At 62.5% G+C, this 57,671-nt stretch carries 49 protein-coding genes and 1 pseudogene (1 of these 50 running past the window's edge); 17 read left to right on the top strand and 33 right to left on the bottom strand.

The annotated features are described in order from the left end of the window. The 5 genes from QTI45_RS34975 to xdhA form a co-directional block, all read right to left on the bottom strand. Positions 1–700 carry the 5' portion of an ABC transporter permease gene (locus QTI45_RS34975; RefSeq protein ID WP_286657628.1) on the bottom strand. It extends 401 nt beyond the left edge of the window, so only the first 700 of its 1,101 coding nucleotides appear in the window; the start codon lies at positions 698–700; the stop codon falls past the left edge of the window. Next, positions 684–2,279, bottom strand: coding sequence for an ABC transporter ATP-binding protein (locus QTI45_RS34970; RefSeq protein WP_286657627.1), 1,596 nt, complete (start codon positions 2,277–2,279; stop codon positions 684–686). The genes QTI45_RS34975 and QTI45_RS34970 overlap by 17 nt, the downstream gene beginning before the upstream one ends. 39 nt (positions 2,280–2,318) lie before the next feature. Further along, positions 2,319–3,308 (bottom strand): BMP family ABC transporter substrate-binding protein, encoded by a 990-nt coding sequence (locus QTI45_RS34965; protein WP_286657626.1) that lies wholly within the window; start codon positions 3,306–3,308, stop codon positions 2,319–2,321. Between the two features lie 164 nt (positions 3,309–3,472). Next, positions 3,473–5,836 carry a xanthine dehydrogenase molybdopterin binding subunit gene (gene xdhB / locus QTI45_RS34960; RefSeq protein WP_286657625.1) on the bottom strand — a complete coding sequence of 788 codons (2,364 nt, stop codon included), beginning with the start codon at positions 5,834–5,836 and terminating at the stop codon, positions 3,473–3,475. Positions 5,837–5,839: 3 nt separating this feature from the next. Continuing rightward, entirely contained in the window at positions 5,840–7,312 is a 1,473-nt protein-coding gene (xdhA, locus tag QTI45_RS34955; RefSeq protein ID WP_286657624.1) for a xanthine dehydrogenase small subunit, read from the bottom strand. A 235-nt stretch (positions 7,313–7,547) separates the two neighbouring features. Here xdhA and QTI45_RS34950 point away from each other — a divergent pair, with 235 nt between their 5' ends. From QTI45_RS34950 to QTI45_RS34935, 4 genes are all read left to right on the top strand, one after another. Further along, positions 7,548–8,240 carry a GntR family transcriptional regulator gene (locus tag QTI45_RS34950; RefSeq protein ID WP_286657623.1) on the top strand — a complete coding sequence of 231 codons (693 nt, stop codon included), beginning with the start codon at positions 7,548–7,550 and terminating at the stop codon, positions 8,238–8,240. Positions 8,241–8,364: 124 nt separating this feature from the next. Continuing rightward, the gene (gene yghU / locus QTI45_RS34945; RefSeq protein WP_286657622.1) at positions 8,365–9,246 is read left to right on the top strand and encodes a glutathione-dependent disulfide-bond oxidoreductase; all 882 of its coding nucleotides are present in this window, start codon (positions 8,365–8,367) and stop codon (positions 9,244–9,246) included. A 30-nt stretch (positions 9,247–9,276) separates the two neighbouring features. Then, a complete protein-coding gene (locus tag QTI45_RS34940; protein WP_286374282.1) occupies positions 9,277–9,909 on the top strand; it encodes a glutathione S-transferase family protein in 633 nt (210 codons plus the stop codon). Between the two features lie 378 nt (positions 9,910–10,287). After that, positions 10,288–10,752 (top strand): hypothetical protein, encoded by a 465-nt coding sequence (locus QTI45_RS34935; RefSeq protein ID WP_286374281.1) that lies wholly within the window; start codon positions 10,288–10,290, stop codon positions 10,750–10,752. A gap of 22 nt (positions 10,753–10,774) precedes the next feature. Here QTI45_RS34935 and QTI45_RS34930 read toward each other — a convergent pair whose 3' ends face one another. The 8 genes from QTI45_RS34930 to QTI45_RS34895 all read right to left on the bottom strand — a co-directional run bounded on the left by QTI45_RS34930 (position 10,775) and on the right by QTI45_RS34895 (position 22,769). Continuing rightward, positions 10,775–13,756: an FAD-binding and (Fe-S)-binding domain-containing protein gene (locus QTI45_RS34930; protein ID WP_286657621.1), complete on the bottom strand. Its 2,982-nt coding sequence runs from the start codon at positions 13,754–13,756 to the stop codon at positions 10,775–10,777. A gap of 205 nt (positions 13,757–13,961) precedes the next feature. After that, positions 13,962–14,708, bottom strand: coding sequence for a hypothetical protein (locus QTI45_RS34925; protein WP_286657620.1), 747 nt, complete (start codon positions 14,706–14,708; stop codon positions 13,962–13,964). Positions 14,709–14,884: 176 nt separating this feature from the next. Next, complete coding sequence (locus QTI45_RS34920) at positions 14,885–15,100, bottom strand: hypothetical protein (RefSeq protein WP_286374278.1); 216 nt, start codon at positions 15,098–15,100, stop codon at positions 14,885–14,887. A 185-nt stretch (positions 15,101–15,285) separates the two neighbouring features. Further along, positions 15,286–15,696, bottom strand: coding sequence for a lecithin retinol acyltransferase family protein (locus tag QTI45_RS34915; protein ID WP_286657619.1), 411 nt, complete (start codon positions 15,694–15,696; stop codon positions 15,286–15,288). 480 nt (positions 15,697–16,176) lie between these two features. Further along, positions 16,177–16,569, bottom strand: coding sequence for a helicase SNF2 (locus QTI45_RS34910; RefSeq protein WP_286657618.1), 393 nt, complete (start codon positions 16,567–16,569; stop codon positions 16,177–16,179). 342 nt (positions 16,570–16,911) lie between these two features. Continuing rightward, positions 16,912–18,372, bottom strand: a complete 1,461-nt coding sequence (locus QTI45_RS34905; RefSeq protein ID WP_286657617.1) for an efflux transporter outer membrane subunit — start codon at positions 18,370–18,372, stop codon at positions 16,912–16,914. A gap of 1 nt (position 18,373) precedes the next feature. Beyond that, positions 18,374–21,535 (bottom strand): efflux RND transporter permease subunit, encoded by a 3,162-nt coding sequence (locus QTI45_RS34900; protein WP_286657616.1) that lies wholly within the window; start codon positions 21,533–21,535, stop codon positions 18,374–18,376. Between the two features lie 13 nt (positions 21,536–21,548). Beyond that, on the bottom strand, positions 21,549–22,769 hold the full coding sequence (locus tag QTI45_RS34895; protein ID WP_286657615.1) for an efflux RND transporter periplasmic adaptor subunit: 1,221 nt from the start codon (positions 22,767–22,769) through the stop codon (positions 21,549–21,551). A 538-nt stretch (positions 22,770–23,307) separates the two neighbouring features. Here QTI45_RS34895 and QTI45_RS34890 point away from each other — a divergent pair. Next, positions 23,308–24,042: a response regulator gene (locus QTI45_RS34890; RefSeq protein WP_286374272.1), complete on the top strand. Its 735-nt coding sequence runs from the start codon at positions 23,308–23,310 to the stop codon at positions 24,040–24,042. A 100-nt stretch (positions 24,043–24,142) separates the two neighbouring features. Here QTI45_RS34890 and QTI45_RS34885 read toward each other — a convergent pair whose 3' ends face one another. From QTI45_RS34885 to QTI45_RS34870, 4 genes are read right to left on the bottom strand one after another with little or no spacing between them, the layout of a single operon-like run. Further along, entirely contained in the window at positions 24,143–25,573 is a 1,431-nt protein-coding gene (locus QTI45_RS34885) for an efflux transporter outer membrane subunit (protein WP_286657614.1), read from the bottom strand. Then, positions 25,573–26,499: an efflux RND transporter periplasmic adaptor subunit gene (locus QTI45_RS34880; protein ID WP_444813345.1), complete on the bottom strand. Its 927-nt coding sequence runs from the start codon at positions 26,497–26,499 to the stop codon at positions 25,573–25,575. The genes QTI45_RS34885 and QTI45_RS34880 overlap by 1 nt, the downstream gene beginning before the upstream one ends. Beyond that, positions 26,500–26,730, bottom strand: a complete 231-nt coding sequence (locus QTI45_RS34875) for a DUF1656 domain-containing protein (protein ID WP_286657612.1) — start codon at positions 26,728–26,730, stop codon at positions 26,500–26,502. Continuing rightward, positions 26,727–28,772 (bottom strand): FUSC family protein, encoded by a 2,046-nt coding sequence (locus QTI45_RS34870; protein ID WP_286657611.1) that lies wholly within the window; start codon positions 28,770–28,772, stop codon positions 26,727–26,729. Before QTI45_RS34870 ends, QTI45_RS34875 begins: the two co-directional genes overlap by 4 nt. A gap of 636 nt (positions 28,773–29,408) precedes the next feature. Here QTI45_RS34870 and QTI45_RS34865 point away from each other — a divergent pair. Then, complete coding sequence (locus tag QTI45_RS34865; RefSeq protein WP_286657610.1) at positions 29,409–29,768, top strand: nuclear transport factor 2 family protein; 360 nt, start codon at positions 29,409–29,411, stop codon at positions 29,766–29,768. A gap of 99 nt (positions 29,769–29,867) precedes the next feature. On the opposite strand, the gene QTI45_RS34860 is transcribed toward QTI45_RS34865, so the two are convergent. From QTI45_RS34860 to QTI45_RS34820, 9 genes are read right to left on the bottom strand one after another with little or no spacing between them, the layout of a single operon-like run. Then, positions 29,868–30,797, bottom strand: a complete 930-nt coding sequence (locus QTI45_RS34860; protein WP_286657609.1) for an acyltransferase domain-containing protein — start codon at positions 30,795–30,797, stop codon at positions 29,868–29,870. Between the two features lie 10 nt (positions 30,798–30,807). Next, positions 30,808–31,755: an AEC family transporter gene (locus tag QTI45_RS34855; protein ID WP_286657608.1), complete on the bottom strand. Its 948-nt coding sequence runs from the start codon at positions 31,753–31,755 to the stop codon at positions 30,808–30,810. 5 nt (positions 31,756–31,760) lie between these two features. Beyond that, positions 31,761–32,639 carry a triphosphoribosyl-dephospho-CoA synthase MdcB gene (gene mdcB / locus QTI45_RS34850; protein WP_444813344.1) on the bottom strand — a complete coding sequence of 293 codons (879 nt, stop codon included), beginning with the start codon at positions 32,637–32,639 and terminating at the stop codon, positions 31,761–31,763. After that, positions 32,639–33,319 (bottom strand): malonate decarboxylase holo-[acyl-carrier-protein] synthase, encoded by a 681-nt coding sequence (gene mdcG / locus QTI45_RS34845; protein WP_286657607.1) that lies wholly within the window; start codon positions 33,317–33,319, stop codon positions 32,639–32,641. Before mdcG ends, mdcB begins: the two co-directional genes overlap by 1 nt. Continuing rightward, the gene (locus QTI45_RS34840; RefSeq protein WP_286374263.1) at positions 33,294–34,016 is read right to left on the bottom strand and encodes a biotin-independent malonate decarboxylase subunit gamma; all 723 of its coding nucleotides are present in this window, start codon (positions 34,014–34,016) and stop codon (positions 33,294–33,296) included. The genes mdcG and QTI45_RS34840 overlap by 26 nt, the downstream gene beginning before the upstream one ends. Beyond that, positions 34,003–34,941: a biotin-independent malonate decarboxylase subunit beta gene (locus QTI45_RS34835; protein WP_286657606.1), complete on the bottom strand. Its 939-nt coding sequence runs from the start codon at positions 34,939–34,941 to the stop codon at positions 34,003–34,005. The genes QTI45_RS34840 and QTI45_RS34835 overlap by 14 nt, the downstream gene beginning before the upstream one ends. Next, the gene (gene mdcC, locus QTI45_RS34830) at positions 34,938–35,255 is read right to left on the bottom strand and encodes a malonate decarboxylase acyl carrier protein (RefSeq protein ID WP_286657605.1); all 318 of its coding nucleotides are present in this window, start codon (positions 35,253–35,255) and stop codon (positions 34,938–34,940) included. Before mdcC ends, QTI45_RS34835 begins: the two co-directional genes overlap by 4 nt. A gap of 14 nt (positions 35,256–35,269) precedes the next feature. Beyond that, complete coding sequence (mdcA, locus tag QTI45_RS34825; RefSeq protein WP_286657604.1) at positions 35,270–36,916, bottom strand: malonate decarboxylase subunit alpha; 1,647 nt, start codon at positions 36,914–36,916, stop codon at positions 35,270–35,272. Positions 36,917–36,960: 44 nt separating this feature from the next. Next, entirely contained in the window at positions 36,961–37,737 is a 777-nt protein-coding gene (locus QTI45_RS34820; protein WP_286657603.1) for an alpha/beta hydrolase, read from the bottom strand. A gap of 614 nt (positions 37,738–38,351) precedes the next feature. Between QTI45_RS34820 and QTI45_RS34815 the strand changes: the two genes are divergently transcribed. From QTI45_RS34815 to QTI45_RS34805, 3 genes are all read left to right on the top strand, one after another. Further along, positions 38,352–39,764 (top strand): cytochrome ubiquinol oxidase subunit I, encoded by a 1,413-nt coding sequence (locus QTI45_RS34815; RefSeq protein ID WP_286657602.1) that lies wholly within the window; start codon positions 38,352–38,354, stop codon positions 39,762–39,764. Further along, a complete protein-coding gene (gene cydB / locus QTI45_RS34810; RefSeq protein WP_286657601.1) occupies positions 39,761–40,792 on the top strand; it encodes a cytochrome d ubiquinol oxidase subunit II in 1,032 nt (343 codons plus the stop codon). Before QTI45_RS34815 ends, cydB begins: the two co-directional genes overlap by 4 nt. A gap of 150 nt (positions 40,793–40,942) precedes the next feature. Next, positions 40,943–41,266 carry a hypothetical protein gene (locus tag QTI45_RS34805; RefSeq protein WP_286657600.1) on the top strand — a complete coding sequence of 108 codons (324 nt, stop codon included), beginning with the start codon at positions 40,943–40,945 and terminating at the stop codon, positions 41,264–41,266. Between the two features lie 277 nt (positions 41,267–41,543). On the opposite strand, the gene QTI45_RS34800 is transcribed toward QTI45_RS34805, so the two are convergent. Then, entirely contained in the window at positions 41,544–42,644 is a 1,101-nt protein-coding gene (locus QTI45_RS34800) for a phospholipase D-like domain-containing protein (protein WP_286657599.1), read from the bottom strand. Positions 42,645–43,152: 508 nt separating this feature from the next. Between QTI45_RS34800 and QTI45_RS34795 the strand changes: the two genes are divergently transcribed. From QTI45_RS34795 to QTI45_RS34785, 3 genes are read left to right on the top strand one after another with little or no spacing between them, the layout of a single operon-like run. After that, a complete protein-coding gene (locus QTI45_RS34795; protein WP_286657598.1) occupies positions 43,153–43,965 on the top strand; it encodes an acetoacetate decarboxylase family protein in 813 nt (270 codons plus the stop codon). Between the two features lie 30 nt (positions 43,966–43,995). Continuing rightward, positions 43,996–45,717 (top strand): ubiquinone-dependent pyruvate dehydrogenase, encoded by a 1,722-nt coding sequence (poxB, locus tag QTI45_RS34790; protein WP_286369316.1) that lies wholly within the window; start codon positions 43,996–43,998, stop codon positions 45,715–45,717. 20 nt (positions 45,718–45,737) lie between these two features. Continuing rightward, positions 45,738–46,115: a tautomerase family protein gene (locus QTI45_RS34785; protein WP_286369317.1), complete on the top strand. Its 378-nt coding sequence runs from the start codon at positions 45,738–45,740 to the stop codon at positions 46,113–46,115. A 101-nt stretch (positions 46,116–46,216) separates the two neighbouring features. On the opposite strand, the pseudogene fdhD reads toward QTI45_RS34785, so the two are convergent. The 3 genes and pseudogenes from fdhD to QTI45_RS34770 form a co-directional block, all read right to left on the bottom strand. Further along, positions 46,217–47,035: pseudogene (fdhD, locus tag QTI45_RS34780) on the bottom strand (formate dehydrogenase accessory sulfurtransferase FdhD); the annotation flags it as partial. Next, positions 47,032–49,347, bottom strand: coding sequence for an FdhF/YdeP family oxidoreductase (locus QTI45_RS34775; protein ID WP_286657597.1), 2,316 nt, complete (start codon positions 49,345–49,347; stop codon positions 47,032–47,034). The gene QTI45_RS34775 and the pseudogene fdhD, both read right to left, overlap by 4 nt. A 5-nt stretch (positions 49,348–49,352) precedes the next feature. Continuing rightward, positions 49,353–49,889 (bottom strand): hypothetical protein, encoded by a 537-nt coding sequence (locus QTI45_RS34770; RefSeq protein WP_286369319.1) that lies wholly within the window; start codon positions 49,887–49,889, stop codon positions 49,353–49,355. Between the two features lie 835 nt (positions 49,890–50,724). Here QTI45_RS34770 and QTI45_RS34765 point away from each other — a divergent pair. The 3 genes from QTI45_RS34765 to QTI45_RS34755 all read left to right on the top strand — a co-directional run bounded on the left by QTI45_RS34765 (position 50,725) and on the right by QTI45_RS34755 (position 52,716). Continuing rightward, positions 50,725–51,069 (top strand): hypothetical protein, encoded by a 345-nt coding sequence (locus QTI45_RS34765; RefSeq protein WP_286657596.1) that lies wholly within the window; start codon positions 50,725–50,727, stop codon positions 51,067–51,069. Positions 51,070–51,375: 306 nt separating this feature from the next. Beyond that, positions 51,376–51,897 (top strand): Dps family protein, encoded by a 522-nt coding sequence (locus tag QTI45_RS34760; RefSeq protein ID WP_286657595.1) that lies wholly within the window; start codon positions 51,376–51,378, stop codon positions 51,895–51,897. Between the two features lie 21 nt (positions 51,898–51,918). Continuing rightward, on the top strand, positions 51,919–52,716 hold the full coding sequence (locus QTI45_RS34755) for an alpha/beta fold hydrolase (RefSeq protein WP_286657594.1): 798 nt from the start codon (positions 51,919–51,921) through the stop codon (positions 52,714–52,716). Between the two features lie 25 nt (positions 52,717–52,741). Here the strand turns inward: QTI45_RS34755 and QTI45_RS34750 are convergent, their stop codons facing one another. Further along, on the bottom strand, positions 52,742–53,476 hold the full coding sequence (locus QTI45_RS34750) for a response regulator (RefSeq protein WP_286657593.1): 735 nt from the start codon (positions 53,474–53,476) through the stop codon (positions 52,742–52,744). 155 nt (positions 53,477–53,631) lie between these two features. Between QTI45_RS34750 and QTI45_RS34745 the strand changes: the two genes are divergently transcribed. Together QTI45_RS34745 and QTI45_RS34740 are read left to right on the top strand one after the other, a co-directional pair. Then, complete coding sequence (locus QTI45_RS34745; RefSeq protein ID WP_286369324.1) at positions 53,632–53,994, top strand: DNA-binding transcriptional response regulator; 363 nt, start codon at positions 53,632–53,634, stop codon at positions 53,992–53,994. Then, positions 53,991–56,090, top strand: coding sequence for an ATP-binding protein (locus QTI45_RS34740; RefSeq protein ID WP_286657592.1), 2,100 nt, complete (start codon positions 53,991–53,993; stop codon positions 56,088–56,090). The genes QTI45_RS34745 and QTI45_RS34740 overlap by 4 nt, the downstream gene beginning before the upstream one ends. A gap of 291 nt (positions 56,091–56,381) precedes the next feature. On the opposite strand, the gene QTI45_RS34735 is transcribed toward QTI45_RS34740, so the two are convergent. Together QTI45_RS34735 and QTI45_RS34730 are read right to left on the bottom strand one after the other, a co-directional pair. Continuing rightward, a complete protein-coding gene (locus QTI45_RS34735) occupies positions 56,382–57,449 on the bottom strand; it encodes a glycoside hydrolase family protein (RefSeq protein ID WP_286657591.1) in 1,068 nt (355 codons plus the stop codon). Next, a partial coding sequence (locus tag QTI45_RS34730) for a di-heme oxidoredictase family protein (protein ID WP_286657590.1) occupies positions 57,446–57,671 on the bottom strand: 226 nt, incomplete at its 5' end. The genes QTI45_RS34735 and QTI45_RS34730, both read right to left, overlap by 4 nt.

Raw genomic sequence — 57,671 nt, 5'->3', positions numbered from 1 at the left:
CCGCACCTGACAGTCCGGCCACGCGCATCTGGTAGCCAAGAAGGCTTCTGCCCAGGAAGAACCATCCCAGCGCCACCGCCGCCAGCGCGACGAAAAGGCTGCTGTTCATGCGCGTGCCATCGATCAGGATGGAGAACAGCGCGCTGCCGTCGAACATCCGGGTCTGCGGGAAATTGAAGCCATCGGGATCGCGCCACGGCCCGTAGACCAGGTAGCTCAAGGCAAGCTGCGCCACATAGGTCAGCATCAGGCTCGTCAGGATCTCGTTCGCGTTGAAGCGCGTGCGCAGCCACGCCGGAACCGCGGCCCACAGGGCGCCGCCCAAGGCGCCCGCGAGCATCATCGACGGCAGCAGCCAGCCACCCTGGACGCCGTGAAAATGCACCGCCAGTCCCCCGCCCGCGATGGCGCCTGCCACCAACTGGCCTTCGGCACCGATGTTCCAGACGCTCGCCCTGAAGCCCACTGTCAGCCCCATGGCAATGAGCATCAGCGGCGATGCCTTGAGCGCCAGTTCGCCCAGACCCGCCACGGTGCTGACCGGCAGGACGAACAAGGCTTCGAATGCCTGCAGGGGATTGCGCCCGAGGAAGATGAACAGCGCGGTCCCGACCGCGGCCGTGAGCACCAGCGCGATCAACGGCGAGGCATAGCGCATGGCGGCCGAGGGTTCCGGCCGGGTTTCAAGTCTGAGCCACATGCTGACGCTCCTGCGAGATTCGGGGTTGGTGGGCCAAAGCCTGCGAACCGGGCCACAGTCCGCTCATCCACAGGCCCACTTCTTCGACGTTCGTGTCCTCCCGTCGCTTGACGGGCGACAGGCGGCCTTCGGCGATGACCAACAGGCCATCGCAGATCTCGAACAGTTCGTCCAGGTCATCCGAGACCACGAGCACAGCGACACCCGCGTCGCGCAGTTCGATCAGGTGGCGGCGAATGAAGGCGCACGCCTGCACGTCGACGCCCCAGGTCGGCTGGGCAACGACCAGCAGCTTCGGACTCTGCAGGATCTCACGGCCGACGATGAACTTCTGCAGATTGCCCCCGGAAAGGCTGTCCGCCGGCGCCTGCGCCCCGCGGCACTTGACGTTGAAGTCCGCGATGCACCGCTGCGCGAAGGCGTCAAGCGCCGGCGCGTCGATGAGCCCGCGCTGCGTCAGTCCCGTTCCATGGGCCGTGAGCAACGCGTTCTCGAGCAAGGACATGCCGGGCACCGCACCGCGGCCGAGCCGTTCCTCGGGGACGTAGCCCAGGCCGAGGCGCCGCCTCGCCGCGGGACCGAGGCGGCCGGCCGGTGTCCCGAGAATCTGGATCGCCGCCGAGGAACTGCTCGACGACTCTCCGGACAGCAGGCTCAGCAGCTCCTGCTGTCCGTTGCCGGAGACGCCGGCGATGCCGACGATCTCTCCACCGCGCACGGTGAAGCACAGGTCCTCGAGATCGGTTCCGAACGGATCGTCCGTCCGGTGCGTGAGCTGCCGCACCACCAACACGTCCGGGCCGCTCGCAGCCTTCGCTCCCGGCCGGCAGCCGACGACCTCCTGGCCGACCATGAGCCTGGCCATCGTCGTCTCGGTCTCGCGGCGCGGATCGCAATGACCCGCGACGCGGCCGCCGCGCAGGATGGTCGCCGTGTGGCACAGCGCTTTGATCTCGTGCAGCTTGTGGCTGATGTAGAGGATGCTGCATCCGCCGTCCGCCAATTGGCGCAGGGTGTCGAAGAGCTTGTCGACCGCCTGGGGCGTGAGGACCGAGGTCGGCTCGTCCATGATCAGCAGGCGCGGGTTCTGCAGCATGCAGCGGATGATCTCCACCCGCTGGCGTTCGCCGACCGACAGCGAATGCACCAGGCGCTGCGGCTCGACCGCGAGGCCGTAGCGCTGCGACACCGCTTCGATGCGGCGAGCGAGGTCGCCCAGATCCGGCTTGCCTGGCAGTCCCAGCGCCGCGTTCTCGGTCACGGTCAGGGTCTCGAACAGCGAGAAGTGCTGGAACACCATGCCGATGCCCAGCGCGCGCGCGTGCGCCGGGCTGGCGACGTTGACGCGCTGGCCGTCCCACAGGATGTGTCCCGCATCCGGCTTGACGACGCCGCAGATGCTCTTCATCAGCGTGCTCTTTCCGGCGCCGTTCTCGCCGAGCACCGCATGGATCTCGCCGGGCTGCACCACCATGTCGACCTGGTCGTTGGCGATGATGGAGGGGTAGGCCTTGGTCAGGCCGCGCAGTTCCAGGCGCGGCGGCGGGGTCGGCCGATCGATCTTGTCGGGCAGGGACATGGTGGTGGCTGGTTGCGCGCGCTGGGATGATGGCCCGCGTCAGTTGGCCGGAATGCGACCTTGGATGCCGGCTGCGAGCCAGTCGATCTTGCGCAATTCGTCGTCGCTCATCGAAACGCCTGCCGCTACGCGCTGCTTGCCGTCCTGGTCGACGATGGGGCCGGTGAACGGCTTGAAGCTGCCATTCTTCATGTCGGACTCGATACGGGTCACCAGTTGCTTGACCTCGTCCGGCAGGGCTGCATTCAGGCCGCCCATCCGGATGACGCCTTCGCGCACGCCGAGCCAATCGCTGGACGCCTTCCAGCTTCCATCGGCCACGGCCCGGGTGATCCGGGTATAGGGGTTCGACCAGTCCAGAAGCGCGTAGCTCAGTTGCGCGCGCGGGCCGTACTTCGTCATGTCGCTTTGCCAGGCGACCGCGTAGGCGCCGCGTTCTTCGGCCACCTGGACGGCGACCGGCGAAGACAGCACGGAAGTCAGGACATCCGCGCCATCGGACAGCAGCGCATTGGCGGCCTCGCGCTCGCGGCCCGGGTCGTACCAGGTGTTGAGCCAGACGATCTTGACCGTGGCCTTGGGGTTCACGCTTCGCATGCCCAGAATGAATGCGTTCACGCCCTGCACCACTTCCGGCACGGGCATCGACGCGATGTAGCCGACCGTTCCGGTCTTGCTCATCTTGCCGGCGATCACGCCGTTCATGTAGAAGCCCTCGTAGACCCGCGCCGAGTAGACGCCCATGTTCTTGCTGGTCATGAAGCCCTGGGCGTTCATGAACGTGGTGCCGGGGAACTGCGCGGCGACCTTGGCCATCGGGTTCATGTAGCCGAACGACACGCCATAGATGAGCTTGGTGCCGCTCTGTGCCAGCGAACGCATCACGCGCTCGGAATCGGCCCCGGTCGGCACCTGGACATACTTGGTCTTGACCTTGGCGCCCAGGGCCTGCTCGATGGCCAGCCGTCCCATTTCATGCTGGCGAACCCAGCCGACGTCGCCGATGGGGTTGTCGTAAAGGAATGCCACCTCCAGTGGGGCGGTCTGCTGTGCATGGGCGTGCGGCCAGCAGGCAAGCGACGCAAGTGCAAGGAGAGTGAGTCTGCGCAGGGATTTCATGGTCGTTCTTCCTCAGGTTGCCGTTGCAAGGCCAATCGGCGAATTCCGGTTGGCGAATTCATTGATGAACTTCTTCAGTTGCACGCCCGTCGAAGGACGGGTTCCTCTTGCGGCGTGCCCGCTGCCGCGGCACGCCGCTGCAGATCGATCACACTGAACAAAATGCGCTCGGCGGTCGCGGGGGCGTCGAGATGCGGGCTCAGCCGGTAGTCCCCGACACTCGCGATGGCGTCCCTCAGTGCATGGAAGACCGAGATCCCGTGCAGCACTGGCGGTTCGCCGACGGCCTTCGAGCGGTAGATCGAATCCTCCGCATTGCCGGGCGATTCATAGAGGTCGACGCGAAATTCCCTCGGCATGTCGCTCGCGACCGGAATCTTGTAGGTCGATGGGGCGTGAGTCGTCAGCCGTCCCTGGGCATCCCAGCAGAGTTCCTCCATCGTGAGCCAGCCCATGCCCTGCGTGAACGCGCCTTCGATCTGCCCGCGATCGATCGCCGGGTTCAGCGAACGACCGACGTCGTGCAGGATGTCCGTGCGCAGCAGCCGGCTCTCGCCTGTCAGGGTGTCGACGATCACTTCCGAAACAGCCGCGCCGTACACGAAGTAGTAGAAGGGTCGCGTGCCGGTCAGGGTCTTCTTGTCCCAATCGAGCGCCGGCGTGCGGTAGTAGCCGGTGGAGGACAGGGAGATCTGGTTGAAGTGGGCGAGCTTTGCCAGTTCCCCGAAGGCGATCGAGTGCTCCCCGGCCCGGACTTCGTTCCGGACGAAGCGCACCAGGTCCTTCGAGACTTCGAAGTGCCTGGTCGCCAGGTCGGCAAGCCGGTCGCGAATCTGGCGTGCCGCAGCCTGCGCGGCCTTGCCGTTCAGGTCGCTGCCCGACGATGCGGCCGTGGCCGACGTATTGGGAACCTTGCTGGTGTCCGAGGCCGTGATGCGGATGCGGTCGAAATCGATCCCGAGTTCCTCGGAGACCACCTGCGCCACCTTGGTGAACAGCCCCTGGCCCATCTCCGTTCCACCGTGATTGAGCATCACGCTGCCGTCGGTGTAGACGTGCAGCAGGGCGCCCGCCTGGTTCAGGTGCGGCGCGGTGAAGGAGACGCCGTACTTCAGGGGGGTCAGCGCAATGCCCTTCTTGAGATGACGGCTCGCCGCGTTGAACGCCCGGACCCGGCGCCGCCGCGCGGCGTAGTCCGAACTGTCTTCCAGCGTCGCGATGAGGTCGGCGATGACGTTGTCCTTCAGGACCTGTCCGTAGTGCGTGACGTTGCGCTCGTCGGTGCCGTACAGGTTGGCCTTGCGCACTTCCAGCGGGTCCTTGCCCAGATGGAACGCGATCTCGTCGATGACCTGTTCGATGCCCAACGCCCCTTGCGGACCGCCAAAGCCGCGAAATGCAGTGGCGGACACGGTGTTGGTCTTGCACCGATAGGAGTGGATCGCCACGTTCTCCAGGAAATAGGTGTTGTCGCTCGTCAGCGCGGCGCGGTCGTTCACCCCTGCCGACAGGTCGGCGGAGTAGCCGCAGCGTCCCGCCACGTCCATCTCGATGCCATGAATGCGGCCTTCGTGATCGAACCCGACCTCGAACGAGGTCTCGAAGTCGTGCCGCTTGCCGGTCATCACCATGTCGTCGTCCCGGTCCACGCGCAGCTTGACTGGACGGCCCGTCTTCTGCGCCAGCAAGGCGGCATTGCAGGCAAACAGGACCGACCCGCTCTCCTTGCCGCCAAAGCCGCCGCCCATGCGGCGGCATTCGGCCACCACGTCCTTCTCGGCGATGTGCAAGGCGTGCGCGACGTGCATCTGCGTCTCGGTGGGATGCTGCGTCGAGGTGTAGATGTGCATGCCGCCGTCGTCGCGGGGAACTGCGTAGGCGATGTGCCCTTCGAGGTAAAACTGCTCCTGGCCACCCATGCGAATGGAGCCACGCAGCCGATGCGGGGCCTTGGCGATGGCGGGCTTGGCGTCCCCGCGGCGCAGGTGCTGGGTGGGCAGCACAAAGGATTGCGCGGCCATGGCCTCCTTCACGGTGAACACCGGCTCCAGGTCCTCGTACTCGACCACTGCGAGACGCAGCGCGCGCCGGGCCTGATCGATCGACTCCGCCGCCACGCAGAAGAGCGCCTGCCCCACGCACTGCACGAGGCCGTCAGCCAGGATCGGTTCATCGTCGACCATCGGCCCGCAGTCGTTCTTGCCCGGGATGTCCTTCGCCGTCATCACCGCGACCACGCCGGGTGCCGACAGCACGGCCGACAGATCGATGGACTTGACGCGCGCGTGGGCCCGAGCGCTCTGGCCCACCGCCGCATAGAGCGTTCCGCGCAATTCTGGAATGTCGTCGACGTAGGCGGCCTTGCCCGTGACATGAAGATGGGCGCTGTCGTGGCGGATCGACCGGCCCACCCCGCCCTTTTCGTTTTGCTGACTCATGGATCAGGCCTCGCTGGCGACCACGCTGATGCGACCGCCAGCGGTCGTCTCGAGCAGGCACTTGTAGAGCAGGTTCTGTGCTACCAACCGGCGGTAGCCGCTGGTGGCGCGCATGTCGTCGATGGGCTCGAAGTCCAGGGCCAGCGCCTCCATCCCCGCCTGGACGGCGTCATTGCCCCAGGCCTTTCCGGTCAGCGCAGCCTCGCAGCGAAGCGCGCGCCGGGGCACCGCAGCCATGCCGCCAAAGGCGATGCGGGCGTGCGCCACCCGTCCACCTTCCACGCGGATCGCGAAGGCCGCGCACAAGGCAGAGATGTCCTGATCGAAGCGCTTGGAAATCTTGTAGGCCCGCAAGTGGCTGCCGGCCACGCGCAGCGGAATGCGGATGCGCTCGATGAATTCACCCGGAGCGAGCACATTGCGCTGGTACCCGGTATAGAACATGTCCAGCGAGACTTCGCGCTTGCCCGAGCCGCAGCGCAGCACCAGGCTCGCGCCCAAAGCCATGAGCACCGGCATGGAGTCGCCGATCGGAGAACCGTTGCCGATATTGCCGCCCAGCGTGCCCACGTTGCGGATCGGCGGCGACGCAAAGCGCCGCGCCCATTCCGCCAGCTCGGGAAAGTGCTCCACCATAGGCTCGAACGCATCGGCCAAGGTCGCGGCCGCCCCGATCTCCAGGTGGCTCGCCGAGTGGGCGATCTGCCGCAGTTCGTCGATTCTTCCGATGTAGAGAAGCGCTGGCAGATCCTGGCGCTTCTTGGTGATCGTGAGGCCCAGGTCGGTGCCTCCGGCGAGGATTGCGGCCTCAGGGTGGCGGACACGCAACTGCGCGAACTCGGCCAGCGTTTCCGGCGCCCAGTAGAGGCGCATCGGGCGATCCACGACAACGGCGCCTTGGGCGGCTTCGTCCGGCTTGCGTGCACGAGCGTCCGTCGGGGCCGATGTGAATCCCCCGGCATCGGCCTGAAGGGCCGCGTCGACGATCGGCCGATACCCTGTACATCGGCACAGGTTGCCGGCGAGCGCGCATTCGACCTGCGTGCGCGTCGGATTCGGCGTCGACGTCGACAGGGCATGCAGCGACATCACGATGCCTGGCGTGCAGAAGCCGCACTGCGAGGCATGGCAGTCGACCATGGCTTGCTGCACGGGATGCAGGCCGCCATCGGCGCCCTGCAGGCCCTCCACCGTCGTGACTTCCTTGCCATGCAAGGTGGGCAGCAACTGGATGCATGCATTCACCGCGCGGCTGCGCATGCCGTCTCCGAACCTTTCGGTGACGACAACGGTACAGGCGCCGCAGTCACCCTCGGCGCAGCCTTCCTTCGTGCCTGTGAGGCAGAGCGTCTCGCGCAGGTGCGTGAGGAGTGTCGCGTTGGAATCGGGGCAATCGATGCGATGCGGCTTGCCGTTCACCAGCATCGTGATCGTCGCGGGCGCCCGCCGGGGGGCATCCGCATGGGGACTGGACATCTGAACGTACTCCTCAAAGAAGGCCAACTGCGTCGCTTCCCGACCGCACTGGCAGGTACGGGGTGATGGCAGTGTCGCTATGTGCACATTTAATGTCACCATTTTCGTGAGCCAAGTGCGCACATTTTTTGTAAGCATAGAATTGGATGGCGGCCTTTCCCGCGGCGGGCGAGGCTCAGAATCTCCTGGGGTCACAGGGGACGCGCAGGATGAATGGAGCGACATGGGGGTCAACATGAGCAACGCGGTCGAGTCGAGCACGGACAGCCCCGAGGAGCGCGTCTATCGAACGCTCTACGAAGGCATCCTTGACCATCGCCTCCTCCCTGGCACGAAGCTCAAGGAGGTGCCGCTCGCCGAGGCGTTCGGCGTCACGCGAGGCGTGATCCGCAAGGCGCTGGTACGCCTGGCCACCGCGAAAGTGGTGACTATCCGCTCACAGTACGGGGCGTCGGTCGCCAGTCCTTCCTTGGAGGAGGTGGGACAGATTTTTGCCGCTCGCCGACTCGTGGAATCGGCCGTGGTCGAGAACCTGGTCGGCTTCATCAGCGCCAAGGACGCGAAAGAGCTGCGTCAGCTCATGAAGCAGGAGAGTCACGCCTACGGCGCTGGCGACATGAGGGTAGGCATCAAGCTCTCTGCGGACTTTCATGTGCGACTTGCCAAGTACGCAGGCAACGCGGTGCTGGCCGAATTCCTGGAACAACTGGTGGCGCGCACTCCGCTGATCTTCCTGGCTCACGGCGACCCGGGGCAAAGTGTGTCCTGCTCCGAGCACGAACACGCCGACATCGTTGCCGCCATTCTTGCGGGCGACCGGGAGCAGGCGGTCCGGCGCATGCTGTCCCATCTGCAGCACCTCGAAAGCCATGTCGCGCCCCGCACGAAAGAGAAGGGCTCCGACCTCGCACGCTTGCTGGGGCTGTAGACATGGAAGGGCGGCGGTCCGAAAGACGCCCGTACCAGCAGCATCATTCCGGCATGCCTTCGCCAGCACCGGTACACCCTGGACGCGGTATCGTGCGCCTTTTCCCGCCCCTGGAGATCGCTGCATGGATGAGCCGTCCTCGTCATATACCCCGCCGACTGTCTGGTCCTGGAAGAAGGACAACGGTGGCCGCTTCGCGAACATCAACCGTCCTGTCGCGGGTCCGACCCACGACAAGGAACTGCCGGTAGGCCGCCACCCACTGCAGCTCTATTCCCTGGCGACTCCGAATGGGGTCAAGGTCACGGTGATGCTGGAGGAGTTGCTCGAGCTGGGCCACCACGGCGCCGAATACGACGCCTGGCTCATCCGCATCAACGAAGGCGAGCAGTTCGGCAGCGGATTCGTCGCGGTCAACCCCAACGCCAAGATTCCGGCATTGCTGGACCGCAGCGGACCGGCGCCGGTGCGGGTGTTCGAATCCGGCGCGATCCTTCTGCACCTCGCCGAAAAGTTTGGCGGCGCGTTTCTCCCGGCCGGAGGCGAGGCGCGCGCCGAATGCCTCTCATGGCTGTTCTGGCAAATGGGCAGTGCGCCGTTTCTCGGGGGCGGTTTCGGACACTTCTACGCCTATGCGCCGAGCAAGATCGAATACGCCATCGACCGCTACGCGATGGAGGCCAAACGACAGCTGGACGTCCTGGACCAGCGTCTCGCCCAGAGCGAATACCTGGCAGGCGATGAGTACACGGTCGCCGACATGGCGGTCTGGCCGTGGTACGGCACGCTCGTCAAAGGCCAGCTCTATGAGGCCGGGGAGTTCCTGCAGGTCCATGAGTACCGCAACGTCCTGCGCTGGACAGACCAGATCGCCCAACGGCCTGCGGTGCGGCGAGGCCGCATGGTCAATCGCACCTGGGGCCAGCCGGCCAGCCAGTTGCACGAGCGCCACGACGCAGGCGACTTCGAAACGCAGACCCAGGACAAGCTGGCAGCACCTCTTTGAAGCTTCATCCTCCATCGAAAGTACGCGACGATGATCACGCTCTACGACTGCGCGACGGCTCCGAGCCCACGCCGTGCCCGCATACTCCTGGCCGAGAAGGGCGTATCCCACGAGACGGTTCAGGTCGACCTCCGGAACGGTGAACAAATGAGCGAGGCGTACCGAAGCATGAACCCGCAGTGCACGGTGCCCATGCTGCACACCGAAGAGGGCCTGAAGCTGGCCGACAACGCCGCGATCGCCGCCTACCTTGAGGCCCGGTACCCGGAGCCGGACTTGCTGGGAAGTTCGCCCAAGGAAAAGGCAGAGATAGCGAGCTGGAACTGGCGCATCGAGTTCGAAGGCCTCATGGCCATCGCGGAGGCGCTTCGCAACAGCGCGCCGGCGATGGCGAATCGGGCACTGCCCGGGCCTGTGGACTATGCGCAGATCCCGGAGCTGGCACAGCGTGGGCTCGTGCGAGTTCAGCACTTCTTCGACGCGCTGAACGAGCGCCTGGAAGCGCATGCCTTCGTCGCCGCAGACCGGTTCAGCATCGCCGACATCACCGCGGTGGTCGCGGTCGACTTTGCACGTGTCGTGAAGGTCAAGCCGGGCGATCGACACCCCCATCTGCAACGCTGGCGGCTGGCCATGGGAGAACGCGCGTCGATGGCGCTCTGATCCGGACTGCCCTGCCGAGATCCGGCAATATCGATTCCCGGGCGGACGCGGAGTCCGCTTGGGCCCCCCCGTGCCATCCTTCAACTCGGGGTCCGCAGAGGCCCAGGTGCAGGTGCGGGTCGGTCGCGGAACGAGGCGCAAGAAAGCAAACAGCCATTTGCCGGTGAAGTCCCATTTCATCTGGATTGATGTCTGTTTCACCCGTATCACCATCGCGCGTCAGGCAATCAACACGCAACGTGTGGGCGCGACAGTAGAGCTACCGAGACAGGCCGACAGCGAAACAAGCAGTTGTCGATGTCAAGGGAATTGCTACGAGGTCGTCGGACGCATCTGTCGGCTTGGCCTCCTTCACATTCAGATGCACAAAGGAAGATCATGATCAAGCTCAACGCACGTATGGCCCTCGTGGCCGCATCCATGGTTCTCGCCGCCGGGGCCGCATCGGCGCAGGGAATGTCCCGCGCCGAGGTGAAAGCGCAACTCAAGGCTGCGCAAGCAAGCGGACAGATCGCCGCGTTCGACGGGGAAGACAGCGGCTCGGCCTACCTTGCCGCGCACTTTCACTCCGCCGAGCCACGCAGTGAAGTCAAAGCTCAAGTTGCAGAGGCGCGCGCCGACGGCACCCTCAACGTTCTGGACGGCACCGACAGTGGCTCGTTCTACCTCTCGCGCCACCAATCCTTGACCGAGCCTCGCTCGGAGGTGAAGGCCGAGCTCGCGGCTGCCGAGAAGAGCGGTCAGCTGGACGCGTTCTACAACGAGGACAGTGGTTCGTTCGAGCTCACCGCGATGCGCGGGCAGCAGCGCGCGACCCGCCCCGCTGTCGCAAGCACTCGTTGAATCGGCAGGAACCCGGGTCGGGTCAAGGACTGGGAGAACCGGTTCTTGAGCCTGACCTCAGTCGGTCAGCTGAGATAGGACGGCTCAGCTCGTCCAACAGAAAGGCGAACGATTCGTAAGGGCGTCCCGTAGCATGCAGCATTCCCATTTCGCAGGTGCGGTTTGCTGACAGGTAGGCATCGGCGGGGTGAGCGTCGAGTGCAGCCTTCACCTCCCGGGTTGCCGACACCACGAGTTCGGGATGCAGCAAGCCGCGGTCGCCGCCCGTGCCACAACAGGTGGTTCCGATTGGCACCTCAACGTCATCGGCCAGGGTCGATGCAATCTCGTTCAATTGCTTCACGAGCCCCAAATGCGCGATAGAACAAGTCGGATGAACAGCCACGCGCGGAAGCTTGCGAGATATGGGCAGCAGCGGAAGAAGGTCATGGCACCAGGTGATCGAGTCACGAATATCCAACTGGTCGTGCCTTGCCTTTCGTTCGGGATCCAAATGCCTGCCAACATCGTCGAGAAGCCCCAGGGTGCAGGACGCGGCATCGACGACGACAGGCAGTGCAGCGCCATCGCTCCAACGCCAAAGCGCATCTGCGATCGCGTTGGCCATGAACTCATGTCCTCTTCGATAGCCCTTGGAGTGCCAAGGCGTCGAGCAACACAAACCCGCGACATCCGAGGGAATCCATAGCGGGCGGCCGGCCCGTTCCGAGACGGCGAGCAACGCGTCTGCCAGTGAAGGCATTGATGCGTGCCCTGGCTCGCGGCCGAACATTCGGTTGATGCAGGCAGGAAAATACACAGCAGCGGCACCGTCTCGACACGTCGCCGGAAGCGCGCCGGCGGCAAGTGGCATCGGACCCGGAATTGCAGGTATCAAGTCATTGCTCACCATGGTCCGGACACCGGCCATGATCCCCGTCAGCGCCCCGACCCCGAGAACTTTCGCCGCGATGTCGGTCGCGCGCAAGCCCGTGCGCGTCAAACTCTCCACCTTTGACCAGTTCCTGGCAAGGATCAACGCCACAGCCTCGGCTGTTTCCCCATTCTCCGCCATGCGAAACGACTTGATCAACTCACCCGTGTTGATTCCGACCGGGCACTGAATCGCACAGGTCCCGTCGCCGGCACAAGTCTCGATTCCGTCGTATTGATACTCGGCCTGCAGTTTCGCCAGCATGGGAGACTCCGGAGCCTGCCGAGCCATCTCGCGACGGACCACAATGCGTTGTCTCGGTGTCATGGTCACGTTTCTGCTCGGGCAAACGGGCTCGCAGAAGCCGCACTCGATGCAGTGCATCGAACCCGTCACGTTCTCGATGGTCGGGACTGACTTCAGCGACTGGAGATGAAGCAGCGGATTGCGCGTGAGGATGACATCAGGTGCAAGAATGCCGAAAGGATCGGCGAGCGCCTTGAGTCGCCACATGATATCCGTTACCTTCGCGCCCCATTCGCGCTCCAGGAACGGCGCCATGTTCATGCCCGTTCCGTGTTCCGCCTTGAGCGAACCATCGTACTTCCCGACGATGAGGTCTACCAGTTCGGACATGAAAGCGGAATAGCGATCCAGGTCGCCTGAGTCGGAGAAGTCCGCCATAAGATTGAAATGAAGATTGCCGTGGGCTGCATGCCCCGCAACCCCGCCTAAGAATCCGTGCTTGCTCAGCAGGGCCTGTACATCCCGGGCCCCTTCCGCAAGTCGTTCCGGCGGGAAGCAGACGTCCTCGATGACCATGCTGGAGCCAGCAGGACGTACCTTTCCCACCAAGCCAAGCAGTCCCTCCCGCACATGCCAGGCCAACTCGATCGCTTCGGCGACGCTAGTGAACTCGACCGGATGAACCGGTCTTGTCCTCGCGGCAAGAACTTCTACCTGTTGCTCAACCAACGCGAGCGCCCTCGCATCGGGTGCACCGTACTCAACCAGCAGCGCAGCTGCATTCGGATCCAGCGACCTCCAGTAGGTGGGCGTTCCTTCAAAGGCCTGCGCGGCTGCCACCAGGGCCGGCGCCACCATCAGCTCGACTGCTGTGGCGCCGAGTGAGACGAGATCGGGCACCAGAGCGACGCATTCATCAATCGAAGAAAACGCGATCCACGCCACGCCTGTCACTTCTGGTATCGGAACCGTCTCGATGACGGCCTCGCCGACAAACGCCAACGTGCCTTGAGAACCGACGAGTAGGCGACGAAATATCTGCAGCGGCGTGTCACCGTCCAGAAAAGCACACATTCGGTACCCGTGTGTGTTGCGAATCGAGTATTTGCGGCGTATGCGCGCGACCAAGCCCGCGTCGGCGAGTATTTCTCGTTGAAGATCCAAGAGCCCACTGGCCAGCTCAGGCGCGGCCGTGGCAAATGCTGATTCTGCGTCGGCTGCCGAGGAATCGATGATCGCGCCGGACGGCAGTACGAAGGTCAACGCCGCCACTGTGCTGTATGCATCGCGCTGCACCGTGCAACGCATTCCGCCAGAATTATTGGCAATCACGCCTCCGACAGTGCAGGCACTCTCGCTCGCAGGATCCGGACCTAGCCGTCGCCGGTAGCGAGTCAACATCGAATTGCAATGTCCGAGAATGGTCCCGGTGCGCGCTCGGAGTCGGAGCCCATCGGCTTCCACCTTTGCGCCGTACCAGTGGCGACGCACATCGATCAGGATGTCGTCGGACTGCGCCTGACCGTTGAGGCTCGTACCCCCTGCGCGGAACGTGGCATGGCGCTTGTTTTCTCGACAATAGGTGAAGATCTTTGCGACGTCATCGGCATTGCGCGGCAGCAGGACAACCTGAGGAATGAGACGGTAGGCGCTTGCGTCGGAAGCATATCGCACCAGGTCAATCGCTCGGTGCAGCACGACATCCTCACCCAGCAAGGCAACCAGGTCTGACTTCAGGATCGCTGGCGTTCCGTCGACCAGCTCTTCAGATAGAGCGTCGACTTGCGACGTCACATCGGGCCGTCCGATCAGTTCTGGATCAGAGGCTAGAAGCTTCTTGAACATATGAAATTGTCCTCGTCAAAGGCTAGCCAGATTCGTACCATGTCAAGGAATCACGGCCTCGTTAGTTCAAGAGCGCACGCCCAAAACCCCGTTTGGGCCTGAACAGCTAGATCGGGTGCGCCAGACCTACGCCCGGCTGAGGGAGCAAAAGCTCTGGCGCACTCCTCTTCGTGTCGAAAGGACTCATTCGCAAGTCACAGCACGCTCATTCATCTGCCAGCTGCACGGTAGCGCGCTCCAACCTGTCTATGACCGCCCCAAGCTCTTGACGGTATGCGTTGAATTTCGATTCAGCTGCCGCAGCGTCCTCGCCTCCGAGCTTCTCTCCGAAGTTGACCGTGGCCCGCAGCCTGTCGTCTGCCCGTGAGCCGTACGAGGCCAGACCACGCTCGGCGTATCGCGCAGAGGCTGCCAGCGCGGCACCTGCTTCGGAAAGCTTGCGCTTCTCCCAAGCCTTTGTGGCCTCCGTGTAGTAATGGAGCGCCAGGGTCGCGCTGATGCGGGCAATCTTGCGATCGATGTGCCTGCGATGAACGACCTGGCCGGCCGCGACCTCGTCTGCCGCTTTGCGCAACGCGTTCTCGTCCCTGCGCAACCGCGCGGCCATGCCTGCGTCGGCGTGCAGGGCTTGGCATCCAAGTGATGAAGCCACTTCTCTCAGCTCGCTCGCAGCTTGGTCGAAATCTCGCCGAGCGATGTCTTTCTGCGCGCGTTCAAGTTGGGATTCCAGTCCGAACGTGCCGATTTCGCCAGTGCCCTCTCCACTGGGCGACTGAGTGCTCGGTGTGCCTGAAGCCGGTATCTTGCAGGATGCATAGCCAGTCGCATCTGGGTTCGCCGTCTCCGCATAGGTCGGCAAAGTAGCCAACAGTGCTGCCGCGACCATGCCTCGAAAGAGGTGGTGCTTTACCTTCGATCCTGCGGAGACGTCTTCCTTGTTGCTTCCGCTCATATTCAGGTACCCGGTGGTTTCGTAAGCCGTTGAATGGCTGCTCGGCTGCAGATGTTGAAGACTCTGATTGAAGTGTCGGGCAAGACGGTCTCAGAATCGTTTCACCTTTGGTCCAAAGCGTTACAGCTGCAATGAGAATGTCGCCCTCACATGCAGGATTCATTTGTCGAACCAGCTCAGGTCGAGATCGACCGGACTTGTGGCGTGTCCAAGTCGATTCCGATGAGGGCACGCGCGAACAAGTAGTTGTTTCGCACGCTCTCGGTCATCGCATCCATGTCGACGTGACCTTCGCCATCGCAAGCAAATGACCATGACCGCCCGTGCCGGTCGAGTGACTGGAAGCGCAGCTCAAAATTTGTCACCGGTTGCGAATCGAATGTCGGGTTCATGGCATCCTCCTGGGACGATATCAACGCATGCTTCAATGGTCGAGTCCTGGCATTGCACGCCGATTTCGCGTTCGTGGAACTTTGCTGCGGGTCCATTGCGTTTGATATCAAACGAAATTTGCTTGCTCGTCGCGGGCGGCACGAAGGCCCAGGGGCTGCTTCGACGGATCTGCCAGTCGCCAGCATCAGCGACGAAGAATGGGTAGGGCGAAGGTACTGAAGGCAACGAGCGCCATGTAGAGGCGAGCGTACAGTGCCTCGATCTGGGTGCTGCGACTGATGCCTTGCTCGCACCAAGCAGAGAAGTGTTCACAATTGTTGGTGAAAAGTGAGAAACGTCTCTCGCCAAGACGCTGCCGCGCACGATCCGCGCAGCCCGGCCCGTCGAAGCGACGACCGGGTACGACGTGCACGGAAACCGGATGTCCAAGAGAGAAAAGCTCGACTGAGATCTCCTCGACAGGGCCCGGCCACCAAAGACGGCTGAATCCCGCGTAGTGGATCACGCGTCCGCTTCCGACATAGATGCCATGGTGAACATACCCGCACCGCGGCGTTACAAGATGATCGCCTACCGAAAAGTTCATGGTCTTCATGACTGCGCCCTCATATAGCAATGAACATGAGTGTTCCGAGGGAGTGCTATCAAACGATTTCCAAGTTCGGTTTCGGCGTTGCGCTTGCAACACAGCGTGGCATGGAAGGCGCAGAAGAACTTGCGCGACTGGTGGCCCACGTTCACCGCGAGAAACTTTGGCGTGGCTAGGGCTCTTGCATCAGGGCCCTGAAGCATTCCAGGTGCGCTACGTCACAACGCAGTCCCGCCCCATGTCTGAGCTAGGACTTCAGGTGGTCCGGTGAGCGACTTGCGGGCAAGTGCTGCGGTCTGATCCCAGAAGGCCACACCTGGCATCACATCGGCCATCCTCCAGTTTCTCGGTACAGCGATGCATGCGACTGCGAGGAGCCTGGCTGACGGCAGACCTCAGCGGCGGAAGAATCGTGTCGATCGCTCGCTCGCGCGACCGGCGCAATGCCGGCCGCGGTACAGAAAACTCGTGAACTCACGATACTCGTCAGTACGCCTCGCCCCATGCATTGCTGCCGAGAGCATGCGCGGCGGACGTTGCCTGCGCACGGACGGCCGAGCGGCTGACCGTCGAGACAATGGGCGCCGGGACGCCGGCGTCGTAGCCATCCGCATACGGATTCGGGCTGTGCGCAGCCTTGACAGCCTGCGCCCGCTCGTAGCTGCGCGTGACTGTGGAGACGAACGGGGTCGAGACGCCCGACTGCGCGCCGTCGTCGTACGGGTCGGCGTGGTCGGCGGCGTAGACAGCTCCGGCGCGGACCGTCGCGCGGCTCGCCTGATCGGTGATCGGATGCACGCCGTCATAAGTTTCGGCCTGGGCGCCCACGGCTGCAAGCATGCCGACGATGGCAAGGGCAAAAAGGGTCTTCGATTTCATGATGAACTCCTGGCAGGTATTGAACTGTCGAAATGGCTGCGGCTGCAGCCGGGCTTTATGGCCGGGTCGTGGATTCGAACCTTCCATGGACGAACTATCTCGCCGTTCGGTTGCCTGAAAATTGCACGCGCCGCGTTCCGTGTTTCGGCTGAAGCGACGTAGGCAACACACGCCGCGATGGGAAAAGCCCGAACCTCTCCCCAACCGAAGAGGTGTTTCTGTCGTGTCGCCTGACACATAGATCGATGTCCTCCCCTTGGGACGACTCTTTGCCGAAGTCACGGCGCATTCGCTGTATGGCTGGTGCCGGTTCTCGCGCCCCGGCTCGGATGATTCAACTTTCTACCGGAGCTCACTCGCAACGGCCCGCATCTCGCCTGTATCCTGAACCCAGCCGCCACCGAGCGATCGATACAAGTCCACGAGGCTCTCCAGCCGGCTCAAGCGCACCGAGACAAGTGCCAACTGGGCGTTGTAAAGATCGGTTTGTGCCGTGAGTACATTGAGGTACCCGTCCAACCCGGTCTCGAACCGCACCTGCGCGATGCGTACACGCCTGGACTGGGCGTCCGCGAGGCGTAACGCGGCGACGAGTTGGTCGTTGAAGGTGACCCGAGCCGCGAGGCCGTCTGCAACCTCCCGGAAAGCTGTCTGTATCGCCTTCTCGTACTGCGCGATCCCCACGTCCTTGCTCACTTTCGCGACGTCCAGGTTGGCTCGGTTGGACCCCGCGTCAAAGATCGGCGCAGCGAGCGATGGGACGAAGGCCCACGCGCCCGAGCCCCCGTCGAACAGTCCTCCCAACGTAGAGCTTGCCAATCCGAACGAGCCGGTCAGCGCGATGCGGGGAAAGAATGCCGCTCTGGCAGCACCAATGTCCGCGTTCTCGGCGCGCAAGAGCGCCTCGGCTTCGAGAATGTCCGGACGCCGGGTCAGCAAGTCAGACGGCAGGCCGGCCGGGACGTCATCGCGGATAGCCTGCTCACTCAGCGGAGTCGAAGGCGCCAGCGTCAGCGGCATCGGTTCCCCTATAAGCAGCACCAGAGCGTTCAGCGCTTGTGCCTTCAAGCGCAGTTGCTCCGCTTCATTTCCCTTGGCTTGCTCGACCAACGTTTGTGCCTGACTGACGTCGAGATCGGATGCGGTCCCGACTTCAAACCGACGCTGCACTATCGCAAGCGCGTTCGTCGCCGCGTCCAGGGTGTCTCGCGTGACCACGAGTCGCTCGTCCGACGAGAGCGTAGCCAAGTATTGACTGGCGACCTGGGAGACCAGAAGGATCTCGGCGGCCTGGCGCGCGTGTGCGCTGGCCATGTATTGCTCGAATGCTGCATCGGTGAGGCTTTGGAGGCGCCCGAACAGATCGACCTCCCAGGCCACCGACAGCCCCGCCGTCGCAGAATGCACGACCAAGGGCTTCCCGCTCTGCTCCAGTGTGCCGGGCGTGCGCGACTTGGAACCCTGTCCGTAGACGGAAAGCTGAGGGAACATGTCAGAGCGGTGGATGCGGTATTGAGCCTGAACTTTCACTACGTTGAGAACGGCGACGCGAAGGTCGCGATTGTTCCGCAAAGCGATCTCCACCAACTGTTGCAAACGCTTGTCCGTAAGGATGTCTCGCCAACCGGTCTCGGATGCAGGCGGCAGACTTGCGGAAGCGGGCCTCGCCGTCCCGTAGCCCTCGCCCGTGGGGTAGAAGGCGGCCACCGGCGCCGCCGGCCGCTGGTAGAGGGGCTGCAGGCTACAGCCGACCAGAACGATCGCCGCTGCCGAGGCTAGAGCACCGTTTTTGAAGATTTGCATGTCACGGTCTCTCTGGCATTGCGAGGCCCTTTGGGGTCGGCCGAAGCGGGCCGGTCAGCGGCTTCGACCCAGCCAGCCTCTGTGCGACCACTACATAGAACATCGGGATCATGAAGATGGCTAGAAAGGTCGCAGTGGCCATGCCACCTAGGACGCAAATGCCGATCGAGTTCTGGCTTGCCGATCCGGCACCCTTGGCAATCGCGAGCGGCATCACGCCGAGTCCGAAAGCCAGCGAGGTCATCAGAATCGGCCTTAGACGCATCTGAGCGGCTTCGACAGCCGAATCCCTTGCACTTCGTCCCTTGGCTTGCAGTTCGCGCGCAAACTCGACGATCAAGATGGCATTCTTCGCCGACAGCCCGATCGTCGTGAGCAGACCCACTTGGAAGTACACGTCGTTGGAGAGGCCGGACAAGGTCGTTGCGCCAAGTGCGCCCAAGACGCCCAGCGGGATAACCAGAAGCACCGAGAGCGGAATCGACCAACTCTCATACAACGCGGCAAGGCAGAGAAAGACCACCAGAATCGACAGCCCGTAAAAGTACGGCGCCTGCGAGCCGGACTGCTGTTCCTGAAGCGAAATTCCAGTCCATTCGTAACCGATTCCCGCCGGCATCTGCTTCATGAGACGCTCCATGGCCGCGATTGCCTGACCGGTGCTTCGGCCCGGTGCCGCTTGCCCCTGAACTTCGATTGCCGGCACCCCGTTGTAGCGCTGTAGTTGAGGTGGACCGAACGTCCACAAACCTTTGGCGAAAGACGAAAACGGCGCCATTCCGCCCTGGTCGTTGCGCACGTAGAGTTGACTCAGGTCGTCCGGATTCATCCGGAACGGCGCATCGGCCTGCACATACACTTTCTTGATGCGGCCATCGGTGTCGAGAAAGTTGTTGACATACTTCGAACCCCAGGCAATTGAGAAGGCCTGATCCGCGTCGGTGATGGCGACGCCCAGCGCGCTTGCCTTCTCGCGATCCACGTCGACCTTGAATGTCGGGTTGTCGGCCAGCCCGTTGCGCCGTACCAACGAGAGATCAGGGTCATGCCTGGAGAGCTCGAGCAGCCGATCGAAGGCCTGGGACAACTTCTCGTGCCCTACCCCTGCGCGATCCTCGAGCTCGAAATCGAAACCCGATGCGGTGCCAAGCCCCTGGATCGCCGGCGGATTGATTGGAATGATGACGGCGTCCTTGTACGACGCGAAATGCTTCGCCACGCGCGCTCCCAGTGCACCGGCGCTAAGCTCGGGGTTCTCCCTTTGGCTCCAATCCTTCAGCTGGACATAGACGAGTCCTTGGCTCTGCCCACGGCCGGCGAAGTTGAAGCCATTGATCTGGAAGCTGCTCTCGACCACATTGGTCTCGTCCTTTGCGAGATACTCGCCAATGGCATCGAGAACGACGCCAGTGCGCTCCATCGTCGCTCCGGGAGGGGTCTGTACCTGGACGTAGATAAAACCCTGGTCCTCGGTCGGCAGGAAAGATGCCGGCAGATGAATGAACAGCCAAGCCACCGAGGCAATGATGGCAGCATAGATCGCGAACCAACGGGTCGAACGCAGGATCACATGGCGCACCCCTTGAACGTAGCGCTCCCGGGACCGATCGAAAAAGCGATTGAACCAGCCAAAGAAGCCCGTCGACCCAAGTGCAGGCACCATGCCGGGCTTCAGGATCAGCGAGCAGAGTGCTGGCGTCAGCGTAAGGGCGACGAAGACGGAGAGCAGCATCGCCGAGACAATCGTCAGCGAGAACTGCCGGTAGATCGCACCAACCGTGCCACCCGAGAACGCTACCGGAACGAACACCGCGCACAACACCATTGCCACGCCAAAGAGCGCACCGGAGATCTGCGCCATTGCCTTGCGCGTTGCGTCGGCCGCCGAGAGACCCTCCTCCTCCATGACGCGTTGGACGTTCTCGACCACGACTATGGCGTCGTCCACCAGAAGGCCGATCGCCAGCACGAGGCCGAACATCGAAAGCGTATTGACCGTAAAGCCCAGAACCGCCATCACGCCAAAGGTGCCAAGCAGCACCACCGGTACCGCTATCGTGGGAATTATCGTGGCGCGAATGTTCTGCAGGAAGAGAAACATGACCAGGAAGACCAACACGATGCCTTCAAGAAGAGTCTTCACCACCTCTTTTATCGATTCCTTTATGAAGGGCGTCGCATCGTTTGGGTACACGACCTTCAAGCCGGCCGGAAAGTATCTCGACAGTTCATCAATGCGGTTGCGCACGGCAGTGGCTGTAGCGAGCGCATTCGCTCCGGTCGCGAGCTGGATGGCCATCCCCGAGGCTGGCTTGCCGTTGTATTTGGTGTCGACGCTGAAACTCTCGGCGCCGAGTTCGATCCGCGCGACATCGTGCAGCTGCACTCGGGAGCCGTCGGGCAGAACCTTGAGAAGGATTGCGCCGAAGTCCTTGGGCGTTCGCAGCAGTGTGGCGGCGGTGATGGTCGCCGTCAGCTCCTGGCTCTGGACCGCCGGCGCGCCCCCAAGCTGGCCGCCGGAAACCTGCACGTTCTGGTTTGTGATCGCCGCAGTGACGTCAACCGGCGTAAGTGCATAGCTGTACAGCTTTGGCATATCGAGCCAGATTCGCATGGCGTACTGGGTTCCGTACACGTTGAAGTTGCCAACGCCATTGATCCGGCTGATCGGATCCTGGACATGCGACACCACAAAGTTGGCGATGTCAAATTTGTTCATGCGCCCATCCGTCGACACAAAGCCGACCACCAGAAGGTTCGCGGTGCTGGATTTCGTGACACGGATGCCGGCCTGCTGAACCTGCGCGGGCAGCAGAGGCGTGGCAAGCTGAAGCTTGTTCTGTACCTGGACCTGCGCAACGTCGGGATTCGTTCCTGGCGCGAAGGTGAGCGTTGTCGTGGACTGTCCAGTATCGTCGCTGACCGAGGAGAGATAGAGCAAGTGGTCGAGTCCGCTCATCTGCTGCTCGATCACCTGGACCACCGTGTCCTGTACCGTGGTAGCCGACGCCCCAGGGTACATCGTGGCGACTTGCACCGTCGGTGGCGTGATCTGCGGATACTGTTCAACCGGGAGCGTCAAGATCGACAGTCCCCCAGCAAGCATGATCAGGAGCGCAATCACGATCGCAAAGATCGGCCGCTGGATGAAGAACTTTGACATGGTCGGACTTTGGCTATCTGGCTTCGGTCGACGCGATCGATGCGGCAGCAGCCGGAGCGCCTGATGCCAAAGCAGGTTTTGGTACCGCCGCCGATGAAACCATTCGTACCTGGGTTCCGGGGGCCACCTTCTGCAGGCCGGCCACTATGACCTTTTCGCCTTCGGCCAAGCCACCATCGACTACCCACTGATCGCCAACCGTCCGCGTTGCCTGGATCGTGCGCAAGGCGACCTTGTCGTCGGCTCCGACCAACAGCACCGTGGCCTGGCCTTGGGGGTCGTGCGTAACCCCAACCTGCGGGACCAGCATCGCGCTTTCATCCACGCCCTGATCGATGCTGGCTCGCACAAACATTCCTGGCAGCAGCACATGATCCGGATTCGGGAACACCACCCGGATCGTCACCGAGCCGGTGCCCGCATCGACAGTAACGTCCGTGAACTCAAGCCGTCCCGGCAGCGGATACGTCGATCCGTCCTCCAGTATCAACTGGACCTTGGTCGCGTCTTCGCCAGTCAGCTTCAACTTGCCTGAAGCAATGTCCCGACGCCACTGCAACCCAGCTACGCTGGATCGATTCAGGTCGACGTAGATTGGGTCAAGTTGCTGAACAGTGGCCATCAAGGTCGCGGCACTCCCCTGCACATAGGCACCCTGGGTGACCTGCGAAATGCCGATTCGGCCGCTGATCGGCGAGACCACCTCGGTATAGGCCAGATTGATCCTGGCTGCTTCCACGGCGGCTTTGCCTGCCGAGACCGCAGCCTCGGCCTGCCCCTGCGCTGCAACCGCGTTATCGAGGTCCTGCTTGCTGATGGCGTTGGCGCCGATGAGCTGCCTGTCGCGCTGCGCCAGTGATGTGGCAGCCACCACATTCGCTTGCGCGTTCTGCAGCAAAGCTTGCGCGGTGTCCAATGCAGCACGGAATGGCGCCGGATCGATGCGATAGAGCAACTGATTCGCCTTGACGTCAGACCCTTCCTGGAATTCGCGTTGAAGGACGATTCCGTCGACCCGTGCGCGCACTTGCGCTACACGGTACGCTGAGGTGCGCCCTGGAAGCTCGGCGCGCACCGTCAATGGCCTCATGTGCACCGTTACCACTTCAACCTCGGGTCGCTCCATCTCCCGAGCAGGAATCTTCGATTCGCCACAGGCACTGAGAAAAATGAAAGTGCTCGCCGCGGCGACGCCGACGAAGCGCTTGAAGTACTGAACGGAAGCGGTGTGCATGGGACGCCATTCAATGCGGATTGAGAATTCAGAGCTGATTCAACTTACCGACTTGTTGCGATGCGTGAATCGCGCCACGCGCAACAACCCCTGTGCGGATCCCTTTTGAGAGGGCGACGCATGCTCAGGGCCTCTTTCACGCTGACTCCTTGGTCGATGGTTCCGGGTCTGCAGGCAGATCGTGCGGGGCCAGCATTTCGCCTGGGTTTCAGACCCACGCCTTCCACATTTCAGATGTAGTGCGATCAACCCACCGGCGAGGCGACGCCAGGTCGCATTCGAAGCGGTCCGAGCGGAAAGCCGACGGCTGCCCTGCCGAGGCGGTTCTGCGTTCGATTCGATTTGTGCGCCTCCGTCGAGCTGCCGGAGATTCTTCGTCGTCAGCTCGGAGAGGTTTCAAACTACAACGATTTTCAAGATTTTCCGGAGCGCCTATTGCGGTTCACCACCTGAGGGAAGATATTTGAATCGGAGTCGTAAAGACCGAATCTCGCCTTCAACCGGCAACTTCACCAAGCTATTCAACCTCAAGTGCGCCATGACAAACTACCTCCCTCATATCCTCGTCGTCGATGACGATGTCGCGATTCGAGATAGCCTCAAGGACTACCTGGGCGAGAACGAATTGCGCGTAAGCACCGCATCGTCCGCGGAGCAGATGTTCCGCGTTCTGGAAGACACGGTTGTCGACCTCGTGATGCTCGACGTCCGCCTCGGCGCTCGAGACGGACTGCAGTTGGCGCGCGACTTGCGCACGTCGAGTGGCATCCCGGTGATCTTTCTTGCTGAAAAATGCGAGGAAGCAGATCGCGTAATGGGCCTGGAGATTGCGGCCGACGACTACATCACCAAGCCCTTCAGCAACCGGGAGCTGCTAGCTCGGATCCGCTCGGTCTTGCGCCGATACCGGGCGCATGTCTCCGAGTCCGCTTTACCTAAGGCGTCCCAACGGCGTGCCTACCGCTTTGCTGGATGGGAACTGAATCTGATGACACGACGGCTTTCAGCACCCCAAGGGCGCCGAGTCGCGCTAAGCAACGGGGAGTTCAATCTTCTACTGGCGATGTGCGAGTCGCCCCAGCGGGTTCTAACGCGCGACCAGTTGCTCGACCTCTCGCGTCTTCATGGCGCTGAGGTGTATGGGCGCTCAGTCGACGTACAAGTCCTACGACTGCGACGCAAGATCGAAACCGATCCAGCGGAGCCCCGCTTCATCGTGACCGAGCGCGGCGCGGGGTACATGTTCAACGCCGAGGTTAGCGCGCTTTCATGATGCCAGCCTCTGAACTCTGTCTGATTCACTCCTCGATCGTCACTCCAGCTGGCAGAGAAATGCCATAAGGAAGCTGCCATTGGCTCGTCCGCAGGGTACCTCACCGCAGGTCCGGCCCGCTCCAGCCCCCACCAAGTGCCAGGAAGAGCGCCACCTGGTCAGCGGCAAGCCGAGTCTCTGCGGCGGCGACGGCTTGTTCCGTCTCGGTACTGGTACGTGCGGCATCCAGCACCGCGGTGACGCCCTGTCGTCCAGCGACGAAGAGTCTCTCGATGTCAGAGGCAGCGCGCTGCGCCTTGCGGTTCGCAGCATCCAACGCGACGCGCGATTCGAGATCTCGCGCATACACGACCAGCGCACTCTCCGTCTCGCGAAGCGCCGTCAGCATCACCGCATCGAATCTGGCAGCGGCCGCGCGCTCCTCGGCCTCCTGCGCTGAGATCCGTGCCTTCGCGCTGCTGCGATTGGGAAATTGCCAAGTAATCAGCGGACCCAGCGAGAACTTGTTGGTTCCGGCATCGAAGGCATCACGAATCAAACCGGCCGAGCCGACGGAAGCCCCCAGCATGACCTTTGGATAAAGGTCGCCCATCGCTACCCCGACGCGCGCATGTGCGGCCCGAAGGGCCTTCTCGGCCTGCCGCACGTCAGGCCGGCGTCGAAGCAGCGCGCTACCGTCGCCGATCGGCAGCGCGCTGGACAACCGGGGCTCCTGGAGACAGCCTTCCACTTCCGGTGGCAAGCCGGTAGGCGATCGGCCTGTCAACGCCGCGAGGCTGTAGAGCGCCACTTGCTTGCGCGCGACAAGCGGAGGAAGACTGGCCCGGATCTGGTCCTCCTGTGCCGACAAACGCGCGATATCCAAGTCCACGGCCCGACCGCCGCTCACCAGGCGCTGGGTAAGCGCGACCCGACGTGCTTGAAGCTCGACGAGGCGTCGGGCCACGGCATGCTCCCGGGCCATGGAGCAAGCTGCCAGATAGGCACGAGTCGTCTCGGCAATCACGGTCACTCGCACTGCGTCATAAGCAGCCTGAGTGGCGGCGACGTCCGCATCTGCAGCCTCAATTGTCCTGGCAACCTGTCCGAACAGATCGATCTGATAGGAAACGGCAGCGGTCAGGCCATAGACCCATATGCTAGGAAGAGGGTCAGTGCCCTTGAGTTCTTCTTCAGCGGAAAGTCGTTCAAAGCCCGCCCCTAGGCCGACTGATGTGGCTGGATCACGCGCAGTATCCGCCAGCGACAAAGCGGCCCGTGACTTGGCCAGGTTGGCCGCCGCCACCCTCAGATCGGTATTGGCGGCAATGGCGTCCTGCACCAACGCATCGAGCACCGGATCCTGATAGAGCCGCCACCAGTCGGCGGGCACAGCGTCCGAGGAGAAGGCAGACGCATCGCTGCCGCGGAACGCGCCCTCCGCTCCTCCCAGATCGATGGCAGAAGGCAGGGTTGGCCGGTCGGTCAATCCTGCGCAAGCCGTGAGCGCGGCCGCCGCGACGAGCCATCCGGTCAAGAACACGGGTCGCATCAGTGGCCTCGTACAGAGTGTGTGCAAGCCTTCGCCGGCGTCGGGACCGCGGCCGGTCGCACGTCGACTGTTGCCGTCTGTCCCATGATCAGTCGCACATCGTCGGTCAGCGGATCCAAACGCACCCGCACGGGGATCCGCTGGGCGAGACGAACCCAATTGAAAGTAGGATTCACATTGGCAAGCAAGCTGAGACTGGCGGAGCGATCGCGATCATCGATGGCGGCTGCCACACTGTCCACCCGACCGGCGAGGACGCGGCTGCTGCCCATCAGGCGGACTGCGACAGGATCACAGACGTTGATACGAGGGATCTTGGTTTCCTCGAAGTATCCGACGACGTGCAGTGAATCCCGATCCACGAGCGCAAGCACGGGATGCCCCGCGGCTGCATAGGAGCCCGGGTACAGGTTAAGGTTGGTGACGATGCCACGTACGGAAGCCCTTACCTCCGTTCTGGACAGGTTCAAGCGCGCTGTGTCGATGGCCACCTGTCCCTGCGCAAGCGCCGCGGCGAGCTGCTCCACTTTCGCACGGCCCTGTTCCCGAACCTCTACTGCGACGAGATCGCCGAGCTCGGCATTTCGCCGGTCTTCACGTCGGGCCTGCATCAGCTGGACGCGCAAGCTGTCGTGAGCGGCTTTCGCCTGTGCCAACACTTGAAGATAGCGGGGCTGGTCCAGCAAGAAGAGAACATCCCCAATCTCGACCGACGCATTGTCTCGAACCCGCACTTCGGTCACGAGCCCGGATACATCCGGGGCAATCTGCACCACATCTGCCCGGACCCGACCATCGCGCGTCCAGGGTTCAACCCGGTATTCCACCCACAGCCAGCGCCCCACATATGCCGCCAGCGCTACCAAGCAAAGAGTTACCACCACACGACCAAGCGCTGCGGAGCTGATCTTGAGCGGCCTCATGATCTACGCCAAGAGAACGCCGAGTATCGCGCTGGAGGAAGAGATCAGAACTCCGACCGCTCCCCACAGCACCACAAAGAGCGCGATATCGAAAAGCCCCGAGTGCCACACGAATCGATAAACTCTGGCCGCCATCAACGCTCGCCTGATCGGCATCTGAACCAGCAGCGCAAGCGCCGCCGTCACCAGTGCCCCATTGACGAAGACGCCGAAGAGATTGATGTCGTCGATCATGCGCTTGCCTCTGCGTAGCGAAAGTCGGGCGCTTCCGGAAAGAGATTGCGGCGAAGGCCAACGCTGGCGATGACCGCCCGGTCGTGTGCGGCGCAGCGTGAGGCATCCAGCATCGAGCGAATCGAGTCGTCGATGCGTGCCAGCAGACTGATGGGATCCGCCGGCTCCCGGCCCCTGCCCAACGCACCAAAGTGCGCGCCTAGCTCGGTGAGCAGGCGGTGAAGGGGGGCGCGCTCGAATGTCGCGGCATCATGAGCCGCGTCCCGCAGACCGATGACATGGATGCCAACACGAAGGTCGCTGACCACATCCGCGTCAAGCGGGTTCCCTTCCTGAGCGGATCGCGCAAGCCGTGGCTGCAGCAGCGCTTCGCGGTCCAACATGAGACTGGCCCAAGCGCCCCGTTTTAGCGGGCGAAAACCTACTGCCAGCCTGCCCATGTCTCGCCAGCCAGCCCGCAAGATCCTTCGAACAGCGACCGGCGGCGGTACGACGCGGATCAACTGGGTTACCCACAACGCGATCAAGGCGCCGATCACGACCGCCACGCCGATATTCACGACAGTCACGAGATCGCCCTGAGCGCTTGGTTGAAGCGATATCAGGGTCTGGGAGGCAAGAGCGAACCCAAAGCCAGGCATCGCGTACTGGGGGGTCGCTAGCAAGAGGCCCGTGAGCATCAGAAAAGGAAACAGGGCAAAGGCAAGCATGGCGAAACCGTCCAGCAGGGGAAACACGGCGAGCTGATACGCGGCGGCTACAGGAACAGCTACCAATGTGAGCAAGGCGAGCAACCGTTGGGCCGGCGTAGGGTCGTCGGCTACCGCGAAGACCATTGACGCCGCCGCCGTGATGCCGACAGCCACAGCCCCCTGCGACCAGCCTATCGTCATGGCGTAGGCCCCGGCGGCCACCACTGCGAGGCCGGCCGCCAGTCCCGTGTATGCCGCCATTCCATGGTCCACGTGAAGTCTCCGCCGAGGGACAATGCCCCGAGGCATTGGCAAAGTGGCAGGCGACCCCCCGGGATTGAGCACCGCGTCCGACAGCGCGAGGCTGCGATCCCATGCGATGACGAGGCTCTCCAACTGCACAAAATGGTTCGCTGTGAGGATATCGATCCAAGAGGAATGTGGCCCCAGTGTCGGCGCAGCAGACCTGCAAGCCTCAATCAAGGCATTGGCACGCGGTGACCCAGAAGCCGGATCCTCAACCACCCAAGCGCGAACCTCTCCCGCCACCATCGACATCGCGGGAGGCAGCGACCCCGCTCCGCGCAGCACCGGCAGTTGGTCGCCCACGGCGCTAAGCAAGGGCACGAGCGCAACCAGGTCTTGCTCGAGCGCCCGCACCAGCACGGCGCTGTCACCGGCAGTGGCATTCTCAAATCGTAGGTTGTCGCTGAGAGCATGGATATCACTCAATGTGACCGCCAGCTTTCTCCTTGCGGCCACCGAGTGCGAGGGGTCAGTCCCTTGGTCCAGTGCACTGGCTATCAGCGCCTGCATATCGCTTAGCGCAGCGCGCAACTTGGCTCGCAGCAGATCGCCGGCATGCCTCGGGAAGAACAGGGTCTGAACGATTGCCGCGCAGAGAACGCCGATCGCCACCTCCTCGGTCCGTGCAACTGCGGTGTCGAATATCCGGGACGGATCGGTCACAACGGGCAGTCCCACCAGAGCAGTGGTGTAGCCTGACAGCATGAACGCGTAGCTGCGCGGCGAACGGTCAAGCAGCGAAAGGTACGTACACAGAGCTACCCACGCGCCAATCGCGGAAACCATCAGGACTGGCATATCCACGAGGTTCGGGATGATCAAGATGGCCACGGAAAGCGCCGCAGCAGTGCCAAGCAGTCGGTAGAACGCACGGCCCCAGACTGCCCCGACCACCCCGCTCAGCGGTTGGCTCGTCACATAGACAGTCAACGCTGCCCAGTATGGGTTCTCCAGGTCGAAGGCAAATGCGATCGCGAGCGCGAGCATGGCTGCGACATAGCAGTTCAAGGCGTAGACGACATTCCGTGCAGCGAATAGGTTCATCTATTCCTCCCTGTGCTGCCGCCGAACAACCGCGGGACTGGTGAGAAACTGGTCACTCACCTGGCCTGCGCAGCAAAGTACCGGGACACGTCGTATTCAACAGCATATGAACGCACTTGCGCGTTCGAGGCACGTTCTGAGCCGTCTCCTGGGAAGTGACCTCTTGGTTCATGAAGCCGATGATCGGCGGAGGCGCGAAGACGCGCCAGTCAAGAGGTGTCAATCACTGTAAAGCTTGGCTGTCCGCCTGCAGCCACCCCCCTCAAACCCAAGGTCGGCGAGACGCTGGCGGCCAAGACCCAGCCCGAAAAGTTCTCGGAATCCGCGAACCCGGCCGATACAGCGAAGCCGGCGATCAGCGCCGCCTCCAGTGCAACGCTCATGCCGGCGGCGGTCCCACAAGTCGAGGTTCAGACGAAGCGGCTCGAAAGAAGACCGCGCGCCAGAACGTCAGACTCATAAGAACTCCTTTGCGGGTGTGTCTGCGACGCGAGCGGGAGTAGAACGTGTACACCGTATCGCTGTTCATCCCTGCTTTTCAACGCTTTGCAACACACAACACCGAGGGCGATCGGTCTGGAACAAGATTCCTCGCATCCATAGAACCTTGGTCCGCAAGGCCACCCAGATACACCGATGCAATCCTCCGAGCTTCCAGTGCTAGTCGCAGCATTCATTGAGGCGACAAACAGAGGCGACCTTTATGCCTTACTGGAGCTATTCGCTGAAAATTCCCTCGTCAATGATCAATTGGTAGATTATTGGGGTATGGAATCAATCCGTAGATGGGCTGAGCGCGACATCATCGGTGCGCACGTTGCCATGACAGTAGTCGGAAGCGTCACGCAGTACGAACAAGTGATAGTGACCGCGCACATGGATGGTGACTTCGACAAGCGCGGGCTCCCCAATCCTCTCGAAGTGACGCTCTACTTTTCGGTCCACGATGGACGGATCGTTCAGCTCATCATCCTGCGCAACCTCTCCGGCACTTAGGGCGAAACGCACCGCTCAAATTTCCGGCGGTGCGCCGGCGACTGCGCCGAAAGCGGACGATCAATTGCGACAGCTGGACGATCCTCGCCGGAGTTTCTTTCAAGTTGACGACAACCAGGCGCGAGCACCCTGGAGCGTCTTGAATTCATCCAGCGAGCGAGTCGAAACGCCCGGATACGCGCCGGCCACCATATCGCTTAGCGCAGAACCGGGTCCAAGCTCGAGAAACTTGTTCGCTCCGCCCTCGATGCAACCTTGAAGACACTCCGCCCAGTGCAACGTTTGAGATATCTGGTCGGCCAGCTTGTCCTTGCCTGTCTGAGCATCAAGCACTGGAGCACCATCGATCCCGCTAAGCAAGCGCGTGCGTAGATCGCTCGGAAACGCTACCGGAGTGGCGCGCAGGATCTTTCGGAACTCTGCCGACGCCATGGCGAGCCTAGGGGTGTGGGATGCGACCTCTATGGGCAGATCCACTACCCTCGTCCCACTCATCCCTTTGACCTCATCGGACAGCGATCTCAACGCGCTCAGGCGTCCGCCGAGAACGAAGGCGTCTCCCGGATTGATGATTGCAATGGCAACATCGTGGCGCGCACAAAGTGCACACACCGAAAGCTGGGAAAGGCCACGCACGAAAAGAAGTCCATCGTCACGGGGTGAGGCTGCGTCCATTGCGTCAGCTCGCTGCCGCACCAAGTCCAAGACCATGTTCGCCTCAATGAGCCCCGCCACACCCCAAGCCGCCATCTCGCCGACACTATACCCAGCAACGATGAACCGACCGTGTATCGAACACCGTAGTGCCGCTGCTGCGGCGAGCGCCTGCAAGGCGCAGAGTATCTGGCCGACTCGATTCTGGTGCAGCCCCTCCGGGCTCTCCGTCTTTACAAGCTCGCGAGGATCACGACCACCGAGCAGGAATGCCCCCCGCGAGAACAGGCCCGACGCCTCCGGTGCATCGGCAGTCAACGCGAACATGTTGGAGTGCTGCCGCCCTTGCCCGGAACACAAAATCGCGAGAGTCACGATTCAAGACCTAGCGAGAAAAGAGCACCGCGATGACAACAGCCATCGTCGCGATACTGAAGACAGTACTGGCAATCACCATGGAGCCCGTGATCGCCGAATCCAGTCGGTAGTTCACAGCAAAAAGGATACCAAAGAAGCCCGATGGAACGGCAGCAAGCAGTATCGCTACCTTTGCCATCTCTGATGGAACCGGCAACAAAAAAACGATCGCCGCAGCCACCAGGGGGCGAATGATATCGGCCATTCCCGTAGCAGCGACGATCCTCCAGTTCAATCGAAATGCCTGAGCCGAGAGGATCAACCCCGTGAGGAACAACGCCACGCCGGCGGAGGCATGCCCGATCAGCAAAAGACTAGCCTCGATAACTGCACCCAACTGCAAGCCGCACAATGAAATCAGGATCCCAAGCATAGGCGCAAGAACCACTGGTTTGGTCAACGCGCGTCGCAAGGCCCTCAGTGTCCGCACGACAGGTCCGTCGCCGACTGCACCTTTTCCCCTTTCCAGCTCAAGGACAATCAGCGTGATTGGACTCACAAGAATGGAGCCCGCCGCCAGCGCCACAGCCAGCTGCACCATTCCCGTCGGACCCAGGACGGCCGAGACGATAGGCAGGCCGACACCGGCCAGATTTGGAAAGGCAATGGTCAAGGCTTCCAACGAGGCGTCGGATTTGCTCGCCTTGGAGAAAATTCTCTGTATGAAATAGGTCGCGAAGTACAGCAAGAGCATCGCCGCACCCAGAATTCCGAAAAGCGGGGCCTGTGACAGCAATTCGCTGCGCGAGGCGGACGCAGTGGCGACAAAAAGCGAGGCCGGCAGAGCGAAATCCATGACAAGGGCGTTGAGGCTGCCAACCTGGTGGTTGTCAACAACGTTCAGCCTGCCAGCGGCATAGCCGATGGCCATGACAAAGAAGACGGGAACTAGCGCGACGAGGATTGCGTTGTCCATCAGAATCACCTCACCTCGTTCGCCTCGACAAAGAGTGACATGGCCAGGAGGTCGGCCGAGCCGCCTGGACTTAGCCTTCGCGCAACGAAACGATCGTGTATCAATGCAGCACAAGCACGCCACCCAGCCCTACTGACCCCGCCTTCATCGAGAAATCTCTGCGACGCTCGTCGAGCAAACTGAAGGCCGGCTGTCCCGCCGCGATGAAGCAAGTTGGTATCCTCGACTGCCGCGATGAGGGAGAAGCATGCCTCGACGCGTGCGGCTTCCGGATCGCCCGGTGATGCCAGGATGCTTCGCCTCAAGGCGGGTAGCCCCACTTCGTAGACACTCGGGAATCCCGTGGCCGCCTCCATCCGCGCACCGCCGACACCATAACTGCGGCAGGCCCAACTGCCGTGGCTGTTCAAGAGAATCGGCCCCATCGCAATCTCTTCACCCCATAGTCGTGAAACAGCTGCTCCCAAATGCATCTCACGATCCACGCGGCCACTGGCCCTGGCACCGGCAGCTGCGCAAAGGAGCCCAAGGCCGAAGATGGCCCCGCGATGCGTATTCACTCCGGAAGTCGCCCTCAGCATCGCGGCTTCTGCATCCAGCCCTATGCTTCGCAGGCGCCCCATGCCGCAGCCACGAGCGCCGTTGTCTGCCATGGCGGTGAAGAATGGTTCGATCGCCGCTGCACTCCGGCGAAACGATTCGGCGTCCATATCATCGTGGCTTCCAGTGTCGACGTGGCTCACCAGACCAGGCTTGGGCCATGTCTCCAGCTCAAGGACGAGGCTGCCCGCAGCAGACGCAGCAAGTTCTTGAGCAGTCGCGACGCGAGTCGGACAGACTTGCGCACGCCTAGGTTCAGCGGAGAGGAAGGTCGAACCGGATATCACGATGGGCTCGATCCAAGAATGAATTGGCTCTGTGGAAGCAAGCCAACGCCGTCGATGCTTTTCACCAAGACGTCGCGCGCTCCGCAACCAAACTCACGCCAATTTGCTGCGCCGCCGTCCTCACGAACCAGTTCCCCATCCAGACGCATCGGCGCATCGGCCTCGATCTTCGCAAGAGCTGAATGCAGTCGGAGAAGGTCGAGATCGCCGGAAACATGAAACAGAAAATCAAGATCAGATCGATCAGTCAAATAGTCCAATCCTGTGAGCGCATGCCATGCCAGGCTTCCAAACACCCTGGCGTCGAATCCGTAACGTGACGCAAGATCGCAGATGCGCTCAAGCGTAGGGCACCATCCCGCTGGTGCCGCTTGGCCAGCCCAGCTCAAAGGCGGCGGCCGAGTCACCGAAACGATATCCGCATGCTGCATCAGAAACGACAGTCGACGCTTGCCTGCAACCGGCGGCAAGGGCAGCCCCAACGCAACGCCTTCGCCTTCTCCAACAAAGGACCGCCTTCCAACCAGTGGCCATTGCCTGTCGATCCAACTTGCAACCAATGGATCATTGGCCACATCCTCTCGCGCCTCAATCTGCGCCCGCCAAGCCAATGGACAGACCACAACCAGATCGTGACGTCGTACCGTTCGATCAGGACCTCTGGAGTGCGAGATCATGAACGCGCTCCGCGATATCAGCCGCCTTCAACCGGCCTCCATGCTGCCTGCCAAGTTCATCTCGTCGGTCAGCAGGGCCCGGCAAACTTGTCAATAGCGACTCCAGCTGTTCAGATAGCGGAGTCGCATCGTTCCACAAGACTTGAATTGCGCCCATCTCCACCATGTTCTGCAATCCTGGAGCGAACACAGGGGTAGACTTGGCTTTATCCTTCAGTACATCTATCGAGAGCTTTGTGACCTTGGACATTGACGGAAGATCCATTACGACAGGTTCAGCCCCCGGCAGCCCCACCAAGACGCGCGTTGCCATCGCAGATGCCAGGAAGGCGCCAGCAGCAGTGTGGCCATAGAGCAGCCCGATCGTCGGTCGATCATGGAGGTCAGCGTAAAGCAGCGTCTTCGCGAGATGGGAGAGGTACTCGTTCAGACCGAGAAGCTCGTCGCGTTTGCTCATTCGCTGGCTATCGCTGTCCACAACAACCAAGATTGGACCGCGTCCGTTTTCAAGCGAGCCCATCACTTCCGCGGAAAGTCGGATCGCCTCGTCGATACCGATCGCCTTGCGATCGGATACTCCGATAACGAGCATCCGGCCGCCAGATCTCAACGAACCCGTTCCGCGAACCACGCCCTGGTCCGTTGCAACGTCATGGCCCTGCGGAAAGAGCGAGGCAAGGATCTCATCGAGCGTCACGGCAAGTCTCCCCAAGTCTTTCAGCAAGCGAGATGTACTGATCAGACGACATCGCAGGAATCGCCACGGCGTCCGGGACGCCCATGGCCGTCCATATGTCCACCGCATCAGAGCACTCACCAAAGCGCGCGAGCCGATCCTCGAGTCGGTCTTGCTCGGCACGTAGAACGCTGATTCCAAATGTCGAGGCAGGCCGCAACAGCTCCAACGCCGTTGCTCGGAAGTCTTGAACGGTATCGCCGCAGAATGCATCCGTACCTCCAAGCAATCTCCGGTGCTTGCCGCCCATCGTGCGCCACACAAGTGCCCGGTCGCGCGAATCGAATTCCTCCACACCGCGATTGGTCTCGATTACCTCAGGCCCGGAGACCGCCAAGCGACCTTGCTCGGATATAGCTAGCGCTGAGCAGCACGCCGCGATCAATCCTCCGCCGCCGTAGCAGCCTGCGCGGCCGCCAATCAACCCGACGACCCTTGCGCCGGCGGTGCGCGCCTCCACCACTGCGCGCATGATCTCCGCTATCGCAAGCTCCCCGGCATTCGCCTCCTGCAATCGCACGCCTCCGGTGTCGAACAGGATGAGCAAGGGCGTCGTCCTCTTGTCTCGCACCGCTCGCAGCAAACCCACCAGCTTGGCTCCATGAACCTCCCCGAATGCGCCGCCCATGAAGCGGCCCTCTTGAGCGGCGACGTAGACATCCGAACCCGCCAAGCGGGCGCGCCCGACGACGATCCCGTCGTCAAATTGCTCAGGAAGATCGAACACCTTCAAGTGCGGGCTAACCTCCCGCACCTCCGGTCCGAGGAATTCTGTGAAGCTTCCGGCATCGAAGAGCAGATCAACCCGCCTGCGCGCTGACGCTTCATACCAACTCGTCGTCCCATCGGTCTCGGATGACGTCGCCTGCTTGGCAAGCTCATTCATGACTCGCTCCTTTCCATCAACCGGGCGGCTTGGGCCAGACGAAGCAGGACTGTGTCCGGGCGAGCGCCGCCATCGTTAACGGAGAACCTGAGGCCGCCGGGTGAATAGCGCTCGACAAAGTCTGCAGCCACCGCCGTCCACACTTCCCCGAAACCCTCAGCCGCCGTGCGGATCTCCAGCTGGCATTCCGAGTTCGGCAGAACGCGCTCTACGAGCACCTCCAAGTTGCCCGAGGCCACTACCCCAACGATGGCCATCTGCCTGGTACCCCCGGCCCGCCGGCGGGCCGCGTGTTGAAAACTCAAGCTTTCCATCTCGTCCCTCCCGCCTACCAGTTGCGAAACTTTGATGGTGGTGCGTACAGGCCGCCCGACCATCTCACAAGGTCTTTGATTGAGCGCGCCGCGAGCATGTTTCTGTCGGCGTGCAATGGATCGATTCCCAAGTCTTCGGGTCTGCGAATCACGCCTCTTTCACGCAATCGCTGAACCTGGTTCTTATCCCGTCTGCGACCGACGTCTGTGTAACCCGCGACGCCTCGAATTGCCTGTTCGCGTTCACTCGGGCTTCGGCAAAGCAAGAGATTTGCAATCCCTTCCTCGGTAATGATGTGCGTAACGTCGTCGCCGTAGATCATTACGGGCGCAAGTTCGAGATTGAGCTTTTCCGCTAGCGAGATCGCGTCCAGTTTCTCGACAAATAGCGGCGCGTTCTTTTCCCCGAATGTTTCGCCGATCTGCACTACGAGCTTGCGACCGCGCCGCAACGGAGCCGGCGAATCGGGATTCGCCTCCCGACCGGCCAGGATCCACGGTTCGCTAGGATGCCGCCGACCACGAGCATCCGCACCCATGTTTGGCGCTCCACCGAACCCCGCGATGCGCGCGGTCGTGACCGTCGATGAGTTTCCCTGCAGGTCGATCTGCAGCGTCGAACCTATGAACATGTCGCAGGCATAGTGCCCGGCGACCTGACAAAAGGCGCGGTGCGATCGAAGGGAGCCGTCGGGCCCGGTGAAGTAGACATCCGGCCTCGCACGGATGTAATCCTCCATGCCGACCTCAGAGCCAAACGAATGGATCTGCGTCACCCAGCCAGATTCGATCGCAGGAATGAGCGCGGGATGCGGATTCAAGGCAAAGTGCGTCGCAATCTTGCCCTTCAGGCCGAGCCTCTCCCCGTATGTCGGCAACAGGAGTTCGATCGCCGCGGTGCTGAAGCCGATTCCATGATTAAGTCGGCGGACACCGTAAGGCCCGTAAACGCCCTTGAGCGCCAGCATGGCCGTCAGAATCTGAGTCTCCGTGATTGCAGCGGGGTCCCGAGTGAAGAGTGGCTCCACGAAGAACGGCTTACCGGCCTCGACGACGAAGTGAACGCGATCTGCAGGAATGTCGACGCGCGGAACCCTCTCCACAATCTCGTTGACTTGCGCAATCACGATGCCATCCTTGAAGGCCGTCGCCTCCACGATGGTCGGTGTGTCCTCTGTGTTCGGGCCGGTGTAGAGATTGCCATCCCGATCGGCGCTGACGGCGACAATCAGCGCTACGTTCGGCGTCAGATCGATGAAGTAGCGCGCGAAGAGTTCAAGGTATGTATGGACCGCGCCCAACTCGATCTTTCCTCCAAACAGCATGGTCGCGATGCGCGCAGCCTGCGGGCCAGAGTAGGCATAGTCGAGCTTCTTCGCGACGCCGCGATCAAAAACATCAAGATGCTCGGGCAGCACGACGCCGGATTGCACCATGTGCAGACTGTTCACCTTAGAGAAGTCAACGGCCAGGAGCGCGGCACACAGAAGGTCAGCCTGCTTCTGATTGTCCCCCTCCAGGCAAACCTTGTCACCGGGCCGCATGACCGCCTCCAACAGTCGAGTCGCGTCGTGCACGGCGACAATCTTCCCGTTCGCAATCCGGGCCCCCGCTTCGAGGCGGGCGTCCCGCGCTTGCCGAGCACTTTGCCAGTTAGTCATCGCCGTCAACTCCTGCGTTGGACAGATCTCGCGTGTGGACCGCACTACTGCCTGGGCGCCTTCCTGGCAGCCTCTGCAATTACTTGTGCGACCTCTTTGGGGTGAGATTCAAAGACCGAATGACTAGCTCCTTTGATCTCAGTCATCTGGCTCTTGGCACGCGTGTAGTACCAGCGCTCGAGTTCGGGGTTGATGATCTGGTCATTGCCAGCGACGATTCCCCAACTCGGCTTCGTCCTCCATGCGGCGGCGGTCAACGGAGTGCTGAACACGCTGGCTGCAGCCAGCACCTGGGAGCGCGCCGAGAACTCTGCGCGCTCTCGGGGCAGATCTGGTGCAAAGAGCTTCGGGAACAGCGCAGGATTGAGATAGGTGAATCCATCAGGCGTCTTCATGATCGCACCTTCCGTCTTCGCGAGGACACTTGGCGTTTTCCTTCCAAGTGCTGCCTCGTCTTCACCCACGTCAGGTGCATGTGCAGCTACATAGACCAGACCGACGACCTTCGGATGCACACCGGCCTCGGTAATGATCGATCCGCCATAGCTGTGACCGACAAGTAGCGTTGGACCGTCTTGCAGGTCGAGAACCCGCTTTGCCGCGGCAACATCCTCTTGAAATGAGGTTTCAGGCTCCTGAACCATGGTCACATTGAAGCCGTCTCTGATGAGAATCTCCGCCACCGGTTTCCATCCCGACGCATCAACCCACGCGCCATGAACCAGGACAATATTCCTGAGGGACTGCGCGGATGCCGACGTCGCCGCGGCGATCAGGCTCACTGCCGTGGCAAGCGTTAGACAAGCTTTAAAGAGATTCATTTCCACTGCTCCTGGTTGGCGTGCATCGCCGGGGTTACTGATGAAGCCGCCTGCGAGGTGGCTCCGGGTACATCAGATCGGCTGAAACTCTGTGTGTGTGTTCCGCTCCCGCCGTTCGATGCTGATGGGCCGCAGCACAACGGACAGGCGTGTGTCGGATCCGACGAGCCTCACCTGACTCATTGTCTTGAGCCATGGCTTGGAAGGTCGACGTGCGACGTAGCTGGATCATTGCGTTGCTTTCCATGGCGGCGAGTCTTTACCCTTCCAGTTCCAGATGCGAGTTCAACGGTGCAAATCGTTGTAAATGTCCGCTCCGCGATTGGCTCGGGAAGACAGAGATCGACTCCATTGATCTCTGAACGCGACTGGATCTACCTCGGCCACAATGCGATCCGACCCGCGCGATGAGGATCAGTCGTTCTCCTTGATCCGCAACTGTCCGCCAGAGGCGTTGCAACTGTAACGATCGATGAAACGCTCTGGAAACAGTAGGCACGGACAGTGGACTGAATCATCGCCACAAGCGCAGTCATGAAGCACCTTTCAGATCTCCAGTGGCGGCCCATTAATCCTGGCCGTGTTTCGCCTCCAAAGAGTCGAGGTGCCCATCCATGAACGAGCTTCTTTCTGGCGTGGACGCTTTGCTGCTCTCCCGCATTCAGTTCGGCTTCACGATCACTTTCCACATCCTGTTTCCTTCCTTCTCAATCGGACTCGCAGGATTTCTTGTTGCTCTCGAGGTACTGTGGCTTCGCACAGGCGATCCGCGCTACTGGCGACTCCTCCGCTTCTGGACCACCATCTTCGCGCTCTCGTTCGGCATGGGTGTCGTCTCAGGACTCGTTCTGGCCTACCAGTTCGGCACCAACTGGAGCGGCATGATGGCAAGCGCTGGCCAGGTCATAGGCCCTTTGCTGAGCTACGAAACGATGACGGCTTTCTTCCTGGAAGCGAGCTTCCTCGGTGTTCTGCTCTTTGGCTGGCGACGCGTCTCTCCAGGCATGCACTTCCTCTCGACGTGCATGGTGGCGCTCGGAACCTGCATCTCTGCATTCTGGATCATGGCCTCCAACAGTTGGATGCAGACTCCCGCAGGGTACGCTTTGCGAGAAGGTGTCTTCTATCCGACCGACTGGTGGGCGATCATCTTCAATCCGTCCTTTCCGATGCGCTATGCCCATATGCTCATCGCGGCACTCCTTGCTACCGCATTCGCGGTCGCTGGTGTCGCAGCCTGGTACCTGATCAATGGACGGTTCGTGTCGCTGGCACAACCGATGCTGAAGCTCGCGCTCCTGATCATCGTGCCGCTCGCGCCGCTGCAAACGGTAGTGGGCGACCGGGTAGGCCTCAACGTCGGCAAGTACCAACCGGCCAAGCTTGCCGCCATCGAAGGACAGTGGGAGACCTCGATCATGCCTCTTCGGCTGTTCGCACTCCCGAACCAGGATGACGAGCGAAACCACCTCGAAGTCAGTATTCCCAGGCTAGGGAGCCTCATCGACGAGCATTCGTTGAGTACGCCCGTTCGTGGACTCAAAGAGTTCGCCCCTGCCGATCGTCCGCCGGTGGCGATCGTATTCTGGAGCTTCCGGGTAATGGTCGGTATTGGGCTGCTGATGCTGGCGGTCGTACCAATCTCCCTCTTGCTGCTTTGGCGTAGGCGACTCTATGACCGGCTCTTCTTTCTAAGATTCCTCGTTTGCATGTCGCCGGCCGGCTTCATCGCCATCCTGGCCGGTTGGTACACCGCTGAGATCGGGCGACAGCCCTATGTGGTGTACGGCCTGCTTCGTACCGAGCACGTGCTTTCACCCATCTCGGTGGAGAGCGTCGGGATATCACTCGCAATGTTCGTCATCGTCTACTTCGCCGTCTTCGGAGCCGGACTCTGGTATCTCTTCAAGGCCTTCCGCGTCGGCCCGATCGAGATCGCATTGCCCGACCAGCCGAGGCTCGGCCTCCGGCCCCTCGCGGCGTTCGCAGATGCGGAGCCTCGTGGCCATCTCAAGGAAGCAAAATGATCGACGTGGAAAGCGCAATCACCCTGTTCATGGCAGCTACTGTGGCGCTGGCCGTCGGCGTCTACGTTGTCCTTGATGGATTCGACTTGGGGCTCGGCATGCTCTTTATCGCCGCGAGCGGCGATTCAGAGCGGGATCAGATGATGAACTCGATCGAACCGTTCTGGGACGGAAACGAGACGTGGCTGGTTCTCGGAGGTGCCGTCCTCCTCGCCATGTTTCCACTGGCGTTCTCGATCATTCTGCCGGCCGTCTACCTTCCTGTCATCGCAATGCTGTTGGGGCTGATCTTCCGCGGGGTGGCCTTTGAGTTCCGCTTCAAGCATCAGCCACGCAAGCGATTGTGGGATCTCGCTTTCGCAGGCGGATCATTGGTTGCGACATTCGCCCAGGGCGTCGTGCTGGGAACGTTCCTCCAGGGCATCCCCGTCAATCAGGGTCGCTATGCCGGATCGGGCTGGGATTGGACAAGCCCATTCTCACTGATGACAGGTGCCGCGTTGGTGGTTGGCTATTCATTGCTCGGAGCCGCCTGGCTTTTCTGGCGGACACGAGGAGAGCTTCAGCGCAAGGCAGGCACTTGGGCGCCCAAGTTGCTGGCCGGCTTGGTCTTGGCGATCGTCATGGTTAGCATCTGGACTCCCATCATGTCCGAGTCGATCGCACGACGCTGGTTCACTTTTCCAGACGCCCTGGCGTTCGCACCCGTCCCGCTGTTGACTGCTTTGCTTGTCTGGGGCGTCTTGAGAACTTTGAGCAGCAGCTCAACTGGCGGAAGCCCTTGGCCTTTCGTCTGCACCATCGGCCTGTTCCTGTTGTGCTACGCAGGAATGGCGATCAGCATCTTCCCGATGCTTCCGCCACCCTCAGTCACCCTCTTTGACGCAGCGGCCACGCCCGCCTCACAGCACTTCTTACTCCCGGGCCTGGTCCTTCTCGTGCCGATCATCCTTTGGCGGACCTGGCTCAATTATCGAATCTTCAGTCTTCGTAGCGAATCGGCCACGGGCCACGACATTGACGGTTGAGACACAAGCTACATTGAGATTGCAGATGCGACATATACGGTTACGCTCGAAATCATCCCGTAGCGTTGCGCGTTGATGATCACACCAGTGATTCGCGAACTCGCCATCACACCCCAGCAATCCCCAACACTTCATTCACAGAGGCCTTCAATGAACAGGTACTTCACGTTCGCAATGCTCGCAGTGGCGGCATCCGTGGTTCAAGCCCAGCCAAGCGGCGACGCATCGTCCACCCGATCGCCCATACTGAACAGCAAACCTCAGCTTCGTGCAGAGCAGGAAAAGGACGCGCGACCGGCCGGAAAGGTCAAGGCGATCGGCGGCGACGAGCTGAAGTCACCGGAGGCCGACAGCATCGGCAACGACAAGAGCGGTGCGGCGGGTCAGAGACGGGTCAATGCGAGGGAAGCCCGGCATCCCGACCGACGGCCGGCAGCGCAAGCCGGCACTCCGGACTTGCCTGGCGCAAAGTGAGGCGCCTGGCAACTCCAACAGAGTGCGGAAGTGGCTCCCCTGCACAGACGATCCGGCTTGGCTTTCTCCGGCGAGAGCTGGCAATCAACGCCGAAACCCGCGGGGCCACGGAGAGCCATCGCCAGGATGGTGACCGACCGGCGCGTCTCCAAGGCAAACCTCAACGCAACCAGGTCGGTCTTCTGCTGATCGGAGGGATCAAAGTTCTCTTAAGAGACAAGACCGAAGCTCCGCATTCATGCGCTTGACTTCGTTCCGCCGAAGGCGGTCGGTGCCTTTACCCAATCGAGCCGTCAGTACTGGTCCGAGCATGCTTGACCAATTCACGCTGGAGCCCTGAATCAGTCAGATCCAGCTTTCTCGAAAGCATCCAATCCTGTTGTGCGACTGCATGGATTCTCTCGACGACAAGCTCATCGGAGGTCTCTATAGCCAGTTCGCGTCGACCATTGAAGCTTCCCGGCGTCAGGTTTATCGAGCCAATGATGGCACTCCGGCCATCTGCGATCATCATCTTGGCGTGCAGCTTCACATGCTTGGCAACGTGGACTTTGATGCCGACGTCTTGAAGGATTCGCAATCCTCCGATGCCTTCGTTCAAGTGGTCCGATTTGAGGCGATGAGGTGGGCTTGTGAGAATATGAACCTTCACGCCGCGCAGGGAGGCACGCACGAGGCGCTCGATGATCACCGTGTCCTGGTATCTCTCGTTCTGCACCCACAGGGAATGAACCGCCCTATCGATGAACGCGGCGATCCGGGGCCGACCGTTGTCCGGGCACCAGATCAGTTTTGACCCTCGCATAGGTGTGAAACTCTGCTCATTCCAGTCTGCGTCGAAGCAAGCTGTCATCTCTTTGGTTTCTTGTGGGTTGCGCGTGACGATGGCGTAGTCACGCGCTGTCTGTGCACGGCGTCCATCCCAGTTCATCGACTGGATGAACCCGATCTCATCGTCCACCACGAGAGACTTCTCATGCGTTAGTTCGAACTTTTGACTACTTGCACGCACCTCGACACCGGCATCACCTAGAAGTCTCCACGCGCGCTCATTCTCCAACTCTCCATTTCTTCGATGTCGATTGAGCATCACGCGGACATTCACTCCTCTCCGCTTGGCGCGGATCAGAGCCTGAAGAAAGAGAGAGTCGTCCAGAACGAACATGCAAACATTGAGCGAAGAACTGGCCGTATCGATCGCTTCGATTATCGGCCTGACCGTGTCATCCGGGAGGACGATGAGCCAGTGGTCCCGACGCGGATCCAGTGTGAGAGGTGCCGTACCACCGGCCGCCACAGGCTCGCTGCCGGGTGAATCGGACGTAGACACAATCGCTCTGGCTTTGGCGCGTTGCTTCGTTGATGTGTTCTGCAGCATCAACGTACGCTACCTCGCATGCGTTGCATCTGCATTTCAGAGCGCATTGCAACTGAAATCGCGGGCCGGCATGGTCAGCTTGGCAAACGATGGAGCCAGCGCTACCTGTGTCGCCGTCTACGCTCTTGGTCCCATGCGCTCGATCTGACTCTGGCTCCCAGCCGCCCTGGATTAACAACGCCTGCATTTCATGCGGATACCCCGCGATCGGTCTGGCTTGCAAGGCAAGACCATCCCAGCTCAAGCATGTCCGCATTGTCGTCACTGGATTCACAGCAAGGTCTCAGGCGCTTCAGTGAACTTGCTATGACCAAGGATGCAGGGTCTTGGCCCAGTCGATCGCATTTCAACAGTAACGATGCTACACGCTTGTTGAAACCTCAATGCAATCAAGGCGGTAGAGACTTGGCTTCGCACCGCGTTTGGATTCGACTGACGGGAATCTACGTTGCGATATGAAGAAACCGCAGGATCATTGGCATCACACACCTCCCATTGGAGAACCATCATGCTCTTAGGCTACACGCTCCCTCGTACACCTCTTGGACTTGCCGCGATAACACCCCCTCCCCCTTGGCACTACTCGAGCGACATCGTTGGCATCGAGTACTGGGCAGACCCATCCTTGACTGCGGCGCTACTTCCTCCGGGACTTTCGGTGGATCCCGAAACGAACGGTCACTCCGCACTGCTCTTTCTGGATTGGCAGTTTACTGCTCAGAACGAAGAGTTGCTGGACCCGTCTCGTTTCCAGTACCGAGAAGCCTTCGTGCTCATTGACGCGATGCGGCGTGACACGCCGGTCTCATTTTGTCCATTCATCTACGTCGACAACGATGCTGCCCTCGCACGTGGGTGGGCTCAGGGGTTCCCGAAGCGGCTTGGCAGCATCTTTCAGACTCGCAGCTTTGCTGCTCCCAGTGCTGCAGCTGCGCCTGTGGCCCGTGGAAGCCGCTTCGCTGGCAGCCTGTCTACACACGGCGTCCGCCTCGCAGAGGCGATCGTCACGCTACAGCAACCGGAGCCAGACATCCGCAAGATCTTCAGCCGACCAACTGTCAACCTTCGCTACTTCCCCCGCTTGGAAGCCCAGGAACAGCATAGGCCGGCTGTGAACGAACTCGTACTCTCGCTGACCGACGACCTGAAGATAGTCGATCTTTGGACGGGGGATGGCGAGATTCGCATGCCCGCCGTGGCTGGGGAGGAACTCAGCATGCTTGCGCCAGTCCGGATGGGCCGGGGCTTTCGCTGCTCGATGTCGTACTCGGTGACCGACCTGAAGATACTCGAGCGCTTCGACCAGCCAAGCGCGTTCTAAGAGCCCCTCCAACGTTCCGGAGAACAGATCATGTCCAAGACGGCAGCCGGCTATATGGCCGAAGCCTTGAAGCAAGCGGGCGTCCAGCGAATCTATGGTGTTGTCGGTGATTCTCTGAACGGCTTGACCGACGCGCTGCGACGCATGAGGGAGATCGAGTGGGTGCATGTGCGGCATGAGGAGTGCGCTGCATTCGCCGCCGGAGCGGAAGCCCATCTCACCGGCGAACTCGCAGTATGCGCAGGCAGTTGCGGTCCCGGCAACCTGCATCTCATCAATGGGCTGTTTGACTGCCAGCGCAGTGGCGTTCCGGTTCTCGCCATCGCCGCGCACATCCCCAGCACTGAGATCGGCATCGACTTCTTCCAGGCGACGCATCCCGAAAGTCTCTTCAAGGATTGCAGTCACTATGTTGAGCTTGTTTCGCGGCCCGAGCAATTGCCACAGGTTCTCCATCGCGCGATGCGCGTCGCGGTGGCCAAGCGCGGCGTAGCCGTGGTCGTTCTTCCTGGCGACGTTGCACTTCAAAGGCTCGAAGCGAAGGTTCCCAAGTGGCTACTTCCTTCCAGGCCGATACTCCGACCTCCGGAGGGTGAGTTGAAGTCGCTTGCGGCGATGCTCAACGAGGGCGAGCGAGTGACTCTGTTGTGTGGTGCCGGGTGCGCAGGCGCGCATGCCGAGATCATCGCACTGGCAGCACTGCTGAAGGCGCCAATTGTCCACGCCTTCAGAGGAAAGGAGTTCGTCGAGTACGACAATCCGTACGACGTCGGCATGACGGGCCTCGTCGGATTCTCGTCTGGTTATGAGGCCATGAAACGATGCGACACACTTTTGCTTCTGGGAACAGATTTTCCGTACCGGCCTTTCTATCCTGAGAATGCGCGAACTGCACAGATTGATGTCCGACCGGAGGCGCTTGGCAACCGGTGTCCTTTGGATCTTGGACTGTTGGGCAACGTTAAAGACACCGTCGAGGCGCTGCTACCGAATTTGATCGAGAAAACCGATAGCGCGCATCTCGATATCGCCTTGGCGGACTATCGCAAGGCGCGCGAAGACCTTGACTCATTGGCGGAGAGCAGGCCGACCAGCGAGATCATTCATCCGCAATATCTGGCCCGCCTTGTTAGTGACCTGGCTGAAGACGACGCCATCATCACCTGCGATGTCGGCACGCCGATCATCTGGACTGCGCGATACATCAAGATGAACGGCAGGCGTCGATTGGTTGGATCCTTCAATCACGGCTCGATGGCGAACGCTCTTCTCCAGGCAATCGGCGCACAGTCAACATTCCGGGACCGGCAAGTGATCTCGATGTCCGGGGACGGGGGCTTCACCATGATGATGGGCGAGTTCGTTACTCTCATCCAGGCAGGACTGGACGTCAAGGTCATCGTCCTGAACAACGGGACGCTGGGCTTTGTCGAGATGGAAATGAAAGCGAACGGCTTCATCGACGAAGGCTGCGAACTCAAGAATCCCAACTTTGCCGCGATGGCAAATGCGATGGGGATCAAAGGCATTCGAGTCGAGCATCCACTGCAACTCGAGGCAGCGTTGACAGAAGCATTCGCGCACAAAGGCCCCGTCCTCGTCGATGTCGTCAGTGCCCGTCAGGAGCTCGCGATGCCTCCGAAGACAACACTGGAAGAAGCCCACCACTTCGGAATGTTCCTGATGAAGGCAGTGCTGGACGGTCGAGGAACCGAACTCATCGATCTCGCCAGAACCAATGTCATCCGATGACCGTTTGAAGGGAGAATGCAATGCCGCTCTACACGATTGTCACGCAGGCTGGGACCATCGACGGCAGCAAAAGGGAAAGCCTCGCTGTCAGCATCACCAATCTTCACGTAGGCATGTCAGGTGTTCCCGCTTCCTGGGTCCACGTTGTGTTCTTGGAATACCCCAGTGGAAGTGCCTTCAGCGCGGGCAGGTCGGCTGCCATGGTCTCGTTGACGCTGATCGTTCGAACGGGCCGCTCGGCTGAGTACAAGCAGGCCATGCTCACTGCGCTATGGCGCTTGCTTCAAGAGGCGACTGCCGCACCCGATGAACAGATCGTCATCGGAATTCAGGAGGTTGCTCCTAGCCAGGCAATGGAGATGGGGTTGGTGATGCCTGACGTTGGCACTTCGTCCTGAGGCTTCTTTGCTGCCTCCGGCGCTCCCTGAATTGGGCCTGACAGGGCCTCGTCGACGGCACCATGCACCTGAGTTCCGCACTTCTGCTCGGTGATCGGGTTGCCCGCGGCGTACAGCACCGCGCGCGGCGCACGGCACAGGCCCCACAGGCGAACACCGGCGAGCTGCGCCATGCGCACGCCCATCGCGGTCGGCGCCGACACCGTGCAGAGCGCCGCGATGCCCAGGCGGGCGCACTTTCGCACCAGCTCGTGGCTGCCGCGGCTGGTCATGACGACGAAGCCCGGCTGCGCCAGCCGCCCGCCCATGGCGAGCGTGCCGAGCAGCTTGTCGAGTGCGTTGTGCCGGCCCACGTCTTCCATCACGTCGAGCAGGATGCCGTCCAGCGTCGCCCAGCCGGCGGCATGGATCGCGCCGGCCTGCGCATTGAGCAACTGGCGCGCCGGCAGTGCATCGAGCGCACGCAGCACGCGCGGCGCATCCACGCGGTCGATCCAGCCGGGTGCCGCCCGCGGCGCGAGATCGAGATCGAGGCCGGCGAAGCTCTCCACCCCGCAGACACCGCAGCCCGTTTGCCCCGCCATGTGGCGGCGGCGACGCTTGAGCCGATCGAAGCTGCGCGCGGAAACGGTCAGCTCGACCTGCGTCGCGTCGACCTCGGCGGGCAGCCCGGCCTGGCACGCGGGCACCGGCTGCACTTCGATGTCGAAGCAATCGCCGACATCGTCGAGGATGCCCTCGCTCAACGCGAAGCCGAGCGCGAAGGCCTCGAGATCCTGCGGCGTGGCCATCATCACCGCGTGGGTGATGCCGTTGAAGACCAGCGACACCGGCACCTCCGCGGCCAGCGTGTCCTGGCAGGCGTCGTGGCCCATCACATGCACGGTGTGGCGCGACAGGGGAAAAGGGATCGCGTTCATGACACCGATCCCGGCGTCGGGCGCGATGGCCGCAGCCGCACCGGCACCGACTTGTAGGAAGGCGTTCCGCTTTGCGGATCTCGGTGCGACAGGGCCACCAGCACGTTGGCCTCGGGATAGTAGGCGCCCGCCGAGCCCCTCGGGATGTCGTACGCCACCGCAGTCAGGTTCCTGAGCACCGCCCCCGGCGCCGCTGCCTCGCCATCGAAGGGCACGGCCTCGAGGTCGACGCGATCGCCGGCGGCAATGCCCTGTACCGCCAGGTCGTCGACATTCAGAAAGACCACGTCCCGGCGTCCGAAGATGCCGCGGTAGCGGTCGTCGAAGCCGTAGATCGTCGTGTTGTACTGGTCGTGGCTGCGCAGCGTGGTCAGGGTGAGCACCCCGGAGCCCGCTGCGCGAGGATCTTCCCGGACGCCGGGCATCACGATGAACTGCGCCTTGCCCGACGCGGTGTGCCAGCGGCGCTCGGCCGGCCCGATCGGCAAGCGGAAGCCGCCCGGCTGCCGGATCCGCAGGTTGTAGTCCTCGAAGCCGGCCAGCACGCCCTCGATGCCGTCGCGGATGCGGCCGTAGTCGGCGACCATGCCGTCCCAGTCGATGCCATGCCGGCCCGCGAGCACCGCCTTCGCGATGCCCGCGACGATCGCCGGCTCCGAGCGTACGTGGGCGGAGGGCGGCGGCAGCCGGCCGGTCGATGCGTGGACCATCGACATCGAATCCTCGACCGTGATCGACTGCACGCCGCCGGCCTGCAGGTCGAGCTCGGTGCGCCCGAGGCAAGGCAGCAGGAGGCTCTGCCTGCCCACCAGCAGGTGCGAGCGATTGGGCTTGGTCGCGATGTGCACCGCCAGCTCCAGACCGCGCATCGCCGCGAAGGTCCGCGTCGGGTCGGCCATCGCCACCGCGAGGTTCCCGCCCAGGCACATCAGGAACTTCGAGCGTCCTTGCGCGATGGCCTGGATCGCCTCGGCGGCGTCGTGGCCGCGCTCGGCGGGCGGCGCGAATCCGTAGACCCGTTCGATGCCCTGGCGCAGTGCGAGCGGGGCCTTCTCGTCGATGCCCACGGTGCGATTGCCCTGCACGTTGGAGTGGCCCCGTACCGGGCAGATGCCGGCACCGGCACGCCCGTAGTTGCCCCTGAGCATCAGCAGGTTGGAGATCTGCTGGACGTTGTCGGTGCCCAGGCGGTGCTGGGTGATCCCCATGCCGAAGACGATGATCGCCGCCTCGGCCTTGCAGTAGAGGCGGGCCACGCCTCGCAGCGCCTCGCTGCCCAGGCCCGATGCCTGCACCAGCTCGTGCCAGGCGGTCGCGTGAAGGTCCTCGGCCAGCGCCTCGAAGCCCTGCGTGTGCTCGGCGATGAAAGCGCGGTCGAGCACCCCGGGGCCGCCTGCCGCGAGATCCTCGGCGTCGATCTCGAGCACGCCCTTCATGACGCCCTTGAGCGCCGCGGCATCGCCGCCCACCTTCACCTGGAGGTAGTCGCTGGCGATGTCGGTCGAACCGAATGAGGCCATCTCGATCGGGTCCTGCGGCGCCGCGAAGCGCTCCAGCGCGCGCTCGCGCAACGGATTGAAGACCACGATCGGCGCGCCGCGCCTTGCAGCGGCATGCAGCGTCGTCATCATCCGCGGGTGGTTGGTGCCCGGGTTGTGGCCCATCGAGATGATGAGGTCGGCATGGTCGAAGTCTTCCAGCGACACCGTGCCCTTGCCGATGCCGATCGACAGCGGCAGCCCCACGCTGGTCGCTTCATGGCACATGTTCGAGCAATCGGGAAAGTTGTTCGTGCCGTAGGCGCGCACGAAGAGCTGATACAGAAAGGCCGCTTCGTTCGACGCCCGGCCCGAGGTGTAGAACTCCGCCATGCCGGGGTCCGGCAGCGCGTTCAGCACGGCGGCGATCCGCGCATTCGCTTCGTCCCAGCCGATTTCGACGTAGCGGTCGCTGGCCGCGTCGTAGGCCATCGGGTGCGTGAGCCGCCCGAGGTCCTCGATGTCGTGGTCGTTCCAGGCCAGCAGTTCGGTGACGCTGTGGCGTGCAAACACCTCGGGCGTCGCCCGTTTGCGGGTGGCTTCCCAGGTGACCGCCTTGGCGCCGTTCTCGCAGAACTCGAAGGCCGAGGTGTGCTTCGGGTCGGGCCATGCGCAGCCCGGGCAATCGAAGCCGTCGGGCTGGTTGTTCCTGAGCATGATGCGGGTGCCCGAGATCGCGTTCATCTGGCCATGGATGGCCTTGGCGACGGCGCCCAGCGCATCCCAGCCGCCGGCGGGATGTTCGTATTTGCGGATTCCCGAATCGTTGTCCATGGAATTCAGTTCTTGCAAACGAAGCGCAGCGCACGTGCTGCATCATGGACCCGCGCGAAGTCGTCATGGACCAGTTGCAGCGGTGTGGCGCCGTTGAGCCAAGAGTTGGGGTCGACGAACCATTGCGCCAGCTCCCAGTCGTCGAGTGCCACCGATAGTTCCTCGACCAAGGCGCCCACCGACTCCCGAACGGTGACATCGCCGTCCTCGAACTGAAACACCGGCAACCATCGATGGCCGCCCCAGTCGAGGCTGATCAACTCGCGCCTGGCAATGATTCGCGCGAGTTCGCCAAGGCCCACGCCGGGCCTTCTGGCTGCGATTTCTGACCCGGTGGCGAGGCCTCCCGAGCGGCGGTAAGCAGCCAGGAGCTCCAGGAACTGGACGTCCCGGCCGGAACCTGCGCCAGCGGCGCACCTTGAAAAAGGGGTGAGCGTAGAGCCTGCGCGCAGACAGGACACAGTCCGGTCAATTCGTGCTTGGAGGGCTGGCATGAGGGCTCCTTGACTTGGGGATTCGGCGATGAGGACTTCATCGTTCATGACTGTCATTTCAGTACGGTTTCAGGCGAGCGCCGTACATGTTGCAGCTGTAACTCGGACGCGAACAGGCGGGAGAACATTGGAGGTTCATCGCGCTGCCTCATGTCCAGCTTGACAGCGCGTCAACCGGTCGGATCGACTTCGATTCTCGCCATTGCAACGATGTGCAAACTTCGCTTCCCCTCCTGCATTCGCCAGCTCAGGTTCGAGCGACGTACTCTCCGAATTCTTTTCTTTCGACCAGCTCGAAGGCTTTGTCACACGCGCGTAATAAAGCTGATGCAGATCCCTCCAAGTCGCACGTTGATGTGGCTCAACGGCAGGCGTTCGAAGTAAAGACTGTCATAAGGACAAAAGTACCGAGTAGTGACATTCTTGTCAGCAGTTCTTATGGCTGATTACATATTTGCCACTGCAGTGCACCTTTAAGTTTTCCTTTGAGTGGTGGCTGGACTCCGATCGCACCCGGTATACGAATTGCAGCGCTACTGAGTTGATCGACATCACGCGCAATCGCTTGGCGACGCACACCAGAACGATCGGACTCTGCCCCGGCCGCTCAATGCCCGCCCCATCCGAGAAAGGCTCCCGTCACCGAGATTGGCGACTCTTTGCGCAACAATTCAAGGTATCCGCCATACCCCACTGATCGGAAAGCACTCGCAGGAAGCACGAATCTCGATCACTGGATTGGCGCACTTCGCTGGACTTCATGCGGCACAACAGCGTGATCTCGTATTCTGAGACAAAGCATTTTGGGGCGAGGAGACAAACCATAGAAAACCACGACACGAAGTCGCCCGAAACAACGTGCGACGCAAGAACATTACTACGAATGAAAACCACGGAACTGCTTGACGTAGAGCAAGCACTGCAGCTGATCGAACATGTGCTAGTGAGAGGGGGTGATGATTGCGAGCATCTGATTGCTTCTTGCACCAGCATCAGGGATGAGGAGAAGGGCCTCGCGCAAAGGCGACTCGCCTTGCGCAAGACGCTGAGATCTGCAACGAATCTTTTGACTGTGGCGCACCGCCTCATGGACTGCCCGACGGAAGGAACCAGCAAGGAACTTGCGATTCGGATGAAAGCAACGATCGACAGGCTAAAGATCGCAGCCCGGGGCGCCTACGAAGCTGGCCATCTATTGATCGGAGTTCGGACAACTCCCCGTAGCTGAAGTCGCATCGGCCTCGCATCTGTCGCCGCGGTCGGCCTTGCGGCGTGCGGCGGCGGCGGCGGCGGCGCGAGCGGCCTTAACCAGCCAGTCGCCGTGACTGCAGGTCCTGACGGAGCAACGGACACGCTACCCACCCCCGCGGACACCGGGACGGTTCGGTGGGCTCCGGGCATTTCATCTGCAACATGGCCGCCGGCCATGAAACGACGCGGCAACCCGCGCACCCCACAGTGCATCCATGAACCCGGCAACGCATCGGCCGGCCGTTCATCTCCAGCCCCGATGCAATTCACAGAGGCCGCTTCCATGACCACCACACTCGAATCCACTCTCGCCCGCCGCCAGGCGCCCCTGCGCACCCCGACGGGCCTCGGCGCCGAGGCCCGTCGCGACATCGGCGCCGGCCTCGCGGCCCTGCTGGCGGACAGCTTCGCGCTGTACCTGAAGACGAAGAACTTCCACTGGCACATGTCCGGCCCGCACTTTCGCGACTACCACCTGATGCTCGACGAGCAGTCGGACCAGATCTTCGCCCTCACCGACCCGCTCGCCGAGCGCGCGCGCAAGCTCGGCGGCAGCACGCTGCGCTCGATCGGCGACATCTCGCGCCACCAGCGCCTGTCGGACAACGATGCGCCCTTCGTCACGCCGGGCGACATGCTGGCCGAACTGCGCGAGGACAACCTGCGCCTGGTCGACTACATGCGCGCCACCCATGCGATGTGCGACGCCCATGGCGATGTCGCCACCGCGAGCCTGCTGGAGAACTGGATCGACGAGGCCGAGCGGCGCGCCTGGTTCCTGTTCGAGACCGGCCGCGCGGCCTGAGGCAAATCAAGGAGAACTCTGATGTTCAATCGACGCAACTTTTCAGCTCTGCTGGCAGGCGCGGGCGCCGCGCTGCTCGCCGCGCCTTCGATGGCACGGACGAGCGCCAGTCCCGCAGCGCAGCGCAACGCTGCATCTGTGCGAGTGCGCAACGTGGTACTGGTTCACGGCGCCTATGCCGACGGCTCCTGCTGGACCGAGGTGATCTCTCGCCTGCAGGCGGCAGGCCTGCGCGCCACTGCAGTGCAGAACCCGCTGACATCGCTCGACGACGACGTCCAGGCCACGCGTCGCATTCTCGACCTGCAGGACGGCCCGACCGTGCTGGTCGGGCATTCATGGGCCGGCATGGTCATCAGCGAGGCGGGAGTCCACGACAAGGTGTCGGGGCTGGTCTATGTCTCGGCCCGGGCACCCGATGCCGGCGAGGACTTCGGCGCATTGGCCGCCAAGTTTCCCAAGCCCCCTGCCAGTGCGGGCCTGGTGACTTCGGGCGGCTTTGCGCAGTTGAGCGAAGAGGCCTTCCTGCGCGACTTCGCGGGCGACATCGACCCGCTCAGGGCGCGCGTGCTCTACGCCGTGCAGGGCCGGGTGGCATCGACCTTGTTCAACGGAAGAACCACCGTGGCCGCCTGGCGCAACAAGCCATCCTGGTACCAGGTTTCCAGCAACGACCGCACGATCGACCCGGATCTCGAGCGCTTCCTGGCCAGGCGAATGGGCGCCATCACCATCGAATTGCCGTCGAGCCACCTGGCCCTGATCTCGCATCCCGATGAGATCACCAGCCTGATCATCGACGCTGCCACGGGTAGTTGAAGCAGCGCAGCGCGGGCGACCACGCTCAGTGCAGCACCTGCACCTGCGGCTCGAACACGTAGCCGGCGCCGCGCTCGGTGCGGATCATCTTCGGCGCCGAGGCGTCGACCTCGATCTTGCGCCGCAGCCGAAGGATCTGAACGTCGATCGAGCGGTCGTACACCTCGGCGCCGTGCAGCCGCGACAGCTCCAGCAACTGGTCGCGCGACAGCACGCGCTGCGGCTGCTCGCACAGCGCCAGCAGCAGGTTGAACTCGCCGTTGCTGAGCTCGACGCGCTGCCCCTCGGGCGAGGTCAGCCGGCGCGCCAGCAGGTTGAGCTCCCAGCCCGCGAACCGATAGGCGCGGCGCTTGCTGCTGCGGACCGGCGACGCCACATCGGTGCGCGCCTGGTAGCGGCGCAGCACGGCGCGGATTCGGGCCAGCATCTCGCGGTTGCTGAAAGGCTTGGTGACGTAGTCGTCGGCGGCGATCTCCAGGCCCATCACCCGGTCGGCCTCGTCCTGCTTGCCGGTGACGATGATGACCGGCAGCTCGCTGGTGTCCCGCAGGCCGCGCGCCAGCTGCATGCCATCCTCGCCGCCCAGCCGCAGGTCGAGCACGACCAGGTCGATCACGCTGTCCTGCAGCACCGCGTTCATCTCGGCGCCGGTCGCCACGGCGGTCACCTGGAATTCGTTCTCGGTCAGGTAGGCCGACATCAGTTCGCGGAGGGCGGGATCGTCATCGACGACGAGGATGTGGGGTGAGGCTGTGTTCATGGCAATCGAAGCGTACTGCAATCGATCCTACGAGAGCCTACCTGCGAATTACAAGTGAAACAGAGCGCCCCCGAACTGACATTCCGCGGGCACCCGCGTCTGCGCCAATCGGTCCCAGGGGCACCACGGCCCCGTCAAGGCACAAGGATGAAGGAATGTCGAATATCTTGGTTATCGAGGAAGATAGCGCGATGCGCGTGCTGATCTCCGAATGGCTGGCCGGCGAGGGACACCAGGTCCGCTCGCTACCGCGGTACGAGCCTGCGCCCCGCGCGGCGGCCGACCTGGTCATCCTCGACCTCCCACACCCACGCTCTCGCGATCCCGAAAGCACCCGCGCCGTGCAGGCCGTGCATGCCGCCTATCCGGAGGCCTCGGTGATCGGCATCTCGACCCGCCTCGGACGCAGCTTGGGCAGCGAATCCGACGCCGCCCGGGCCCTGGGTGTCGACCGCCTTCTGGCCAAGCCCTGCACCAGAGAAGAACTGCTCGGGGCCGTGGCGGCCGCGCTCGCATGAAATCGGGTGAGCGCCTGAGGCAGCGGATCATTGCAGCGGGCGTGGTCCTGATCGCCGCCTTCGCCGGCTCGGCGATCTACGATGGCTGGCGGCTGCACCAGCAGATCATGCTCGCGAACGAGCGCGAACTCGGCAACCTGGCCAAGGCGCTGGCCGAACAGGGCGCCAGGACCCTGCAGGCGGTCGACGTCCTGCTGCGCGACACCGGCGAATGGTGGGAGACCACCGGCCGCGAGCTGCCTGCGGACGCCGTCGCCACTGCCCTGGCATCGCGCGTGGTCGGGGTGTCGCAGGTCAGCGTGCTGACCCTGGTCGACGCCCGGGGCATGCAGCGCCACCGCTCGCGGGTCACCGGGGAGGCGCTGGCCGATGTCTCTGATCGGCCGTATTTCCAAAGCCAGCGCGAGGGTTCGGCGGGCGGTCTCTTCATCAACGAACCCGTGATCACGCGGACCGACCGGCAGCCGGCGCTGGTGGTGTCGCGCCGGCTGAACACGCGGGATGGTGCATTCGACGGCGTGGTCACCGCCATCGTCACGCTGCAGGAGATGCAGGCCGCCTACACCGCGATCGACCTCGGCGAAGGCGGCGCCCTCATCCTGACGCTCGACGACGGTACCCTGGTGGTGCGCCAGCCCGAAGTGAACGGCCTGGACCCAACCCAGCGCTACCCTGAGCTGACAGCCTTCAAGGGCGCCCCGCTGATCGACCGTTCGGTCAGTCCGGTCGACGGCCGGGCCAAGCTGGTGGCGGCGGTGGGCGTCGGCAAGCGGCCGCTGACGCTGACCCTCACGCGCGACGAGGACCACGCCCTGCGGCCCTGGCACGACGAGATGCGCAGCGCCATCATCCGCACGCTGCTGCTGACGGCGCTGGTGGTGCTGACCATCGCGGGCCTGTTGCGGCAACTGCGGCGGCTGGAAACCGGCGAAGCCGAGAAGGCGGCGCTCGAGGCCCGGCTGCAGAAGGCCCAGCGTCTGGAGTCGCTCGGCACTCTAGCGGGTGGCATCGCGCACGACTTCAACAACATCCTCGGTGCCATCCTGGGCTTCGGCGAGATGGCACAGCAGCATGCCGCACCGGGCAGCGACATGCGCCGCTATATCGACCGCGTGATGCAGGCTGGCGCGCGGGCCCGCGTGTTGGTGCGCCGCATCCTGGACTTCAGCCGCAGCGGCGTCGCCGAACGCGTTCCGGTCAACATCCAGGCCGTGACCGAAGAGGCCATCGCGATGCTCAGGCCCACGCTGCCTGAGGCGATACGATTCGAAGCGAAGCTCGAGGCCGGCATCTCCGCGGTACTGGGAGACGGCACCCAGCTCTACCAGGTAGTCATGAACTTGTGCACGAACGCGGCGCAGGCGATCAGCGACGCCGGCACCATCGAGGTCCGGCTCGACCGCGTGCACTCCGATGCGTCGAAGCCGCTGCTGCACGGCGAACTCGCTGCCGGCGCCTATGTCCGCCTGGTGGTGTCCGATGATGGCCCAGGCATGTCTGCCGAAGTTCTGCAGCGTGCTTTCGATCCCTTCTTCACGACCAAGAAGGTTGGCGAAGGAACTGGCCTGGGACTCTCGATGGTCCACGGCATCGTGACCGATCTCGGCGGCGCGATCGACATCGCGACCGCGCCCGGGCAAGGGACACAGGTCACGGTCTGGCTGCCGGTCTCGGGTGAGTCCGAAGCGCAGTCGCCGCGGCCGGAGCCTTCATGGCCGCGCGGCAACGGCCAGGTGGTGATGGTGGTCGATGACGAACGACCGCTGGTCGAACTGGCCGAGGAACTGCTCGCCGAACTGGGCTACGAGCCGGTCGGCTTCGACTCGAGCGAGCGCGCGCTGGAAGCCTTCATCGCCGAACCACAACGCTTCGACGCGGTGCTCACCGACGAGATGCTGCCCGGCCTGGCGGGCAGTGAACTGGCTGCGCGGTTGCTGGCGCTGCGCCCCGGGCTGCCCGTCATCCTGGTCAGCGGCAACGTCGGCGCCGCGCTGGAGCAACGCGCGCGCGAGGCCGGCGTGGTCGAGCTGCTGCGCAAGCCGCTCGGCTTGCGGGAATTGGCCGATTGCCTGGCGCGCACTTTCGACGTCGGCTGAGACGGACAGCCCTGCTCCCTGCTCGACGCCGACAGTGGTACCCCCCCGCCCAAGCAAGGGCATTGTCACGCGATTCCCTGCGGTGGTGATCAGCCAGGCGGTGCGCCCCGCCTTGCTCAACGAGCATGCTCAGGCGGGGGGCATTGCGAATGCGCCCGCCCTTTCAGAACTCCTCGTTGCCGGGACGGAAGTTCGGAAATTGCTTACGGACCAACATACGAAAGCCCGGAACACTCATAACGTGCCCGAACATATTTCGAAGTGGCGCCGTCATACGCCTCCAGTACACCCTCAAGTCCGCGTCCCCTCGTCAAAACGCAACCGCAGGTAGTGGGTGCCGAGCGCCGTAAGCTGACCATTGGCGGCAAGCAGGCTCGTGTGGTGCGGATCGCCGCCTTGCGTCCAGCGGCCAGTGAACCATGCGTACCGGAACACGTCAGCGCGCGATTCGCACAGTGCGACCAGCTCGGTCATCTGCGCCATTTGCTTTTCCACGGTGTCGATCTGCGCACTGCCGTCACCGTCGTGCCAGTTGGCGAATTCGGTGACCCAGAACGGCTTGCCGTATTTCTTCAGGCGGTCGAGTTGCCCCTCGAGGCCGTAGTCGTACCAATGGAAACCCAGATAGTCGATCTGCGGATCGCGGTTGCCGTTGGTCGCACGGTAGGCAGCATGGAAAGCATCGAGCCACACCACCGGATCGGCAAAGCCCGGCATCGTGCCCCAGGTCATTGCGGGACCGACGAGTCGCACGCCGGTCCGTGCGGCGATCGCCTCATAGCGCGGCCACAGCTGCGCGGCCTGCGTCGGCGTCAGGTTGGCCTGATCGACCAGGTTCGGCTCATTCAGCAGCAGCAGGTGTCGGATCTCCGGATGCGCTTGCAGGAAGGCGAGTGCCTGCGCATCGTTGAAGTCGCCCCAGAGCATGGGGATGAAGTCCATCCTGAAGCGCGTGGCATGGTCCGATGGGGCACCTGTGTTCGGCCGCAGGCCCCAGTCGTACCACCAGCTGACTCCCGGCGCGAGCGCATCCATGTCCTGCTCCGTGGCGAGGTCGTAAGCGACGCCACGCTTTGAGCTCTTGCCAAGGCCAGGGCCGCTTCCCGACGCCGGCGCGGTCGCCGGCGCGCCCGTTGCCGGAGCAGCAGCTGGGGTATCGACGCTCGCGCCACCGCTGCCACCGGCACCGACGCTTGCGCCACCACTGCCGATTCCGCCAGCGCCGCCACCGCCGCCACCGCCGCCGCAGGCCGCGAGGCCTCCCGCAGTGAGCGTCGCAACGGCTGCGACCAGCAGCCGCCGGCGCTCTTCGCGCGAACGCGGGCTCACCTGCAATGTCGTCATGTCGGCGTGCGTCACAGGGAGCTCAGGAACGCGATCACCGCGGCCCGCTCTTCCTTCGACATCGCTTCGAATTTGTTGCGGCTCGCAGCCGCTTCGCCGCCGTGCCACAGGATGGCTTCCATCGGTGTGCGCGCGCGACCGTCGTGCAGGTAGCGCGCGTTCTGGTCGCTGCCCTGTACATAGTTCAGCGATCCCAGGCCCCACAGCGGCGCGGTTCGCCACATGCTGGCGGTGGCC

The organism is Variovorax saccharolyticus, assembly GCF_030316765.1.
GTDB classification, from domain to species: domain Bacteria; phylum Pseudomonadota; class Gammaproteobacteria; order Burkholderiales; family Burkholderiaceae_C; genus Variovorax; species Variovorax saccharolyticus.
This window is presented reverse-complemented; position numbering and strand designations above follow the sequence as displayed.

Bases quoted from the DNA above. Each gene is read 5' to 3' on its own strand.
- QTI45_RS34750 (WP_286657593.1), bottom strand. From the start codon at position 53,476: ATGAACACAGCCTCACCCCACATCCTCGTCGTCGATGACGATCCCGCC.
- QTI45_RS34925 (WP_286657620.1), bottom strand. From the start codon at position 14,708: ATGAGCGGAAGCAACAAGGAAGACGTCTCCGCAGGATCGAAGGTAAAG.
- poxB (WP_286369316.1), top strand. From the start codon at position 43,996: ATGTCCAAGACGGCAGCCGGCTATATGGCCGAAGCCTTGAAGCAAGCG.
- QTI45_RS34745 (WP_286369324.1), top strand. From the start codon at position 53,632: ATGTCGAATATCTTGGTTATCGAGGAAGATAGCGCGATGCGCGTGCTG.
- QTI45_RS34890 (WP_286374272.1), top strand. From the start codon at position 23,308: ATGACAAACTACCTCCCTCATATCCTCGTCGTCGATGACGATGTCGCG.
- QTI45_RS34920 (WP_286374278.1), bottom strand. From the start codon at position 15,100: ATGAACCCGACATTCGATTCGCAACCGGTGACAAATTTTGAGCTGCGC.
- mdcA (WP_286657604.1), bottom strand. From the start codon at position 36,916: ATGACTAACTGGCAAAGTGCTCGGCAAGCGCGGGACGCCCGCCTCGAA.
- QTI45_RS34905 (WP_286657617.1), bottom strand. From the start codon at position 18,372: ATGCAAATCTTCAAAAACGGTGCTCTAGCCTCGGCAGCGGCGATCGTT.
- QTI45_RS34885 (WP_286657614.1), bottom strand. From the start codon at position 25,573: ATGCGACCCGTGTTCTTGACCGGATGGCTCGTCGCGGCGGCCGCGCTC.
- QTI45_RS34940 (WP_286374282.1), top strand. From the start codon at position 9,277: ATGATCACGCTCTACGACTGCGCGACGGCTCCGAGCCCACGCCGTGCC.
- QTI45_RS34805 (WP_286657600.1), top strand. From the start codon at position 40,943: ATGAACAGGTACTTCACGTTCGCAATGCTCGCAGTGGCGGCATCCGTG.
- cydB (WP_286657601.1), top strand. From the start codon at position 39,761: ATGATCGACGTGGAAAGCGCAATCACCCTGTTCATGGCAGCTACTGTG.
- QTI45_RS34930 (WP_286657621.1), bottom strand. From the start codon at position 13,756: ATGTTCAAGAAGCTTCTAGCCTCTGATCCAGAACTGATCGGACGGCCC.
- QTI45_RS34835 (WP_286657606.1), bottom strand. From the start codon at position 34,941: ATGAATGAGCTTGCCAAGCAGGCGACGTCATCCGAGACCGATGGGACG.
- QTI45_RS34915 (WP_286657619.1), bottom strand. From the start codon at position 15,696: ATGAAGACCATGAACTTTTCGGTAGGCGATCATCTTGTAACGCCGCGG.
- QTI45_RS34740 (WP_286657592.1), top strand. From the start codon at position 53,991: ATGAAATCGGGTGAGCGCCTGAGGCAGCGGATCATTGCAGCGGGCGTG.
- QTI45_RS34770 (WP_286369319.1), bottom strand. From the start codon at position 49,889: ATGAACGATGAAGTCCTCATCGCCGAATCCCCAAGTCAAGGAGCCCTC.
- QTI45_RS34775 (WP_286657597.1), bottom strand. From the start codon at position 49,347: ATGGACAACGATTCGGGAATCCGCAAATACGAACATCCCGCCGGCGGC.
- QTI45_RS34875 (WP_286657612.1), bottom strand. From the start codon at position 26,730: ATGATCGACGACATCAATCTCTTCGGCGTCTTCGTCAATGGGGCACTG.
- mdcC (WP_286657605.1), bottom strand. From the start codon at position 35,255: ATGGAAAGCTTGAGTTTTCAACACGCGGCCCGCCGGCGGGCCGGGGGT.
- xdhA (WP_286657624.1), bottom strand. From the start codon at position 7,312: ATGTCCAGTCCCCATGCGGATGCCCCCCGGCGGGCGCCCGCGACGATC.
- QTI45_RS34760 (WP_286657595.1), top strand. From the start codon at position 51,376: ATGACCACCACACTCGAATCCACTCTCGCCCGCCGCCAGGCGCCCCTG.
- QTI45_RS34935 (WP_286374281.1), top strand. From the start codon at position 10,288: ATGATCAAGCTCAACGCACGTATGGCCCTCGTGGCCGCATCCATGGTT.
- mdcG (WP_286657607.1), bottom strand. From the start codon at position 33,319: ATGATCTCGCACTCCAGAGGTCCTGATCGAACGGTACGACGTCACGAT.
- yghU (WP_286657622.1), top strand. From the start codon at position 8,365: ATGGATGAGCCGTCCTCGTCATATACCCCGCCGACTGTCTGGTCCTGG.
- QTI45_RS34785 (WP_286369317.1), top strand. From the start codon at position 45,738: ATGCCGCTCTACACGATTGTCACGCAGGCTGGGACCATCGACGGCAGC.
- QTI45_RS34795 (WP_286657598.1), top strand. From the start codon at position 43,153: ATGCTCTTAGGCTACACGCTCCCTCGTACACCTCTTGGACTTGCCGCG.
- QTI45_RS34820 (WP_286657603.1), bottom strand. From the start codon at position 37,737: ATGAATCTCTTTAAAGCTTGTCTAACGCTTGCCACGGCAGTGAGCCTG.
- QTI45_RS34895 (WP_286657615.1), bottom strand. From the start codon at position 22,769: ATGCACACCGCTTCCGTTCAGTACTTCAAGCGCTTCGTCGGCGTCGCC.
- QTI45_RS34815 (WP_286657602.1), top strand. From the start codon at position 38,352: ATGAACGAGCTTCTTTCTGGCGTGGACGCTTTGCTGCTCTCCCGCATT.
- QTI45_RS34910 (WP_286657618.1), bottom strand. From the start codon at position 16,569: ATGAAATCGAAGACCCTTTTTGCCCTTGCCATCGTCGGCATGCTTGCA.
- QTI45_RS34970 (WP_286657627.1), bottom strand. From the start codon at position 2,279: ATGTCCCTGCCCGACAAGATCGATCGGCCGACCCCGCCGCCGCGCCTG.
- QTI45_RS34865 (WP_286657610.1), top strand. From the start codon at position 29,409: ATGCAATCCTCCGAGCTTCCAGTGCTAGTCGCAGCATTCATTGAGGCG.
- QTI45_RS34870 (WP_286657611.1), bottom strand. From the start codon at position 28,772: ATGAACCTATTCGCTGCACGGAATGTCGTCTACGCCTTGAACTGCTAT.
- QTI45_RS34855 (WP_286657608.1), bottom strand. From the start codon at position 31,755: ATGGACAACGCAATCCTCGTCGCGCTAGTTCCCGTCTTCTTTGTCATG.
- QTI45_RS34900 (WP_286657616.1), bottom strand. From the start codon at position 21,535: ATGTCAAAGTTCTTCATCCAGCGGCCGATCTTTGCGATCGTGATTGCG.
- QTI45_RS34950 (WP_286657623.1), top strand. From the start codon at position 7,548: ATGAGCAACGCGGTCGAGTCGAGCACGGACAGCCCCGAGGAGCGCGTC.
- QTI45_RS34755 (WP_286657594.1), top strand. From the start codon at position 51,919: ATGTTCAATCGACGCAACTTTTCAGCTCTGCTGGCAGGCGCGGGCGCC.
- QTI45_RS34800 (WP_286657599.1), bottom strand. From the start codon at position 42,644: ATGCTGCAGAACACATCAACGAAGCAACGCGCCAAAGCCAGAGCGATT.
- QTI45_RS34765 (WP_286657596.1), top strand. From the start codon at position 50,725: ATGAAAACCACGGAACTGCTTGACGTAGAGCAAGCACTGCAGCTGATC.
- xdhB (WP_286657625.1), bottom strand. From the start codon at position 5,836: ATGAGTCAGCAAAACGAAAAGGGCGGGGTGGGCCGGTCGATCCGCCAC.